This window comes from Pseudomonas sp. PDM28 (genome assembly GCF_019219115.1).
Taxonomy (GTDB): domain Bacteria; phylum Pseudomonadota; class Gammaproteobacteria; order Pseudomonadales; family Pseudomonadaceae; genus Aquipseudomonas; species Aquipseudomonas laurylsulfatiphila.
On sequence record NZ_JAHUWG010000006.1, the window covers coordinates 283176 to 340846 of the forward strand.

Annotated in this window: 31 protein-coding genes (2 of these 31 cut by a window edge); 17 read left to right on the top strand and 14 right to left on the bottom strand. The window is 58.3% G+C overall.

What is annotated here, in order from left to right; translation table 11 throughout:
- The 4 genes from KW841_RS15845 to KW841_RS15860 form a co-directional block, all read left to right on the top strand.
- A protein-coding gene (locus KW841_RS15845; protein WP_007978499.1) for an extracellular solute-binding protein crosses the window boundary here: on the top strand, nt 1-309 show its 3' end. The gene continues 795 nt to the left of window position 1, outside the view; the window shows 309 of its 1104 coding nt (coding positions 796-1104); its start codon lies off the left edge, out of view; the stop codon is at nt 307-309.
- A gap of 192 nt (nt 310-501) precedes the next feature.
- A complete protein-coding gene (locus KW841_RS15850; protein ID WP_007978497.1) occupies nt 502-1410 on the top strand; it encodes an ABC transporter permease in 909 nt (302 codons plus the stop codon).
- A complete protein-coding gene (locus KW841_RS15855; RefSeq protein WP_007978496.1) occupies nt 1407-2255 on the top strand; it encodes an ABC transporter permease in 849 nt (282 codons plus the stop codon). Before KW841_RS15850 ends, KW841_RS15855 begins: the two co-directional genes overlap by 4 nt.
- A gap of 18 nt (nt 2256-2273) precedes the next feature.
- Nucleotides 2274-3329, top strand: a complete 1056-nt coding sequence (locus KW841_RS15860) for an ABC transporter ATP-binding protein (protein ID WP_102675244.1) — start codon at nt 2274-2276, stop codon at nt 3327-3329.
- 130 nt (nt 3330-3459) lie between these two features.
- On the opposite strand, the gene KW841_RS15865 is transcribed toward KW841_RS15860, so the two are convergent.
- Nucleotides 3460-4389 (bottom strand): AraC family transcriptional regulator, encoded by a 930-nt coding sequence (locus tag KW841_RS15865; RefSeq protein ID WP_007978490.1) that lies wholly within the window; start codon nt 4387-4389, stop codon nt 3460-3462.
- Between the two features lie 363 nt (nt 4390-4752).
- On the opposite strand from KW841_RS15865, the gene KW841_RS15870 reads away from it, so the two are divergent.
- Entirely contained in the window at nt 4753-5106 is a 354-nt protein-coding gene (locus KW841_RS15870) for a putative quinol monooxygenase (RefSeq protein WP_218477830.1), read from the top strand.
- A gap of 41 nt (nt 5107-5147) precedes the next feature.
- On the top strand, nt 5148-5378 hold the full coding sequence (locus KW841_RS15875; RefSeq protein WP_218477832.1) for a hypothetical protein: 231 nt from the start codon (nt 5148-5150) through the stop codon (nt 5376-5378).
- Here KW841_RS15875 and KW841_RS15880 read toward each other — a convergent pair whose 3' ends face one another.
- The 7 genes from KW841_RS15880 to KW841_RS15910 form a co-directional block, all read right to left on the bottom strand.
- Entirely contained in the window at nt 5379-6008 is a 630-nt protein-coding gene (locus KW841_RS15880) for a flavin reductase family protein (RefSeq protein WP_218477834.1), read from the bottom strand.
- 208 nt (nt 6009-6216) lie between these two features.
- Nucleotides 6217-7536: an MFS transporter gene (locus KW841_RS15885; protein ID WP_218477836.1), complete on the bottom strand. Its 1320-nt coding sequence runs from the start codon at nt 7534-7536 to the stop codon at nt 6217-6219.
- Between the two features lie 299 nt (nt 7537-7835).
- The gene (locus KW841_RS15890; RefSeq protein ID WP_218477838.1) at nt 7836-9170 is read right to left on the bottom strand and encodes a sigma-54 dependent transcriptional regulator; all 1335 of its coding nucleotides are present in this window, start codon (nt 9168-9170) and stop codon (nt 7836-7838) included.
- Nucleotides 9164-10930: an ATP-binding protein gene (locus KW841_RS15895; RefSeq protein ID WP_218477839.1), complete on the bottom strand. Its 1767-nt coding sequence runs from the start codon at nt 10928-10930 to the stop codon at nt 9164-9166. Before KW841_RS15895 ends, KW841_RS15890 begins: the two co-directional genes overlap by 7 nt.
- 251 nt (nt 10931-11181) lie before the next feature.
- Nucleotides 11182-15861: a SpvB/TcaC N-terminal domain-containing protein gene (locus tag KW841_RS15900; protein WP_218477841.1), complete on the bottom strand. Its 4680-nt coding sequence runs from the start codon at nt 15859-15861 to the stop codon at nt 11182-11184.
- The gene (locus tag KW841_RS15905) at nt 15858-20726 is read right to left on the bottom strand and encodes a neuraminidase-like domain-containing protein (RefSeq protein ID WP_218477843.1); all 4869 of its coding nucleotides are present in this window, start codon (nt 20724-20726) and stop codon (nt 15858-15860) included. Before KW841_RS15905 ends, KW841_RS15900 begins: the two co-directional genes overlap by 4 nt.
- A gap of 9 nt (nt 20727-20735) precedes the next feature.
- Entirely contained in the window at nt 20736-24329 is a 3594-nt protein-coding gene (locus KW841_RS15910) for a Tc toxin subunit A (RefSeq protein WP_218477845.1), read from the bottom strand.
- 350 nt (nt 24330-24679) lie between these two features.
- On the opposite strand from KW841_RS15910, the gene KW841_RS15915 reads away from it, so the two are divergent.
- Entirely contained in the window at nt 24680-30331 is a 5652-nt protein-coding gene (locus tag KW841_RS15915; RefSeq protein ID WP_218477856.1) for a hypothetical protein, read from the top strand.
- A gap of 97 nt (nt 30332-30428) precedes the next feature.
- Here the strand turns inward: KW841_RS15915 and KW841_RS15920 are convergent, their stop codons facing one another.
- The gene (locus KW841_RS15920) at nt 30429-31952 is read right to left on the bottom strand and encodes a fumarate hydratase (protein WP_218477859.1); all 1524 of its coding nucleotides are present in this window, start codon (nt 31950-31952) and stop codon (nt 30429-30431) included.
- Between the two features lie 397 nt (nt 31953-32349).
- Between KW841_RS15920 and KW841_RS15925 the strand changes: the two genes are divergently transcribed.
- From KW841_RS15925 to KW841_RS15935, 3 genes are read left to right on the top strand one after another with little or no spacing between them, the layout of a single operon-like run.
- A complete protein-coding gene (locus tag KW841_RS15925; protein ID WP_218477870.1) occupies nt 32350-33456 on the top strand; it encodes a GGDEF domain-containing protein in 1107 nt (368 codons plus the stop codon).
- Complete coding sequence (locus tag KW841_RS15930; protein WP_218477872.1) at nt 33449-34384, top strand: iron-sulfur-binding ferredoxin reductase; 936 nt, start codon at nt 33449-33451, stop codon at nt 34382-34384. Before KW841_RS15925 ends, KW841_RS15930 begins: the two co-directional genes overlap by 8 nt.
- Nucleotides 34385-34413: 29 nt before the next feature.
- Nucleotides 34414-35160: an enoyl-CoA hydratase-related protein gene (locus KW841_RS15935; protein WP_218477882.1), complete on the top strand. Its 747-nt coding sequence runs from the start codon at nt 34414-34416 to the stop codon at nt 35158-35160.
- 43 nt (nt 35161-35203) lie between these two features.
- Here KW841_RS15935 and KW841_RS15940 read toward each other — a convergent pair whose 3' ends face one another.
- The gene (locus KW841_RS15940; protein ID WP_218477884.1) at nt 35204-36514 is read right to left on the bottom strand and encodes a hypothetical protein; all 1311 of its coding nucleotides are present in this window, start codon (nt 36512-36514) and stop codon (nt 35204-35206) included.
- A gap of 235 nt (nt 36515-36749) precedes the next feature.
- Nucleotides 36750-38201, bottom strand: a complete 1452-nt coding sequence (gene pyk / locus KW841_RS15945) for a pyruvate kinase (RefSeq protein WP_007978464.1) — start codon at nt 38199-38201, stop codon at nt 36750-36752.
- Nucleotides 38202-38371: 170 nt separating this feature from the next.
- On the opposite strand from pyk, the gene KW841_RS15950 reads away from it, so the two are divergent.
- The 6 genes from KW841_RS15950 to KW841_RS15975 all read left to right on the top strand — a co-directional run bounded on the left by KW841_RS15950 (nt 38372) and on the right by KW841_RS15975 (nt 50644).
- Entirely contained in the window at nt 38372-38755 is a 384-nt protein-coding gene (locus KW841_RS15950; protein WP_218477886.1) for a tol-pal system YbgF family protein, read from the top strand.
- 234 nt (nt 38756-38989) lie between these two features.
- The gene (locus KW841_RS15955) at nt 38990-39349 is read left to right on the top strand and encodes a PilZ domain-containing protein (protein WP_007978460.1); all 360 of its coding nucleotides are present in this window, start codon (nt 38990-38992) and stop codon (nt 39347-39349) included.
- Between the two features lie 193 nt (nt 39350-39542).
- Nucleotides 39543-39884 (top strand): hypothetical protein, encoded by a 342-nt coding sequence (locus KW841_RS15960; RefSeq protein ID WP_218477888.1) that lies wholly within the window; start codon nt 39543-39545, stop codon nt 39882-39884.
- A gap of 238 nt (nt 39885-40122) precedes the next feature.
- Entirely contained in the window at nt 40123-45285 is a 5163-nt protein-coding gene (locus KW841_RS15965) for a Tc toxin subunit A (protein ID WP_218477898.1), read from the top strand.
- A 121-nt stretch (nt 45286-45406) separates the two neighbouring features.
- Nucleotides 45407-50002 (top strand): neuraminidase-like domain-containing protein, encoded by a 4596-nt coding sequence (locus KW841_RS15970; protein WP_218477901.1) that lies wholly within the window; start codon nt 45407-45409, stop codon nt 50000-50002.
- Nucleotides 50003-50077: 75 nt separating this feature from the next.
- On the top strand, nt 50078-50644 hold the full coding sequence (locus KW841_RS15975) for a hypothetical protein (RefSeq protein WP_218477912.1): 567 nt from the start codon (nt 50078-50080) through the stop codon (nt 50642-50644).
- A 6-nt stretch (nt 50645-50650) separates the two neighbouring features.
- Here KW841_RS15975 and KW841_RS15980 read toward each other — a convergent pair whose 3' ends face one another.
- The 3 genes from KW841_RS15980 to KW841_RS15990 form a co-directional block, all read right to left on the bottom strand.
- Complete coding sequence (locus KW841_RS15980) at nt 50651-51982, bottom strand: DUF58 domain-containing protein (RefSeq protein WP_218477914.1); 1332 nt, start codon at nt 51980-51982, stop codon at nt 50651-50653.
- The gene (locus KW841_RS15985; RefSeq protein ID WP_218477916.1) at nt 51979-52980 is read right to left on the bottom strand and encodes a MoxR family ATPase; all 1002 of its coding nucleotides are present in this window, start codon (nt 52978-52980) and stop codon (nt 51979-51981) included. Before KW841_RS15985 ends, KW841_RS15980 begins: the two co-directional genes overlap by 4 nt.
- Nucleotides 52981-53248: 268 nt before the next feature.
- Nucleotides 53249-53851 (bottom strand): methyltransferase domain-containing protein, encoded by a 603-nt coding sequence (locus tag KW841_RS15990; RefSeq protein WP_007978448.1) that lies wholly within the window; start codon nt 53849-53851, stop codon nt 53249-53251.
- Nucleotides 53852-54249: 398 nt separating this feature from the next.
- Between KW841_RS15990 and KW841_RS15995 the strand changes: the two genes are divergently transcribed.
- Nucleotides 54250-57671, top strand: partial view of a hypothetical protein gene (locus KW841_RS15995; protein ID WP_218477919.1) — the 5' portion only. Its footprint extends 4000 nt past the window's final position; 3422 of the gene's 7422 nt are visible here — the first part of the coding sequence; the start codon lies at nt 54250-54252; its stop codon lies off the right edge, out of view.

Consider the following 57671-nt stretch of genomic DNA (forward strand, 5'->3'; position numbering starts at 1 on the left):
GGCATGAAGGAAGGTTTCTACACCGACCTGATGCTCTCGGTGATGCCGAAGAACCGTCCGGGCGATACCGACATGGCCTATGCCTTCATCAACCACTCCCTGGACCCATTGGTGCAGGGCAAGATGGCTGAAGACATCTACAACGGCCCGGTCAACGCCAAGGCGATCATCTCCGCCGAAGCGCGCAAGAGCCCGTACATCCTCACGCCGGAGCAGATTGCCGAGAAGGCGATCATGCACGACAACGCCTTCCTGGCGACTGTGCATGACCAATGGATTCGTCGTTACACGGAAATCTTTTCTTCCTGATCGAGTGACGAGCACAAGTCTTTAGAACACTGCAAAACACTGTGGGAGCGGGCTTGCCCGCGATGACGGCCGACCTGTCGACGATGATGTGACTGACAGACCGCCATCGCTGGCAAGCCAGCTCCCACAAGGTGCGGGGTGGTTTTGAGACCTGTGTCTGTCAGCTGCTTTCCATTGACGAGACCCTTTGCTATGGAACACCAACCTCTGACCCATCCGGTGAGTGCCGCCCCCGTGCGCGCCGCTCGGGGTGTTTCGCCAACGACGCGCGCCTGGTTTTTCCTCACGCCGTCGATGCTGTTTCTTGGCGTACTGATTGCCGCGAGCCTGCTGGTACTGCGCATGAGCGTGGGCACCAAAGGCGCGGAATGGTCCGGGTTCAGCCTGGCCAGCTACGCCCAGTTGCTGGAACCCTACTACCTCAAATCCCTGATGCTGACCCTGCGCCTGGCGCTGATCAGCGCGGTGATCGCCGTGATTCTGGCGATCCCGGTGGCCTACACCATGTCGCGCCTGACCTCGCCGTTCGTGCGACGGATTTTCCTGGCGGCGGTGTTGCTGCCGTTGCTGGTCAACCTGCTGCTGCAAAGCTACGGCTGGCTGGTGATCCTCGGCCCAGGCGGCATGCTCAACCAGACCCTGATGGGCCTGGGCCTGATCAAGCGCCCGATCATGCTGTTGTACAACCAGAACGGCGTGTTGATGGGCCTGGTGCAAACCGCCTTCCCGCTGGCCGTGTTGCCGATCGCCAGCGCCATGCGCGGCGTCGCCCGCAGCTACGAAGAAGCCGCGGCCACCCTCGGCGCCAGTCGCTTCCAGGTGTTCCGCCAGGTGGTATTGCCGATGAGTCTGCCGGGGATCATTACCGGTGCGACCCTGGTGTTCGCCTACAACGCCAGCAGTTTCGTGGTGCCCTTGCTGCTTGGTGGCCGGCGCGTGCCGATGCTGGCGGTGATGGTGCATGACCAGATCGCCCCGCTGATGAACTGGCCCGCCGCGTCCGCTGCCGGTGTGGTGCTGATCGTCACCACACTCGCGATCATGACTCTGTCCGAATACATCACTGGCCGTCGTCGGCGCATGCTGGAGGCTTCCCAATGAGTACCCTGACCAAGAAACGTTATGGGCTGTTGCCTGGCGAGACCGGCAAGTTCGCCGGCATCCTCTCGGGCTTCATCCTGCTGTTGGCGGTGCTGCCGATCCTGACCATGATCGTGATGTCGTTCAGCGGCGCGTCGAATCTCGACTTCCCGCCGAGCAGCTACAGCCTGCAATGGTACAAGGCCGCCTGGCACACCTTCGTGTCGCCGGACGCCAGCGATGTGCTGAGCCTCGGCCAGGCCATGAGCACCAGCCTGCTGGTGTCGTGCCTGACCATGATTTTCGCCACGATCATCGCAGTGCCGGCGGCCTACGCGCTGACCCGTTGCGAGTTCCGCGGCAAGGCCGTGGCCCTGCAACTGATGTCGTTGCCGCTGGTGTTCCCGATGGTGGTGTTGGGTCTGGCATTGCTGCTGGTGTTCGACAGCCTGCCGTTCCACATGACGACCTCGCGCCTGGTGATTGCCCACGTGATCCTGGCACTGCCGTTCGTGGTGAAGAACTGCACGGCGGCGATGCTCTCCATCGGCAGCGAAGTCGAGGAGGCCGCGCAGATGCTCGGTGCTTCACCGCTGCGGGCGATTGTCGATGTGGTGGTGCCGTTGATGAAGTCGGGGATCCTGGCGGGCATGCTGCTGGCGTTCATCGTCTCGTTCAACGAATTCACCGTGACTTACTTCCTCTACACCATCGATGTGATGACCGTGCCGATCTGGATGTACAGCCGCACCGTGTCTTCGCTCGATCCAACCGTATTTTCGTTTGCCGTGCTGATCGTGCTGATCGACTTCGTCCTGATCTGGGCGCTGGAGAAGCTGGTTGGTGAAGGTGGCGTTTCGTTCTGATTTCTTGAGGTACTTCAAATGTCTGGTCTGATTCTGGAAAACGTCGAGAAACATTACGGCTCGGCCTGCGCGGTAACCGATGTGAACCTGCATTTGCCCGAGGGCAAACTGGTGTGTTTCCTCGGCCCTTCGGGCTGTGGCAAAACCACGCTGCTGCGCATGATTGCCGGCCTTGAAACCCTGACTGGCGGCGAGATCCGCCTGGACGGTGAAGACATCGGCCACACCCCGGCGCACCTGCGCAACTTCGGCATGGTGTTCCAGTCCCTGGCGCTGTTCCCGCACATGACCGTGGGCGAGAACATCGCCTATCCGCTGAAACTGCGCGGAGTCAGCAAGGCTGACCAGCAGGCGCGGGTGGTGGAGTTGCTGGAACTGATTCAGTTGCAGCAGATGATTGATCGTCCGGTGGCCAAGCTGTCCGGCGGGCAACGCCAGCGCGTGGCGATTGCCCGGGCGATTGCCAACCACCCGAAAATCCTCCTGCTCGACGAACCGTTGTCGGCGCTGGACGCCAAGCTGCGCGAATCGATGCAGGTGGAAATCCGTCAACTGCAACAGCGCCTGAACATCACCACCATCATGGTGACCCACGACCAGCGCGAGGCCATGACCATGGCCGATATCGTGGTCGTGCTGGGTGAACATCGGGTGCAGCAGGTCGGCACGCCGATTGAAATCTACCGGCACCCGGCCAACGAGTTCGTCGCGGACTTCATCGGTTCGGGCAACATCTTCCCGGCCACGGCGCTGGGCAACGGCAAGGTCAGCCTGCCGGGCGGCGATGCGCTGCAAGTGCCGATCTGCACGAGCGTTGCGGCAGGGGAAAAAGTGAAGATGCTGATTCGTCCGGAAGACCTGCAACTGTCGGCGCCGCAGGCGACGGCGGGCAACCGCCTGCTGGGCAAGGTGACCTTCGTGCGCGATATCGGCGCGACCATCGAGACCACGGTTGAGTGTTCCGGGGTTTCGTTTACCGCGCTGAGCACGCCGTGCCAGGGTTTTGGCCTGAGCGTCGGCCATCCGGTGTCGGTGACCTTGCCGGCGGAGGCTTGCCGGGTACTTGGGGCCTGATCCCTGTTTGACGCTGTTTGTACTGGCCTCATCGCGAGCAAGCTCGCTCCCACATTGGACGGTGTACGCTGGACCCTGTGGGAGCGAGCTTGCTCGCGATGAGGCCAGTACTGCTTGCAAAGAAACAAGCTCAAACAGATAGCCGCAACCGCGCCAGATCCCGCAACGGCGGCGCGCCGAACAACCGGCTGTACTCCCGGCTGAACTGCGAAGGGCTTTCATACCCGACGCGATACCCCGCCGCCGAAGCTTCCAGCCCTTCGGCCAGCATCAACCGCCGTGCTTCCTGCAGGCGCAACTGCTTCTGATACTGCAACGGACTCATCGCCGTCATCGCCTTGAAGCGGTGATGCAGGGTCGACACGCTCAGGTTCACTTCCTTCGCCAGATCATCGATGCGCAACGGCTGTTCGAAATTGCCATTGAGCCATTTGATCGCCTGGCTGACGCGATGGCTCTGACTGTTGGCGATGGCGATTTCGTACAGTCGATGCCCTTGCTTGCTGCGCAACAGTCGATAGAGGATCTCCCGGCGAATCAGCGGCGCGAGCATGGCGATGTCTTTCGGCGTGTCCAGTAGCCGTGCCAGGCGCAGCACGGCATCCAGCATGGCGGTGTCGAGCCGCTCGACATACAGCCCGCGCCCGGTCGGCCGGGAGGGCACGCCGAGGGGGCCGGCGTCGGCGATCAGCGCGGTGATTTCCGCCGGATCGATGTCCAGGCGCAGGGCCAGGATCGGTTCTTCGGCCGAGACATCCACCACCCGTCCACTGAGCGGCATCGAGACCGAGACCACCAGGTAGTTCAACGGGTCGTAGTTGAAGTACTCGTTGGCCAACTGAACTTCCTTGCGCCCCTGGGCCATGATGCACAGTGCCGGTTGCGCCAGCACCGGGGCAAACTCGTGGGACTGGCTGTGGCGGGACATGAACAGCGAGCCGATGGCCGTGGCATAACTGCCATCTTCGGCGGTGTTACGGCGGATGATCGCCGCCAGTTCCGCGCGCTGCTTTTCCATGTCGGTGTCCAGCGGGGCTTGAAAGTGATCGAGCGACGTCATGCGCGGCATCCTCGGCAGGCATGGAGGGAATGGAGCAGAGCATAAGTTTGTGCAAGTGGCAGCGGTAGACACATCCTGCCGGATGCTTGCCTGATTCTGCCGGGGGTGACTTCCATGCCAGTGCATCAAAGGCAGTCCCTGCCACCCACCAACCCCTGTAGGAGCTGCCGAAGGCTGCGATCTTTTGATTTTGTTTTCAAGATCAAAAGATCGCAGCCTTCGGCAGCTCCTACAGGAAGTTTCGCAGGATTGTGCAATGCACCGGCAGGAATCGACTAACGAGACAGGCGTCGCGGCACTTAACCTTTGATCCTGTCGCAGCCCGTCCCACGGCTGCCACGCGACTCCCCGGGAGGGTTGAACATGTCTAAGCAGATCCCCGTCAGTCATATGGCCTTCGTTCGGGCGCGCGCCGGGCGCTCGGCGGAACTCGGTGTGCGCCTCAGCGCCCTGATCGAACCGTCCCGCGCAGCACCGGGCTGCCTGAGCTTTAGCCTGCAGCACTCGCAGTGCGATCCGGAACTGTGGCTGGTGTCCGGTTTCTGGAGCGATCAACAGGCCATGACCGCCTACTTCAGCACGCCGGCGATGGAGATTTTTGCCGAGCTGGTGCAGGAACTGGTAGTCAACAGTCTGGATTTCCATACTTTCAAGGAGGTGTCGGCGGCGCAGGCCCTCGGTCAGTCCGGACTGACGGTACACAAACTGGCCGGTTGAGGGTTTAATGACGGCATTCTCAACCAGCCAGGATTCGCGACATGGCACGTAAAGCCTTTGATCACTTCGAAGCTGTTTCCGCTGTAGTACCGGGCGAGGGGGGCTACCACGCCGCTATCGCCGTCAAAGCGCTGGGTGGTGCCGGCGCCCCGCGGTTTCACAAAGTGCTGGAAGGCCAGACCTTCAAGACGGCCCACGAGGCCGATGATGCGGCCGCCAAAGAGCTGACCCGCCTCAAGGACGTCAAGGAAAACACCGACCTGCTCTGGTGATCACTTCACCGCCCCCGGGCGGTACATCTTGAACAACGCCTCAGGCCCCAGCTGGAAATAATCCGCCGGCCCGCCGCCGCGCAGAATCGGTTCTGCCGCGGCGGTGTCGTATACCCCATCCTTCAACAGCCATTTGGCGATATGCACGGCGACGACTTCGCCGAGGATCAGCCAGCTCGGCACCACATTGCCGTCCGCCCGCTGCAACTGAATGATCTGCGTGACCTTGCACTCGAAGGACACCGGGCTTTCGGCCACCCGTGGCACCTGAATGACCTTCGAGGCAACGGTCGTCAGGCCGGCCAGTTCGAACTCGTTGACCTCAGGCCTGACCATGGCGCTGCTCTGGTTCATCTGCTCGGCCAGCGATCGGGTGGCCAGGTTCCAGGCGAACTCACCGGTCTGTTCGATGTTGTTCAGGCTGTCTTTGCGTCCGACGCTGGAAAAACCAATGATCGGCGGGATGTAGTTGAAGGCGTTGAAGAAGCTGTAGGGCGCAAGGTTCAAGCGGCCCTCGGCATTCTGTGAAGAGATCCAGCCGATGGGGCGCGGGCCGACGATGGCGTTGAACGGATCGTGGGGCAGGCCGTGGCCGTTGGCGGGTTCGTAGAAGTGGATGTCGTCGGGCATTGGGTGGAATTTCCAGAGCTGGCGGGGAGACGTGCATGGTGCAAGCACGCGCCGCAGATTTCCAGTCCGACCTTCCCCCTGTAGGAACGAACAAGCTCGCTCCCACATTGGACCGCATTCCTCCAAGGGTACGCGGTCAACCTGTGGGAGCGAGCCTGCTCGCGAAGGGGGCTTGGCAGTCACCCTTGCGGTAACTGCCTGACGTCTGTCAGTCAGTGACAATCCGCGAATGTTTGCGGGTGTCTTTCATGGTGATGTACACCAGCAACGACACGGCAATGCACGCAGTCACGTACCAGTAGTAACCCGTCTCCATGCCGATGCTCTTGAACCACAGCGCGATGTATTCAGCGGTGCCGCCGAAGATCGAAACGGTCAGTGCGTACGGCAGACCCACGCCCAGGGCGCGGATTTCGGTCGGGAACAGTTCGGCTTTCACCACGGCGTTGATCGAGGTGTAGCCACTGACGATGATCAGCGCCGCCATGATCAGGAAGAACGCGCCCCACCAGGTGGTGATGGTGTGCAGGGTGGTGAGGATCGGCACGGTGAACAGGGTGCCCAGGATGCCGAAGGCAATCAGGATCGGCCGGCGACCGATTTTATCCGACAGCCCGCCGACGATCGGTTGCAGGCACATGAACAGGAACAGCGTGGCGGCGGAAATGGTGGTGGAGTCGGAAATGCTCATGCCGACAGTGTTCACCAGGTATTTCTGCATGTAGGTGGTGTAGGTGTAGAACGCCAGGGTACCGCCCATGGTCAGGCCGACCACGGTCATCAGTTCCTTGGGGTGACGCATCAAGGTGCGCATCGCGCTTTCCTTGGCCTTTTCCTTCTTGGTGAAGGACTCGGTTTCTTCCATGCCGCGACGCAGGTACAACGCCACCACGGCACACAGCGCGCCGATGGCGAACGGGATGCGCCAGCCCCAGGCGTACAGCTCTTCGGTGGTCAGCAGTTGTTGCAGCACGATCAACACCGCCAGGGCGATGAGCTGGCCGGAGATCAGGGTCACGTACTGGAAGCTGGAGTAGAAGCCGCGACGTTCCTTGGTCGCCATTTCGCTGAGGTAAGTGGCGGAGGTGCCGTATTCGCCACCCACCGACAGGCCTTGCAGCAAGCGCGCGAACACCAGCAGGATCGGCGCACCGATGCCGATGACTTCATAACTCGGGCTCAGGGCGATCAGCAGCGAACCGAAGCACATCAGGTACACCGAGGCCATCAGGGCCTTTTTGCGCCCGACCTTGTCGGCATACAGCCCCATCAGCCAGCCACCGATCGGACGCATCAGGAAGCCTACGGCGAAGATCGCGGCGGTGTTGAGCAGTTGGGCGGTGGTGTCGCCCTTGGGGAAGAACGTCTTGGCGAAGTACAGGGAGAAGGCGGCGTAGACGTACCAGTCGTACCACTCGACCATGTTGCCGACGGAGCCGCTGAAGATCGATTTGATGCGGCTGGACGTGGTTCTTTCTTTGGCCGGCACGGCAGCTGGCCCAAGCGGCAGGGAGTTGGAGTTATCCATTGAAGGATCCTTCGTTTAATTGTTTTTGTGGAGCGCGTTTAAACGCAGCCTGCAGGGGCTATAGCAGGAGCTGTGCCAAGGGGGAGAGGGCCGGTTTAGAGGGATGGTGGTGTTTTAGTGAGCGGAAATCCGCTTATTTGTGGCGGGTGATGAGCGGAAATTTGCTTACCTGGGAGGGGTATTTGTATTGCCTTTGCCGGCCTCTTCGCGAGCAAGCCCGCTCCCACAATGATCGGCGTACACAGACCCACTGTGGGAGCGAGCTTGCTCGCGATGGGGCCAGGACAGACACTGCAAACTCAGATCTCTTGCAGGAACATCTCCCGGCTCAACCCATGCCGCTGCATCTTTTCATTGAAGGTCCGCCGCGGCAGTTGCAGCTCTTCAAGCACCGCCTTGACGTCACCCTTGTGCCGGGTCAATGCCGCGCGCAGGCACTGTGCTTCAAAGGCCTCCTGCTGCGCCGCCAGCGACTGACCGGGCTCGATCCCTGCCGGTACAGGCTCACCAAGCCCCAACACCTGACGCTCGGCGACGTTCGCCAGTTCGCGCACATTGCCCGGCCAGTCGTGGCTCAGCAGGTGACTCAACTGCGCACCGCTCAACGGTGGGAATTTACGTCCCAGCCGTTCGGCGGCGTTTTGCGCGAAGGATTCGAACAGCAGCGGGATGTCTTCACGGCGTTCGCGCAAGGGCGGCAGGCGTAGTTCAGCGACGTTCAAGCGATAGGCCAGGTCTTCGCGAAAACGTCCGGCCCGCGCTTCGTCGAGCAGGTCCGGTTTGGTCGCGGCAATGATGCGCAAATCCACGCGAATGCTCTGGTTCGAACCCAGTCGCTCGAGCTTTTGCTCTTGCAACACCCGCAGCAATTTCACCTGTTGGGCCAGCGGCATGCTTTCGATTTCATCGAGAAACAGCGTGCCACCGTCGGCGTATTCGAGTTTACCGATGCGCTTGCCGGATGCCCCGGTGAACGCACCGCTCTCGTGACCGAACAGTTCGGCCTCGAACAGCTGCTCGGGGATGGCCGCGCAATTGAGTGCGACAAAGGGCTTGTCGGCTCGCGGCCCAAAGTCATGCAGGCAGCGTGCGACTAGTTCCTTGCCGCTACCGGTTTCCCCGCGAATCAGCACGTTCACTGGCAGGGCTGCCAGGTCCAGCACCTGCCGACGCAGGGTTTGCAGGCCACGGGACACGCCGAGCAGCGTGGCATCGAGTTTGGCGCGGTTGTCCGCCTGCTCGTGCAGTGCGCGGTTTTCCAGCACCAGCCGGCGTTTGTCGAGGGCGCGGCGCAGGCTGCCGAGCAGGGTTTCCGGGCTGAAGGGCTTTTCGAGGAAGTCGTAGGCGCCATCGCGCATGGCCTCGACGGCCATCGGTACGTCGCCGTGGCCGGTCAACAGGATCACCGGCAAATCGGCATCCCGGCGTTGCACCTCGGCCAGCAGTTCCAGGCCGGTCATGCCGGGCATGCGCACATCGCTGAGAATCACCCCGGCAAAGTGCCTGGGCAATTGCGCCAGGCATTCATCGGCGCGGCTGAACAACTGCACCTCGAAACCCGACAGGCTCAACCATTGCTCGACGGCACTGCGGATGCTGCTTTCGTCGTCGACCACCATCACTGAGTTCAGCATGGTTCATGCACCTCCTGGTCGATGGGCAAGGTCAGGGTAAACACGGCACCCTTGTCATGATTGCCGGCACTCAGGCGCCCGCCGGATTCGTGAACGATGGCAAACGATACGGCCAAACCGATGCCCAGGCCATCGCCCACCGGTTTGGTGGTGAAGAACGGATCGAAGACCTTGGGCAGGTTCTCTTCGGCGATACCGCCACCGTTGTCGATCACGCTCAGGCGCCACAATTGTTCGTCGGCTTCGAGGCGGATTTCCAGGCGTTTGCAGGGTTTGTCCTGCATCGCATCGAGGGCGTTGCGCAACAGGTTGATCAGCACCTGTTCCAGGCGAATCGCATCGCCGCGCACCCAGGCCGGGCGGGTCAGGTGCAACACGGTGCTGACCTGTTCGTCGCGCAGCCGGGTGTCGAGCAGTTGCAGCGACTGGTCCACCACCGCCGCCAGGTCCAGGCGTTCGCGCAAACCGCTGGGGCTTTTGCGGGCGAAGGTTTTCAGGTGGCCGGTGAGGGCCGCCATGCGCGTGAGCATTTCATCCACCGGTTTGAGCGCCTTGTAGGCGTCGTCGACCCGGCCGTGGTCGAGCAGCAGGCGCAAGGTCGCCAACTGCATGCGCTGGGCGGTGAGCGGCTGGTTGATCTCATGGGCCAGGGCGGCGGACATCTGCCCCAGCGCCGCGAGTTTGGCCGACTGCACCAGGCCCTCCTGGGCGGTGCGCAGATCGCGGGTACGCTCTTCCACCAATTGTTCGAGTTCTTCTCGGCTGCGCTGGCGCAGCCTGGCCAGGCGCCAGCGCTGATTGAGAAACAGCAGCAGGAACACCAGGGTCAGCCACAACCCGGCAGCAGCGAGGGCGGCATTGCGGCTGTCTTCGAAGGCGACTTGCGGGCGCCGCAGCAGATGCAGGGTCCAGCCCTCGGCACTCAGCGGCAGGGATTCCCACAGGTAATCCGCCTTGCCGTCCGGGCCATCGACCCGAGCCAGGTCACTGTTGTCGTCGAAACGCCGCAACGATTGAAACTCCAGCGGCGTCAGCGGCTGCTTGTCGTACTGGCGGGTGGCCTTGAGTTCGGCGTGATCGCTGTCGCTCAGCGGCTTGAGCAGGCGATAGCGCCAGCCCGGCTGGTTGGCGATGAAGATGATCCCGCGCGCGTCGCTGACCAACAGCGTGTCGCTGCCCTGGCGCCACTCGCGTTCCAGTTCGGGAAATTCCAGTTTCACCACCATGGCGCCGAGGAACTGCCCGTCGTCATCGCTGACCGCGCTGGAGAGGAAGTAGCCGGGAATCCCGCTGGTCACACCTACCGCGTAAAAACGCCCGGTGCCCTGGGTGCGGGTCTGGTTGAAATAGGGGCGGAAACCGTAGTTGTGGCCGACATAACTGCTGGGCAAACGCCAGTTGCTCGCCGCCACGGCGAGGCCGGTGCGATCGAGCAATTCCAGGGTCGAGGATTCGGCGGCGCCGTTGATCTTTTCCAGTTTGCGGTTCAACGCATCCTGCTGCCCGGGACTCACCGCCCCCTTGAGCGCCGAGCGCAACTCCGGGTCCAGCGCCAGCACGGCGGGCAGGGCGCGGTAACGTTCGATCAGGGTATGCAGCGACGTGGCATAGAGCGCCAGTTGCTGATTGGCTCGGGCGGCGTCTTCGACCATTGACTGGCGCACGGCGTGGCGCATGGCCAGGGTCGCGGCGATGGCGGCGCCGGCGATGATCAACAGGATGTACAGCGACAAACGCACGTTACGGGAAATCGGCAGCATGCTGGCACAAACAGGTAGAAAGTCGGGCGGGCACGATAGCATGGTGAACCCGCCTGAAGAGACAAGGCTGCAGAAGATCTACAGGCTTGCGTCGGCTACACAAATGCGGATGTTCTTTGCCTCACGTTTGTTGGGTTTGAAATGGGGCTTTCGACGGAATTGCCGTGGTGCATGTCTACATCCGGAACCGCATCTACAGCCCCGGTTGTCGATAACCGCTAACCGGGGCGTATGCCGATAAATGTTCGGGTTCAATGCAGCGTCCTGTTGACCGGTGGTATTTCCTCTACGGGTTTGGGCGGATCAAACTTATCGTTTTCATCGAACTTGATGGTGTACCAGATGCGATACCGCTGCTCACGGCGCAACGGTTTTTCTTCCGGTGGAGTGCCCTGCAACATCTTTTTCGCCAGCACGGTGTGGGTCGGCCGGCCGGCGGCGTCGTAGAACTGCTGGTCGTGATACCCGGCTTCACGTATCGCCTCGTCATTGATGTAGCGGTACGTGTTGGCGAAGTAAGGCCGATAGATGCGCACCGTTTCGCCCTTGTTGTTGTACTCGACCCGCTCGCTGACCCGCCAGCGCCGGGCGGCCTCGGCTTCCTTGGGCCGGCCGTATTTGTCGAGTGTCAGCTTGTCATTCTCGTCCACCCACCACGCCAGGCCGGGTTCGACCTCTTGCTTGGTTTGCAGGGAACGGCCGAAGCCGTCCCAGCAGGCGATGGCCGCGCGGATTTGCAGCTCTGGGTCGCCGGGATAGCGGTCGGCCTGCAAGGTGAGCACATGCACGGGTTCGCGATGAGCATTGTCGACGTACAGTTGGAGCTGTTGCTCGTCCGCAGTAGGGTTTTGCAAACCCTCGAGATGCACCCGAGCCCGGCTGCAGAGATGGCCGTCGGGCAATATGAAGCCTTCGGTGCGGGCCCATTCCAGCCAGGACGCTACAGCGGCCGGGGGCACTTTGCCCATCCAACTGAAAGGTGCGGAGAATGTGGCGGTGGCGTAATGACCGATCGCCTTGTTCTTGTCGGCTATGGCGCCTGCGGGGCTTCGGTCTTCGGGAGGCAAGTAGTTGCGCAGGGAGTGAAAACCGACCTTCTCGCCCAGTTCGGTGCCGTAGAAGCTGGTCACCAATACTTCGCCGAACGCGTTGTAGTGGGCCTCCTGGGTGTTTTGATTGGGGTCGAGAATGCCGGCTGGCAGGAACGATCGGTAGTCGACACCGAGGATGCGTGTGGTGCAGCCATCCGGCAGAGTGACGGCGGTGCTCAGGCACCAGTGTTCGTCATACTCGACCGAGGTGCTGCCGTGACTCTTGGTCTGCTGGAATTTTTCGACGTTATAGAACCCCGCCAGTTTGTGATACACAGGGAAGTTTTTACGCACTGACCACAGGTAGTTTTTCGCGTCGGTCGGGTCTGCGAGCTCACTGGCAGTAGGCTTCGGCAAGAACAGCTCCATGATGTGGTAACCGACTGATTCGAGTTTCTCCTTGAGGTTGAACGGCATGTTGCCCTTATCGTCCTTGAGCTTGTCGTAGGCGCTCAGGGCGGTGGCATCCAGTTCGGCGGTTTCCTGATAGTGGGGCAGGGCGGTGAAGATCAGTTTGTCCGGGTCCAGCAGTTCGCCTTTCTCCGGATCCAGATACCGCTGCAGCGACAAACCGGTCAACACCGCATCGGCTGCCCAGGCGCCGTCCTCATGGGCTAACTCAAGGAATTTTTCCTGGTAGATGTTGCAGGGCTTGAGTTCGTCCTTTTTCAGCACCAGCGCATTGCTGCGCTGGCGATAAGGAATGCCCAGACGCCAGCCATCAAAGGCTATCAGGTGGCAGTACTCGGCCTTGGTCTCGGTCAGATACCAGCATTGTTGCGCGTCGTCATGGGCGTCCAGCCACCATCTGTTTTCGTAGTCTTCTTCGCTTTCATCGCCAGGCACTTTGACGGCGAAGGGCGGGCTGTCCCTGACGGTTTTGCGCCGGGCGTAGTGCACGACGAAACCGTGGGTGAGACCACCGTACTTGTCCCACTTCAGATTGAGTGTGTGCTGGACCAACGGGTCGTCCGCCACCTGCGGCTCGTATTGATAAGCGATGCTTTCCAGCGCCAGTAACTGCAATACGGCATAGGGCTGATGTTTGCCTTTTGGGCGTAATTGGCGAATGAGGAAGCGGTTCTCCTGCACGCTGTAGGGCACGGCCGTTTCGGGATCATCGTCGGCGGCAAAAACCTCCGTACGCAACACCGAACCGCTGAGGGTTCGGGCCATCTCGCGGGCGAGTTCTTCATCGGGGGCGATCACGCGTCCCGCCGCATCGCTGAGGTGATACTCGTGCAGCAGCGTCGGCTTCAACTGCACTGCATCTGCGTCACCGGCGTAATAACCGTCGTCGCGCATGTCGATGGCGCGGCCGGTGTGAAACCAGGTTTTACTCAGGATCGGCGCGGTGAAACCCGGGCTCGAGCGTTCAGTCGCCGACGCTTCGGTATCGTTTTGCAGCAGCAAACCGAAACCGCGGAACTCTCGCTCGAAACTGTCGTAGAAACCCTGGCGATAGCTGAAGCCCTGGGTCAGTCGGTTGCCGGTGATTTCATCCAGTTGGGTCTGCTGGCTGACCAGGTGCATGGCGAACGGCAGGTGCGAAACCGGCGCTTTGCCGGCGGCGATCAGCTCGGCTTTTTCGTCCAGCCATTCCTGCGCCGAACTGCGGTAACTCACCCCCGTCACGGCGCCCATGTTGTTGTGACTGGCATTGACCAGATAAGGTTTGGCGCTGACGAAATCGTAGCGCCAGTGCTCGGGTTTCATGTGGGGCACGGTGAGGATCAGGCTGGAACAACCCAGTCCGTTGAGGTCGGCGATGCTCACCTGGCAGAAGCGGTCGTAACGCACATCTTTTGGCCATGGCACTTTTACATAATTTTCTTCGAAGCCTTCACCGGCGTGATTCATGTAGACCCGGAAACCGTCGGACTCCAGGTAGATCAGGTCAACCGCGCCCGAACCGTCCAGGTCCGCCAGCCGCACCCGCGACGAATCGAACTCGGCATATGGGAATTTCAGCTCGCAAAGGACGAAGCCCTTGCCGAATTTTCCATGCCCCAGATTCGGCCAGCATTTGACTTCGTTGTGGCGGATGCGGATCAAGTGTTGTGTCGCGCTGCCCAGAGGATCGCTGAAAGCCACCAGTTCGGTCTGGCTACTGCTCAACAGGGGCAGCGAGTCATCGTCTTTGCCGCGAGGGACGTTGGCCCCATGGCTGAACCCGATTTCACGACGGCTTGAATACAGGCGCACGCTGCGTGGACCGATCAACGCCAGGTCCGTCAGACCGTGACCCACCAGGTCAGCCAATTGCGCATCGGAATGAAAAAACTCCGAGGGGAACGCGGTGTAGTCCACGAAGTTCGACCAGCTTCGGTCCGGGTTGAGGGTGAAGAACCCGGACATGCCCGGGCAGGCGATCACCCAGTCGAGCTTGCCGTCGCCGGTCAGGTCGCTCAATGACTGGCGAATCGGTTTGCTGCTATCGGCCACGGGAATGCTGGGCAATAACGCCCAGTCGCCGTAGCTCACGTCATTGCCGCCACTGTCGGCACGCCGCGGTTCGCGGTAGTACCAGGCTTTGTCAATGCGCAGCAGCACACCCGGAATGCCTTCGCCATACAAGTCCACCAGTTGATAACGCTGGCCGTCATTGAGCCCCGGCATCTGGGGGAACTCGCTGTAACCCTGGCGCTGCGGATCGAGTTCAAACGGGTTGTAGAAAAACTCCATGGGCGGGCGACTTTCCATCTGCCCCTGATTGTCATAGGCCTGGATGTGCGCGGCGGTCAGGTGGTTGTAGCCCAGCGCGCTCGTGCGATGTTCGAGCAGCAGACGCTGGACCAGCACCGGATCGTCACCCAGCTCTTCGGTGAACTGATGAAACATCAGGACCTGACGGCACAGGCGCCGGGAACCCAATTCGAAACCGTAGGCGTAATTCCAGAACGGGTCCTTACGCGGTGCCCCCCAATCGCCGCGCTCTATTCCAGGCAGATCGTAAATCGGCACTTGCGTCAGGTCGGCACTGCGTTCGCCGTAATCGAACAGCAGGTGGAAATGCCAGGCCACGTCTTTCCAGCCATCGTCTTTCCATGCGTACAGGTTGGCCTTGGCCTGAGCGTTGCCGTACAGGACCCGACGCAGATAACGCTGGGCGCGGTAGTCACGAAACTGCGGGGCGACCGGTGCTTCGACTTCTGCCTGGTACAGGTACACCACATGTTCACCGCGCAGGTTCAGGCTTTCATCGATCATCCAGACAGCAACGTGGGACTGTTCATCCGGATCGGCCCGGCGTGATGCCTCGGTTTTGCCGTAGCAGTGCAGGCTGCCGTCGGCGCCATGGATCAGCCAGAAGCCGGCGGGGTTGTAATCAGGTTTGCTCGGAGCGTCCTCCTCTTCGTCCGGACCGAAAACTCTGGTCCAGTGCTCAATCAGATCAAACCCGCCTTCCACCCGCGGCCAATATCGCACGACGCGGTGCTCGCCGAGGTCGCCGGAGTCGTTGTACTCTCTCACTACACTGAAAATGATCTGGCCATTGTCACTCCTCTCGGGCATCCACACGTCACCGCCGGGGCCGACCACCTGATCGTTGCCTTCATACTTCGGTACGCCCTTGGTGGTGCGCAGGGTGATGGCGTTGGTGGTCAGGCGCCAGCCGATGCCGAACGGGCTGTTGCCGACATCGCTGCTGTAACCCAGGCCCAGGGCCGGGACCAGGTCGCGGTTGGGGGCCTTGCTGATCGGCAGGGGTATCTCCAGTGATGCAGCACCGGTGGTGCCCACACCGCCCCAGCCTTTGCCGATGCTCTGGATGGCACCGCCGCCTTTGGGCAAGGTGGGCGCATTGATTTCCAGGGGGAGTTGCGTCTGTTCGTTCATTGCAAGCCTCCGGTGGCTCTGGCGGTGTAAGAGACAGAAATGATGATGTCGGTCAGTGAGTCGAGCATTGCCTTCTGCAAATCCCGATTGGGGAATGTCAGGGTCCAGCGTGAAACCGCCCCGGTGTATTCGAAGGGCAGGTAGCGTTCGTCCTGGAAGTTGAGCTGGAACAGACCGTTGTCATCGACGCCATGGGAGAGGGCAATCTGCTGGCTGGCTCTCAGGTTCTCTTTCGCGGTGCCGACAGCGGGGAGCATTTCAACCTTGCTGTAGCTCTGGCTCAGGACTGCGCGGATGTCTTCATAGGGCCCGACGGTGACCGGCAGGGATACGCTGATGGTTTTGATGCGCCGCAGGTAGTGATTCTGTCCGGCGTAATCGTCGTCGAACATTTTCTGTGTCAATTCGAATTCGCAGGTACCACTCTCCGTCAGAGCATCCTGAATCCCCTTCCAGGTCTTGTTGATCGGCGATGCGGGGTCTTTGGCCTTGAGGCCTGCCAACGAAATGGTTTTACGGATCTCCAGGTCGCGCTTGTTGTTTTGCACGTATTCACGGTACATCTGCTGCAGGCCCATTTTCAGCTCTTCCCCGGCACCCAGGCCGCGGTAACTGCTGTTCCAGGCTCCGGCGCGGATAAAGGTCTGGCTGAAGTTACCCATTTCGTACTGCCAGCAGGCCTCGGCAGCCTGGCACAAGGACTGCGCGGTGTTGAAGGCGGTGTAGTAGAAACTGGCGAACTTGCTGTTGAGCCAGTCGTAGGTCTGGGACTTGCTGAAGCGGTTGTTGCTCAGCAGGAAGTCGTGAGTGACCTTGGCCTGGTTCAGTGCGGTTTGCGCTTGGCGCAGTTGCAATTGAGTGGCTTTGTGTTGCGCCTCATAGACCTCAAGTTGGGTCTTGATTTGCTCTGCTTCGAGTTTTGCCTGGTCTCGCGCTTGAGTCCATTCCTGGGCACGGCGGTGGTATTGACCTGTCCGAGCAAAAGTTTCGGCGATACCAGAGCGATTTTTACTGTCAATGTAAGCAATGCTGGCTGCTGCGTTAGGTATACCTTCAAAGCGCGCACCACCACTAGCAGCCCCATATATATTCGGTATTAATTTTGCGAGTTCACCTAGAGTGGAACAAACGCCTGCCGCGGTTTCCGCGATGCGTGCTTTCAGCAAGTTTTCGCCCATACTCACTTCTTCGCCAGTCAACCCATCTGCTAACAACTTTTCGTAATAGGCGAGCCGTCCGGTAGCTATTGCCTGACTCGCCAGCAGCGCTTCCTTGTTTTTTTCATCGATCTTTCCGGCCTGGACCTGAATGTCGACAGCCACCTTCGCCAGGTTCCAGGCTTGTTGCTGTTGCAGTTCCAGGTATTGCGCCTGCTCTTTACGCTCGATCAACGACAACAAGGTCGAGCCGAATTGCATCACGCTGTCCACCGCATTCTGCGCAAGGGCAAACATGAAGCTGAAGCGATAGTGCGGAATTTGCGGGCTCAGCAGACGGTTCAGCGCCGTGCCGGACAACCCTTGACCCCAGGCAGCCAGCAGTGCCCGTGGGTCCAGTGGTGGCGCAAACAGCGGCAGGTTCAAGGCATTGCCGGCCATGTCCAGATTGTGCCGCAGGTTGTACAGACGGCTCTCGGCCCGTTCCCAGCGCTGGATCAGCTCAGGGTTGAAGGGCCGGCGCAGGTACGGATTGTCGACCCCGGGCACCGAGGGATCTGCCGAGTAGGGCCGCAGGCACAGCAGCGGAGCAACCTCTGAGGTCGGGGCTTTGCCAACCCGCAGCGGCGGGTGATCCGCAAGCTGCTGTTGAAGGTCGATCAGCTGTTGCTCGAACTCACGCAGCTCCGGGTTTTGCGCAGTGCTCAATGTCGTAAGGTCAACGGGCTCCCAGTCGTCGACTTGCCGTACGTCCGGACGCGAGCCCAGCAAATCCAGGATGTGCACATAACGCAGCTTGGCTTCTGCCAGCCCGTCCGGGGTCAGTTCCCGGTAGGCTGCGTCTGCCTGGTTGCTCTCGATATCGATATAGAGGCCGTATAGCGCCTTGCGAAAATGCACCGGGAAACTGAGCGCGATCTGGTGCGGATCGTCCGGGTATAGAACGGCCTGGCTGGGGTCCGCCGGACCCGGCCATACAGGCTCTTCAAGTGGCACCGAGTGCCAGTAGCCCGAATGTCCCGAATGACCGCTCTGGCGCGAGGGATCGAACACAAACGCCAGCCAGCGCTTGGCTTCTTCGTACTGTTGTTCTTCATTGAGCCGGTAAGCCACCAGCCAGGGCAGATACAGGAACAGTTCGAGGAAGTACAGGTAGTAAGCACCGGAGAAGTCCATCGGTTCCGCGCCGAGTTTATTGGGAATGGGCGGCTCTTTCAGGTGTTGGGTATTCCAGCTCAGCAGGGACTCCATGCCCTCTTCGGCACGCTCGATCAGATGCCTGGCAAAGGTGGTGTTCATGCGAATGGGCGCCCGTGCTACCGAGCTGGAGCCGTCAGTGTATTGGATGCTTGATCCGGTGAAGTCGATGAACTGCGCCTGGCCCAGAGAGGAGGTGTCCCCCACTGACAAGTCTGTCAGGCTGTTGATGCTCGGGGTTACCAAGGCAGCTGATTCGAGTTGCTCACCCCAACCGACTTTTAATGCTTTAAGTGCGCCGCCCTTCAGTGTAACGAGAGGCAAGAATGGATTGTCTTTCTCATAGACCAGTACGCCGTAAATCAGCGGAATCTTTAGGTCCTCAGCCTTTTCGGGCCACTCCACTGGCCAACCCTCGGGCTGGTGAGAGTTCTGGTTGATCGAGAATCGATATTTCAGCGTGGCATCCTTGGCCAGGCTGCTGAAGATCGCGGACGTGTGCAGCGTACGCATATCTTTGAAATCTTTTGGGGATGTGGTGGATTTGACATCCAAAGGGTGTGCGACGAATAGCTGATAAAAGTACGGGCCAAAGGTTTCGTGCTTCACCTCCTTATGCAGGTACAACTTTTCGGTCTTGTTGGTATAGCGTCGGCACTCTGTCAGGAAGTTTTTTGGCGAGCTGAAAATATCTTCCAGCATATGTTTGTACAGGCGTTTTCCATCGAGTCGAGCAGGGTCACCTTTTTTTGTGGCGGGCAATGAGAATTTATCGCCGCCGCCACCGCTTTCTATGATGAGGTTTTCCCATCCCTTATTGGTCGTGAAAGAGTACTGAGCATTTGCCTGGTCCAGCCAATCCGTACCGGTAGGCGTGATCGTTGAGCCTGGATTCAGCGTATATCGTTCTTTGTGGAAACTGGATTCATTGAATACCAACTTCAACTTGAACAATTCGAGTGTGGGAGTTCCTCTGTCGTAGATGGACACTGTGATGGTTTTTTCGTCACTGAAACCCTCATCCAGTCTTACTGTCAGTTCGATATCGGACTGGTCACGGTTGTAAACAAGATCAACGTCTTTTTCGCTGGGCCTGATTCGTTTCTGCCAGTCTCTGAAGTCCCAGGTGTTTTTGTTTTCCGTGGGGACTTCAGGCGATACGTCGCCGAAAACCAGGGTGCTGGATGGAAGCCAGTATTGGAAACGCTGCGCGTTCCTGTTGGCATTGGCGAAAATGTAGCCGATCAGCAGTACATGAGCCTTGGTTTTTTCGTCGTCCTGCGGCACGGAAGTGGCCGTCTCCTGCGGGATATTGGGTACGACGCCATACGACGGAAACAGCGAGCTCACATTGAAGTTTTTGTCGATACGGGCCGTTCTTAAAAAGTCGTACTTGTCGCCACCACCCGTAGTGTCTGTCGGGTGCGGCTGATAGTGGGAATACAGCGCGATAAACATCGACTCAGGCGAGGTCGAGTGGTCATACACCGCGATAGTCTGGGTTTCCCTTTCAATTTCCTCTGGCGTCTTGGCGATCAGGGCAGGGGTCAGGCAATAGTTTTCGATGTAGATCCGAGGCGTACTCCAGCTGTCATCGTACTTTTTGTAGCTCCCGTACAAACGGAACAATGGATGAGCCTTGACACTGTTTTCCGCTTTTCCCCCAAAAGAGTCCGGTGAAAGGGCATTGGGATCCTGATACTCCACTTCCGCCCAGACCACGAACAGCCGATTGTTGAACCAGCAGGGGCGGATCGTGTGTTCCAGGGCTTTTTCCGAAATCGGAACATTGGCTCTGCTCCAGTCCGTCCAGGCACTGGGCAGGGGTTTGTCGTACTTGTGCGCGCTACCGTCAAGTTCACTCTCGGGTGTTTTCTTTGGCCGTTGCCGCATATCCAGTGCACGCCAGTAGTAGGCGTTTTCGGCAGGTGACTTGGCGATGAAGTAATAGGTGCTGTTGGCGAAGTCTGTTCTTTCGATGTAACCATTGCAGATTTTCAGGTTGGCCACTTCCTCGAAGCGTGCCAGGTAAGCCAGCACGGCGGCCTGCACGGTATCCGGCTGGATCTGCGCCTGATTGATGTCGTTTTCCAGTTGCTCGAAGCTGTCGGTCTTGGTCAGACGCAGGGTCGGGTCAAGGTAGATATCGGGGAAGTGGTGCAACTGCTGAATGGCCGCCCAGATCGGGTAGCGATTCAACCCGTTGCGCCAGGTGTCCAACTGTTCAGGGCTCAGGCTGTCGTCGCCGTAACCGGGCTCCATGTTCAGCATCATGCTGTTGATCAGCTGTTGCAGGCTGGCAATGGCACAGGCCACCGGGCTGGTGGGCACGTTCTGGCTGACCAGTACATCCAGCAGCCAATACTCATAGAGGTCGTTGGGAGTCTTGATGAGGTCCACAAGGCCTTGATCTTTCAGGTACTCATCGTTGGCCACACCTTCGTGCAGATACATCGCGAGCATTGCGTCACGCACGGATTCGTTGAGTTGCGCGTCGATTTCAGTCGTCATGATTGTTCCTTAAACACTCGCAAGTGATGAGTGAGCGGTGATGTTGTGGGCGGCCATGACGGCGTCACCGACGGACTTCCACGCATCCAGGGTGCTCTGGTCATTGAGTTCGGTGGCTTGCAGCAGCGCCTTGGCGGACAGTCCGCTGGCTTGGCAAGTTGCCTGGCAGCGACGTACCCAGTCGATCTGTGCCATTGACTTGGCACGTTTGTCGGGCAGGGTGGCGGTGAGCACTTCAATTTCTTTTGCAGGCCATTCCAGCAGCCGGGCCAATGCACTATTGGCCGTTTCGGTAGCAACCTGGCGCAGCGCTTTGTTCTTCAGTTTTGCCGCGGTCGGGTTGGCGAGGCTGAAGTAGCTCAGCAAGGCGTCTTCGGGTTCACGCTGGGCATGCAGCCAATGGCTGAAGCGTTCGAACAGGTAGAGGTCCGAAAGGGAGGGTTCGCTGTTGCTTCCTGGATACTGATCACCACCTAGCCATTGGGGATTGATGACAAACAGACGAATCGCGCTGTTGCTCAGGCGCAGTTGCAGCGCTATTTCGGCGTGTCGTGATACGCGCTGGAAATGCTCGACCAACCCCTGGTCTGCGTCCGGCTTCAACGCATCCACAAGGATGCTGTAGACCGAAGAATGGGCCCAGTGAATGACGGCGGTACTGCGGTCCGGTGGCAGTTTTGCGGTTTCCTGGAACAGCGCTTCCAGTAGTTGTGTTTGCCTGTCATGGGCATCAAGCAGTAGCCCTAGCAGTTTTTGCGCGCAGATATCTTTGACGGCGGGGGTCAAATTCAGTGGGTTGACCAGTTTGTCGATCTCGGCCTTGAGCCTGGTGTGTGGCTCGTCGACCACCGCGAGCGGCCGGTCGAGCACTCGCAACAGGCCAGTGGCAGCGAGCAACGACTGTTTGAGCAGCGTGAACCAGTTGATGGGAGCCGGTGTAGCCGCGTCATTGTGGGTGGGCAGCCCAAGGGATGTGACTTCTTGTTCGGTCACAACGCTGCGTACCGTGTCCTCATGCAAGGTATTCAAACGCTTGAGTTGGTCATCGGACAGCGGTTGTTCCTCAGCCAGGGTATCGACCCTTTGTTCCTCGCCCTCGCTGTTTTCGGATAATGCCACCGGGATATTCGGCCCTAGTCGCTGTTGCAGTTGGGCCACGGTCTGCTGACTGTCCTTGAGCCAATCGACTGCCCAGTCCAATTGCATCAGCACATCGAGGATATCTGTGGTTTCTGGCTTGCTTGGGAGCTTGAGGCGGCCGCTGGCCAATGCCGTTTTGTAAGGCCCGCCACCCAGCAGGTTCGCCAGTGTCAGCAGGTCGGCCACCGGCAAACCAAACAACTGGGCGATCCGGGCCTGACGGAAAAGTGACGAGACCGTTGGCAAGTCGCGCTTGAGGCTTCCCAGTTTTTGGGTCTCTTTGGCGATCAACAACAGCGAATCTTCGGTCGGTTGCAAACCTAAACCGGCACACAGTTGCAGCAGTGTCTTCTGGTTGGCCGGCGTTGTGCTATTCAGGTCCAGTGCCGTTTGATCGAGAATCAGCGGCGTGTCGAATAGTTGCACGCGGTTGAATACCTGATCGAACAAAGGCAACTCATTCTTGCCGCTGGCATAGGGCGTGAGGTCGTGCATCAGCGCGGCGAATTCTTGGGGATCGATGCCATGGCGCTGGTTGAGGTGGCGAAAGACGCCGAGTGCGCGCAGGGTGTTCTCGTTGAGTTCCATCCCCAGGTTGGCTTCGCCCTCGGCGCGGATTGCACTGATGATCAGGGTGTCCAGCTTCGCGAAGGGAATGCCGGTCCAGCGCTGCAGGCGAATCATCCGTTGCAGGCGATCAAAGCGATTGAGCGAAGTCTTGGTCAGGCGCCAGGTTTTCGTATCGCCGGTTTCGACTTGCACGAGGTCCATGGCGTTGTGGAATTGGTCGCGCATGCTCGATATGGGCGTAGGCGGGGTCTCACTATCGTACAAACCGGAGCCGGTGCCGTTGACGTAGCAGGCACCGTAGTGATTGGCGTGGGGGAATGGAAAATCCTTGAGGGGCGGATTCGATCCACCATCGTGTTGCAGGTTTGTGCTTGGACAGTTGGGGGATAAACGTACCGCATACGCACGTTGTGCCAAGAGCATTTCGACCTGTTCGGCGTGCAGGCCGGTGCGCTGCATGAAGTTGTTAAGGTCCGCCAGGAAAGCAGGTTCGGAGTCTGTGATGGCAACGCCATAGGCCTTTGTGAAGTGGTTTGATTCCGCTTCGGTGGGGTGGTAATGCTCGTCTAATGTGAGGGTGAATCGTTGTCTGGCGAGTACTGCCGGAGTGGAAACAGTGCCGGTAGCAGTGAGCAGGTCGAACGTTGCGACATAACCTTCTTCTGTGGGTTCTGGAAGTGCTGCATTCACTTTGAGAAATGATGTGTGGGTCTGCGCCGATGCTGAATGCAAAAGATTAAGCATCCACAGGTCTTGTTGGCCGGGTGCGCTGGAGTTCAGATCCAGTGTCACTGTATGGGATACGGATTGACCTGTTTTCTTAAAAGTAAGCGGGGCTTTGTTAGTTCCCGTTGCTGTGCCGGTTGGTTCATCCGCCTTAGGGGTAACGACGCCTACATCCGGTTGGCCCAATGGCACTAAAAAGCAGGTTCCCAATGGTTTGTGGGGGCCGAGGTAAGTGCTGCCGTGGCTCTTCCAACCGTTGCTCAAATCGCTACGCGTTAGATAGAAATTGCTGAACGGCGAGGCTTCGGTCAGCAAACTTTGTCGCTGCGGACTCAACCCGGACAACAGCCGCTGCGCCTGCAGCACCGGCTGTTGCACCTTGCCGTAATCGTTGATGGCATTCTGGGCAATGGGCAGAAGCCGACTGATCCGGTAATTGAACTCGCCCAGTTTGGGCTTGTTATCCTCCAGGCCGATTGCACATTGTTGGTGATAAAAGTTGTACGGCAATGTAAATGGGTAGTGACGCTCACTCAAGACCTGATAAATGGGCTTGTTTTTATCGGCGTCCACCTTACTCAGATAATTCTCCAAATTACGGGTGAGTACATCGTTGACGATTTCCAGCATGGGGCGTGGGGTGAAGGTGCTCTCCCGGGTAATCAGCAGGTCTTTCAAATCCGGGCGGCGATCGTCAAGCAAAATGCGTTTAGGATCCTCGCTGGTTTCTTCCAGTTGCTGGACAAATCCACGCAACTCGCTGAGGTAGGCCACCGGCGAATCGACGGCGGCAATGGCCCCGACTTTGCAAAACTCGTCCCAGTTCTCCTTGAACAGATTGGGGAACGTTGGCCCGGGCATCGTCAGTGAGTGCACACCACTGCGTTGGGCCAAGTGCTGGAACTTGCCCGAAGAGGTTCTGTATTCGCGATACAGGCGGGCAATCAGGGCCGCGTAACCCATGGCATTGTCATAGGCCAGTTCGGCGTTGGCATCGCTGAAAACGGCGAGCTGGCGGGCGAACCCGGATCGGGACAAGCGAACAATGTCGAAGACCGACGTGAACCCCATCTTCTGCAGGGCCGTCGCGAAATCGCTCCGACCTTTTTTCGGCGAGCCTTCCGCTGCGACGAGCGCATTCATCAGGGCCTGGTTTACGACGGTCATTTCAATGGCTCTCCTGCCAGAAAGTAATGGGCACTCGTGAAGTGCCCGGCAGGATCAAACTAGTGATAAATATGAGATGTGTAACCTGTCAAAACTGACAGGTCGCTGGTTTTTTTAGATTGAAAGAGTTCTAGTAATTTATTTTTTATTGCGAAATTTCGAGTGCTATCGGCTTAAGGTCAACTAAGGTTGGCGATTTTTAAGTTATCCAACTGAATCGGTTTGCTGTGAAAGAAAGTCTACGGTTTGTCAGCGCTGTCATATATGACGGGTAGATAAGGTCGGGCGAGTCGGCTGATAGTAGCGCAATAACAATGGCTGAAAATACCATACACAGGTGCGCTGAACTAATGACAAACCAATCAGACAAGTCACTACAACCATTATCCTTGGCTCCCGACATCACTACACCAAACAATAGCAGCACTGTCAGTCGCGGCTTTTGGATTAAAGCCTGGGCCGGTGCCCCGGCCGTCATTGATAAGTGGAATGTCTTTATCTATATCGGCGGCAGAGAACATCGTTTCGAGCCGAAGGCTTTTAACCCGGGCTTTGTTTCGTATATGGAATTTCGGGTGCCGACTGATCTTATCCCTCCCGGACCGTTCTGGTTCAAGATCGAGTACAGATACAGGCCTGCATTGATTCCTGTCTATAGCCCCTGGGCGTATTCCGGCGATATGACAATGGCCGACCCTCGCCCGCCAAAGCCAGTGATTACCAACCCCGGAACCGTGTGGGTGCCAAGGCCGGAAATACAAGGAAGAGGCGGTGTACAAGGTGCGACGGTCGAGCTTTATGAGGAAGGTGTCGGTACCGTTCGGTTCGGAACGGCGTCGGTACAGTCGAATGGCTCCTGGAAGGCCGTGCTAACGCAACCATTGTGGATGGCCGATCCATTCAAACTGACTGCCATGCAGAAATTGAACGATAGGGAGTCTGCATGGGCGACCCCGGTCTTATTTGCTGTCCTGTTCAGGCCTGTGATTAGGGATGTAACTGTTTCTGCTGATGGAAAACCTACTATCAAAGGGAACGGCGGACTCAAAGACGCCACGCTTCAAATCTATAAGAAGGGCGACGAGGGGAGCGTTTTATTATCCACGACGGTTCAGTCTGACGGGAGTTGGTCAGTTTCTGCCCCGACAGCTTGGTTGGCAGGAAGTTACAGCATTACCGCCAAGCAAATCGGGAAGGTTACAAAGCAAACATCTGATTGGGCGGTAGTCACAGAATTCACGGTCAACCCGCCAGTACCGGGGATTTCGTCACCCCAGGGGGGAAGTTCGCATCCAGCGGGCTCACTGACGGTGAGCGGCAGCTGTCTCGCGGGCGCGACGGTCGAGATACTGAACGATGACAACAGCAGGTTGGCCGATGCGGCTGTTAACGGCACTGCCTGGTCTTACACTCGCAGCTGGGACACGGGTCGCAAAGTCGTCAAGGCCAGGCAAAAAGTGCGCGGTGCCACTTCCGTACCCAGCGCTGAGCGAGAGTTTTTCATCCTGTCGGGCGTACCGGGGATTTCTTTACCCGAGCCGGGGAGTTCTCACCCACCGGGCTCACTGACGGTGAGCGGTAGCTGTCTCGCCGGCGCGAAGGTGGAGATACTGAACGAAGACGACAGTAGGTTGGCCGATGCGACCGTAAACGGCACTGCCTGGTCTTACATTCGCAGCTGGGACACCGGCCGCAAGGTCGTCAAGGCCAGGCAAACCGTAAACGGTGTACCTTCCTTACCCAGCGGCGCGCGAGAGTTTTTCATCAATTCGGGTAAACCGGGGATTTCTTTGCCCTTGCAGGGGAGCTTGCACCCCGAGGGCCGACTGACGGTGAGCGGTAGCTGTCTCGCGAGCGCGAAGGTGGAGGTACTGAACGAAGACAACAGCAAGTTGGCCGATGCGATCGTCGCCGGCACTGACTGGTCTTACACTCGCAGCTGGGACGTCGGCCGCAAGGTCGTCAAGGCCAGGCAAACCGTAAACGGTTTGACTTCTGACCCCAGCGATACGCGTGAATTTTTCATCAAGCCATCCAAGCCGGCGATCACTCAACCCACTCAGCCGGTTGCACTGAGGCAGGAGTTGACCATTACCGGTGTTTATCCCAACGATGCCACCCTGGAAATGTTCCGTGATGTGGGCACCAAAATTAATGGCACCTTCAGCACCACCGGAGGAACCCGCACGTTTATACCTGCTCAGGACTGGGTGCTGGGGACTAATACGGTCAAGGTGGTGCAAACCGTGAAGGAGGTAGTATCGGATCCCAGCGATATGCGTACCTTTACCTTGAAGCCCCCCAAACCGTCGATCACTCAACCGCCACACCCGGCGGCGCCGAGGCAGGTTTTGACGATTACCGCGATTCACTCCGGTTCTGTGACGTTGAAGATGCTCGATGGCGAAAACCGGCCAGTCACGGGTACTTTCAGACCCTCCGGAACAACCGGTACGTTCACACCCGCTCAGGACTGGGCGCCGGGGGCTAACAGGGTCAAGGCGGTGCAAATCGTGGGCGGTGTGGAGTCCGATGCCAGTGAGTTGTGTATCTTCAGTACGCAGCCGCTCAAGCTGACGATTTTGCCTCCCCCCGAAATCGGTGCGCCGAGGCAATCGCTGACGATGGTCGGCATTCATGGCAACGCTACAGGGTTCAAGATGCTTGATCAGGCGAGCAGCGAGATACCCGGTCATTTCACTCGCAGTGGCGATACTTGCACTTTTACGCCAGACCGGAACTGGACACCTGGGAATAACACCGTCAAAGCGGTTCAAATCGTCAATGATGTGGAATCTGATCCAAGTGATCCGTGCACTTTCAAGGCCCGGCCAAACGTCCCTGCGATCAATCCTCCCGCCGGTCCGGCCGACCCAATGCAGGAGCTGTCCATTAGCGAGGTGCATGCTGATGCAGCGCTGATGATGTTCGAACATCCATCGACCCCGGTGCATGGCAGTTACGCCGGCACTGGCGCGACCCGTGTGTTTACACCGCGAGATCCCTGGGCAGCGGGGGATCACTTGGTCATGGTTGAGCAAACCGTTAACGGCACGGCCTCCGAGTTGAGTGAGGGGTGTGCATTTACCGTATCTAAATTGACTGCGCCGGTAGTTACTTTTCCGGAGCAGGATCAGTTTGTCGATCACCACTTTTCATTCACTGGAACCAACGGTTATGCGGGGCCAGGATCAATAGTGGCGGTGTACGGGGCAAATGATGATAAGGAATTGGTTGAATATGCGATCCCGAATGTGGATGGAACCTGGGTAACAGGGCCCGTACCTATTGCTCCCATGACATTCGAACTCCGTGTGCGTGCCGAGGCGGGTGGCGTGCACTCTGACTTTGTGTACAGAAAATTCACCATCAGGCCGACCAAGCCAGAAGTACTTCCCCCCATCCCACCTGTCGGGCCTAAACAGTCGTTAGAGATTGTTCAAGTTTTCCCGCGTTCCACACTGCGGATGTTTGACGGTGAAGGTATCGAGATCCCTGGGCGCTTCTCGATTCAGGCGAACACTCAAAGGATGATGTTTACGCCTGATCGGGAATGGAGTCTGGGCGTAAATACAGTGAGCGCGACGGCAACCTATAACGGTGTAGATTCATCGCCCGGCGATCCATGCACCTTTATGGTGGAAGCAGTAAATCCCCCGCCCCCCATTATCACCTTCCCGCAACTTGATCAGATCATTGACTTGAATTCGTCATTTACCGGGACCGACGGATACCCGGCACCCGATGCGGTGGTGTCGATATGCGAGCCTGAAACGGGTCATGAGTGGGCCAGGGCGTTACCAGACATTGATGGCACCTGGACCACGTCGGCACTGCCTCAAGGGCCGGGTTTCCATGAGATTCACGGGTTTGTTTCATCAGGCGAGCTGAGCTCGGATCCCGTACCTCTCTCATTCAAAATCAGGCCCCCTAAACCTGCGATCACACCACTGCTTTCGCCGGTGGAACGGCATCAGCCTCTGACCATTACTGGCGTTTATTCAGCATCGGCGACTTTGGTGCTTATCGATGGCTCGGGCAATCCGGTTCCCGGCATTTTTGACGGCAGTGGTGCAGAGCGGGTCTTCACTCCAGATCAGGCGTGGCCGGTCGGCGAGAACAAGGTCACGGTGACGCAAACCGAAGAGGAGGTCATCTCGGCTCCCAGCGATGAATGCGTTTTTATTGTTGTGGAGCAGGAAAAGCCCAACGCGCCACAATTCGAGCTGCCGCCGGAAGGTACGAGAACACCGACGCGTCCGGTGATTCAGGTCCGTGGGTTGCCTGACGCACTGATCACAGTGCGCCTGAAGAATGGCGAGGTGCTGCGCTCGGCGTCGGCCGATGCTGAGGGTGTACTGGCTTTCACGACCGACAAACCTCTGCATCCCGGCACCATTGAACTTGAAGTAAAACAGCAAGGGAGTGGCCAGGAGTCGCCATGGAGTGAACCGCACTCGTTTATCGTCAAGACCGCGCCGCAAAAACCCGGGATCGACGCACCAACCGAAGACAGTCGTAACTCTCGTAAATTCGTCATCCGCGGCAAGGGTGAAACGCGAGGGAAGATCCATATTCATCATGCCAACGATCTCGAAAATCCGATTGTCCGTATCGATGGGCTGGCCAGTTGGAGATGGCAGGTCACCTCACCCTGGGACGTGGGCAGCTATCATATTCGAGTGCGCCAAGTGGACGAAACCGACAGCTCTGATTGGTCTGATCCAAGGGCTTTCGAGGTGGTCGACGCCAGGCTCCTGATCGCTGGAGCCGGTCCGGTGCTCGCACAACCGGTGGTGGGCAATAACGAGAGCGTGTTGTTGAGGGTTCAAGTGGTCACTTCGCAAACCTGGGAGGGGGCAGAGGGGATTGCGGTTGAGTGGAGCGACCAGGAGGATGCGGGCGTTCGGGCGACCACGCTTACCGACTCCGAAGGCTGGGCCCACTATCGTTATACGCCCGACACACCCGGTGAACACCGAGTCCAGGCGGATGTAACCGGCGAAAACGAAGGGGTGATGACCCTTCAGCTGTTCGAAGTGACAGCATTGGAGGAGAACAGCTGGGAGCGGCCGTTTGGACTTTATCTGAATGGCAAGAAGATTGATCCGGCCCGTGACCAACTCGTTTTGGTGCATGGCACGTCCTACGAGTTGAAGCTTGGTGTCAACGACGCTAGCCAGATGGGTTCCATCGTCACGTTGGAAGACCTGACGGACGCTGTGCAGCAGGGCATGGAATTTGATCCTCCCTTGGGGACGCCACAAACGATAACGGCCGGAATAGCACGGTGGTCCATTGTTTGCGGTTCGGGTGGAAACGGCTTGTTTGGCTTGAAATTAACGAGTTCGAGGCTGCCGGACTGGCATTTGCCAGGGCGGCTGCTTGCCAATGATCTGGCCGAAGATGTGTATATGAGTTTCGATACCTACCGGACAATATTCGGTAGGGCTGCTTATCCATGCCATGGAATGAAGCATCTGTTGGCAATGCGTGCCCTGCCTGGCAGCCATTTGATTGGCAAGGAGGTGACGCTGCAGTGGGTGGGCGACACCGCTGCCGATCTAGGAATAATCGTGACCCCGGATCCCGCTATTCCTCAACTTATCGATGAAACCAATTTCGTGCGCTGGGAGTTTGATTGCGTCAACAGTATCAAGGACGGGAGTTTTGCCGTGCAGTTGAACGTGGATGAATTGAACTTCAAGTCAATGCCATTGATGATGAGCCTGGCTCATAACGCTATCAAGGTATCTGAAACCTTCGGGCCGCAGGAGGTGGGAGGCTATTACAGATACGGTGTGCGAGCCGTGTCCATATTCACGGGGCATCCAGCAGGTAAAAGTCCAGTACTGGTCACGGTTACGGGGCAGGAGCCTACAGTGAAGTTCACAGAGGAAAATGGCTGGATCCATATCGATTATGATGAGGGCGAATCTGCGACCCTTACCCTTATCAGCCCGTTTTTAGATATGGGTCAACAACCTTGGCCGGGTCCTTGAATGGTTTACCCCAGCCACGTTGAATGCAGGGGTTGAAGGTAAAAAAAACCGCGCTGTCATACAAACAGCGCGGTTTTTTTAATCAGCGGTCAAGTGCTTACTGCACTTCCACCGCCAGGCTGTCACTGATCTTTTTCTGCCAGATGGCAGGACCTGTGATGTGTACGGACTCGCCCTTGCTGTCGACCGCTACGGTCACCGGCATGTCCTTGACCTCGAACTCGTAGATCGCTTCCATGCCCAGTTCGGCAAACGCCAGTACCTTGGACTTCTTGATCGCCTGGGCGACCAGGTAAGCGGCGCCGCCGACGGCCATCAGGTACACGGCCTTGCTGTCCTTGATCGCGTCGATCGCGGTCGGGCCGCGCTCGGACTTGCCGATCATGCCCAGCAAACCGGTCTGCTCAAGGATCTGACGGGTGAACTTGTCCATCCGCGTGGCGGTGGTAGGACCTGCCGGGCCAACCACTTCGTCACCGACCGGATCGACCGGGCCGACGTAGTAGATAAAGCGACCCTTGAGGTCCACCGGCAGGGTTTCGCCCTTGTTCAGCATCTCGACCATGCGCTTGTGCGCGGCGTCGCGACCGGTGAGCATCTTGCCGTTGAGCAGGACGGTTTCGCCCGGCTTCCAGCTCTGCACGTCTTCCGGGGTCAGGGTGTCGAGGTTGACGCGACGGGCCGACGGGCCGGCTTCCCAGACGATTTCCGGGTAGGCGTCCAGCGGTGGCGCTTCCAGCGAGGCCGGGCCGGATCCGTCGAGCACGAAGTGCGCGTGACGGGTGGCGGCGCAGTTCGGGATCATGCACACCGGCAGCGAAGCGGCGTGGGTCGGGTAGTCCATGATCTTCACGTCGAGCACGGTGGTCAGGCCACCGAGGCCCTGGGCACCGATGCCCAACTGGTTGACCTTCTCGAACAGCTCCAGGCGCATTTCTTCGATGCGGTTCTGTGGGCCACGAGCTTTCAGCTCGTGAATGTCGATGGATTCCATCAACACTTCCTTGGCCATGACGGCGGCTTTCTCGGCGGTGCCGCCGATGCCGATGCCGAGCATGCCCGGTGGGCACCAGCCGGCGCCCATTTCCGGGACGGTTTTCAGCACCCAGTCGACGATCGAGTCGGACGGGTTGAGCATGGCCATCTTCGACTTGTTCTCGGAACCGCCGCCCTTGGCTGCCACGTCCACTTCCACGGTGTTACCCGGAACGATGGAGTAGTGGATGACTGCCGGGGTGTTGTCCTTGGTGTTCTTGCGAGCACCCGCCGGGTCGGCGAGGATCGAAGCACGCAGGACGTTTTCCGGCAGGTTGTAGGCGCGACGCACGCCTTCGTTGATCATGTCGTCCAGGCCCATGGTGGCGCCATCCCAGCGCACGTCCATGCCGACACGGACAAACACGGTGACGATGCCGGTGTCCTGGCAGATCGGGCGGTGGCCGGTGGCGCACATGCGCGAGTTGATCAGGATCTGCGCCATGGAGTCACGGGCCGCTGGCGATTCTTCGCGCAGGTAGGCCTCGTGCATCGCCTGGATGAAATCCACGGGGTGGTAGTAGGAAATGAATTGCAGGGCGTCGGCAACGCTCTGAATCAGGTCGTCTTGCTTGATCACGGTCATGAGTCGCGCTCCTCTAAAAGACGGGAACATTCAATAAGGTGCTTGCAGCTTGGGTGCATCGGTCGGTTGCAAGCACCTTTCAAGGCACGCCGGGCATGCTGGCGCGACGCTAAAAAGGCGCGGCAGTATACCGCGCCTCGTTGAGCGGCACACGCGCCAGTGGTCAAACCTTGGTCTGATTGTCGTACCCGGTCCCTGTAGGAGCTGCCGAAGGCTGCGATCTTTTGATCTTGTTTTTAAGGTCAAGATCAAAAGATCGCAGCCTTCGGCAGCTCCTACAGGGGAATCGGGTCATCCCGAAAATTGAATGGTCATTTATCGGCCACGCCACTAAAGTGACATACGGTCTGTAGAGTAGGACGCTCTGTCAGCCTCCTTTCATTTGGTGAGTCAACGATTGACCCATAACGCCATCCAGCGCCTGTTGCTCAAACGTTTTGCCCTCGCGGCCGGCACCTATGCCCTGGCATTGCTGTTGCTGTGGCTGGCGTTTTTTACCGGTCACTACGAAGCGCCGCTGGCCAGTGTCGCCATCGGCAGCGCACTGGTCGTGACCAGCCAGGCCATCCTGTTCGCGGTGTTCTACAGCGGCTGCAACCTGCGTTTCGCCGACCCCAGCCTGACCGAGGCGCAAGTGTTGCTGGGGCTGGGCTGGCAAACCTGGCTGATCGCCCATCTGGACGAAGCCCGGGGTGCGTTCCTGGTGTTTTACGTCCTTATCCTGCTGTTCGGCCTGTTCCATCTGTCACGTCGGTCCTTTGTGCGATGCGCATTGCTGGTGTTCTTCAGCTTTAGTGCGATTACCCTGTGGGAGGGCTACCACTTCCAGTTGCCCGACCCGGCCATGGCGGTGTTGCAGGTCTGCGTGCTGTTCATCGTGCTGGTGTGGCTGGTGTTGTATGCCCGCTACGTCCAGGCTTCACGACAACGCATGCGTCAGCGGCGTTTCGCCTTGCAGGCGCACCAGGACACCTTGCGCGGGATGATGCGCCAGCTCGAAGACCTGGTGGCCACCGACGAACTCACAGGCCTGTTCAATCGCCGGCATTTCCTGCGCCTGGCTTCCCGCGAGTTGAACGCCATGGAAGCCGGTGTCGTGCATGGCCTGGCGCTGATCGACCTCGACCATTTCAAACGCATCAACGATCTGCACGGGCATGCCGCTGGCGATCAGGTGCTGCAAGCCTTTGCCGGCGTTGCCACCGCGTGCCTGCGTGACAGCGATGTACTGGCTCGCTACGGCGGCGAAGAGTTCGTGGTGCTGCTGCCCGATTGCGATGCCGACAGTCTGACTTCGTGCTGCGAACGGCTGCGCATCGCCTTCACCGATGTCGAGTTGATCGGTCTGAATGTGCGCAACCTCAGCCTGTCCGCCGGCATGACCCTGTTGGAGTTGGGCGACGACCTCGATGACGCGCTGCAACGGGCCGATCAGGCGCTCTATCGGGCCAAGCGTGACGGCCGTAACCGATGCGCGGCGGCGTGGGAGAACGTCGATGCCTGAGTTGCGGGTTGGCGAGCGCCACTGGTCGGTAGCGGCGGGCAGCAATCTGCTCGACGCACTGAATCAGAACGGCGTACCGGTGCCTTACAGTTGCCGCGCCGGCAGTTGCCATGCGTGCCTGGTGCAGTGTGTGCGGGGCCTGCCGAGCGACAGCCGGCCGGATGCCCTGAGTGCGCAGCAGCGAGAACAGGGTTGGCGCCTGGCGTGCCAGTGCCAGGTGGTCGAGGATTTGCAGGTGCATGCTTTCGACCCGCAGGTCGATGGCCAACCGTCCGAGGTCGCCGCCGTGGATTGGCTGAGTACCACTGTGCTGCGCTTGCGGGTGATCGCGCAGCGACCGTTGCGCTACAGCGCCGGCCAGCACCTGGTGTTGTGGGCGGGCAACGTGGCGCGGCCGTATTCCCTCGCCAGCCTGCCGCAGGAAGACCGTTTTCTCGAGTTTCATCTCGATTGCCGCAAGCCCGGGGAATTCAGCGATGCTGCCCGGCAATTGCGCATCGGCGATCCGATTCGCCTCGGTGAATTGCGCGGTGGTGCCTTGCATTACGACCCGGACTGGCACACCCGGCCATTGTGGTTGATGGCGGCCGGCACCGGGTTGGGGCCATTGTTTGGTGTGCTGCGCGAAGCGCTGCGCCAGGATCACCAGGGTGCCATTCGCGTCATTCACCTGGCCCATGATGCCGATGAACACTATCTGGCCAAACCTCTGCAGGCCATGGTCGCCAGCCGTCCGAACCTGAGTGTCGAGCTGTGGACCCCGGCCGAGTTGCCAGCGGCTTTGGCGCAACTGCGGCTTGTTTCCCGGCAAACCCTGGCCTTACTCTGCGGAGCCCCCGACAGTGTCGATGCCTTTGCCCGGCGCCTGTACCTGGCGGGATTGCCGCGCAATCAACTGCTGGCCGATATGTTCCTGCCCCGTGGTTGAGCGCTGACCTTTCAGACGCGAGACCTGCCATGACCGAAGCCATCCAAGTTGAACGCGAACGCGGCCTGTTGACCCTGCGCCTGAATCGCCCGGACAAGAAAAACGCCCTGACCCGCGCCATGTACAGCCAACTGGCCGAGGCGTTGAAACAGGCCGACAGCGACCCCGAGATCAATGCCGTACTGATCAGCGGTTCTGCCGAATGCTTCACCGCCGGCAACGACATCGCCGATTTCATCCAGCAACCGCCAACCAGCCTCGACAGCCCGGTGTTCCAGTTCATGCTCAACCTGCTCGAGTGCCGCAAACCAGTGGTCGCCGCCGTGGCCGGGGCGGCGGTGGGCATTGGCACGACGATGCTGCTGCATTGCGATCTGGTCTACGTCAGTCGCGATGCGCGCCTGCGCATGCCGTTCGTCAATCTTGGGTTATGCCCTGAGTTTGGTTCCAGCCTGATCCTGCCGCGCTTGCTCGGGCAGGCTAAAGCGGCGGAGTTGTTGCTGCTGGGCGAAGGTTTCAATGGTGAACAAGCGGCGGCGTGGGGGATTGCGTCCGAGGCCTTGGGCAGTGGCGAAGAGGCGTTGGCCAAGGCGAAGGAGATGGCGATGCGCTTTGAATCGCTGCCAAAAGAGGCAGTGCGCATCAGCAAACAATTGATGAAAGCGCCGGACCGGGAATTGTTGCGCAAGGTGATAGAAGAAGAGGGCGTGTTGTTCACCCAGCGTCTACGTTCGCCGGAAGCGATGGCGGCGTTGGCGGGGTTTCTCAGTAGGTAAATTAAAGGCAACTGCTCGGGTTGCCTTATGAAAAGACGTAATTTCAGGCCCCGTTCAGCAGCCGATTGACGATGACAGTTCTGCTATAAACACCGTCATAATCATTACCGATTACCAGTATTTTTCCGTCCGATTGTAAACTCATCCCATGAGCGAGAGCTTGAGGCAAATCCGACTCGTGAATAACCCAGCCCTCATCCCCAAATGTCGTATCACGACGGCCATTACCGAGGTATCGCGCGGTAACAAGGTGCGGGGTCTGATCAATGATGTATCTTCCTGACACAATGATCTTTTTGTCTTGAGAACCCACCCCAAAAAACATGACGTTATCGAACTTATCAAAGTCTTCGTAAATGGGCGCGCCCTGGTGAAAGCTCCGGTCAATCAGACCGCTGGCCGTATAAACGGCTACTAAACCTTTACGTGGAGTGAAACCAAAACCTGTGGCGATGGTTCGTTCATCAGCTAGCACTGCAAGGGAAGTAAATTGAAAACTTTCTCCGTCCAACAGCTTGTAGCCGACTTCCGCAAAAGTTTTGTCAAAACTACCATCGATATTGAGTCGGGCCAGTACCGCGCTATTGCCAGCCCAGCCACATACGGTGATTTTTCCATTATGCACTACGATGTCGTTGAACGAGCTACGGACACGGAGTACTTCGGAAAGCGATGCGTAACCGGAGTTGTTAAATGAATGGTCAGGAACTCCGTCGTAGTCGAAACACATCACGACACCTACAAATCCAAAGTCCGGATCACTGCCTGTGGAAATAATGTAAATCTTGCCGTCCGTTGCATGCACTGCACGACTGGAAGCAGAGCCGCCGACCTGCAGTATGTCCGATGCTGAGTGCTGATAAGCCTCGGGTTTGAAAGGACGGGGGATCAGCCAGATTCCATCGGTGCCGAAGTTCTTGTCCAACTCTCCCTTGTCGTTCAATCGGATCAACGCCTCCGCCATTGTGGGCGCATTTACTCCCATGGTGTACCTCCCTACGGAGATGAGGAGTTTGTCCTCTCCTTCATGGGTTATGTAGAACAGTTGAATAGGTGTCGTCCCCAAGTATTCGATACCAGGAACTTTGAGTTTTATGTGAACAGTACCGGCAATACCGAACTCGGAATCGAGTGTGCCGTCGCTTAAAACTCGCGTCAGACTGAAATGTTCGGGTAAAGGGCTTTCACGCGCCCAACTCGCTCCTCCGATATAGATCTTCCCATTGGGGGCTTGCGAAACCAATCGGCCGGTCGTTGTCACGTAATCGCTATAATTCAGAAATAGCTCGCCATCGTGATTTGGTCCAAAAGTTGGGTCGAACGCACCGGGTTTGAGTGACGAACTTGTATTCATTTCTTCTATTCCTTTAGTTAAAAGCTGTTGAGTGTCAGCAAGTTGATTAAATGTCTGCAGGTTGCAGACTGGTCATCATCTTGTTTTACTAAATTTCAACTGTATTAAGTAAGGATTAAAAAAAGCTGTCTACTGTCAAATCTGACAGGTTTTTATATTTTTTTGCTCTATATCTCAGGTATGAAAAAGCCCCGCCATTTACATGGCGGGGCTTTTGTTTTCAGCGGTTAGTCACTCAGACCATCGGATCGCCAACGTGCAGGATCTTCATGCCGTTGGTGCCGCCGGTGGTGTGGTAGCTGTCGCCCTTGGTCAGGATGACCCAATCGCCTTTCTGTACTACGCCGCGCTTGACCAGCTCGTCGATCGCCTTCTGGCTGACTTCGTTCGGCGCCAGCGAAGCCGGGTCGAACGGGATGGTGTACACGCCACGGAACATCGCCGCGCGAGCCTGGGCTTCGCGGTGCGGGGTGAACGCGTAGATCGGCACCGAGGAACGGATACGCGACATGATCAGCGGGGTGTAGCCACTTTCGGTCAGGGCGATGATCGCCTTCACGCCCGGGAAGTGGTTGGCGGTGTACATGGTCGCCAGCGCAATGCTCTCGTCGCAGCGCTGGAACTCCTTGCCGATGCGGTGGCTGGAGGTCTTGCTGGTCGGGTGCTTTTCGGCACCGACACAGATACGCGCCATGGCCTGAACGGCTTCCAGCGGGTACAGGCCAGCGGCGCTTTCGGCCGAGAGCATCACGGCGTCGGTGTAGTCGAGCACGGCGTTGGCCACGTCGGACACTTCGGCGCGGGTCGGCATCGGGTTCTGGATCATCGACTCCATCATCTGGGTCGCGACGATCACTGCCTTGTTGTGGCGGCGTGCGTGCAGAATGATCTTCTTCTGGATGCCCACCAGCTCGGCGTCGCCGATTTCCACACCCAGGTCACCACGGGCAACCATCACCGCGTCGGAGGCCTTGATCAGGCCGTCGAGGGTTTCGTCGTCGGCCACGGCTTCGGCGCGTTCGATCTTCGCCACCAGCCAGGCAGTGCCGCCGGCTTCGTCGCGCAGTTGACGGGCGTATTCCATGTCGGCGGCGTCACGCGGGAAGGACACCGCGAGGTAGTCGACTTCCATTTCCGCAGCGAGCTTGATGTCGGCCTTGTCTTTTTCAGTCAGGGCCGGAGCGGTCAGGCCGCCACCGCGACGGTTGATGCCTTTGTGGTCGGACAACGGGCCGCCGATGGTCACGGTGCAGTTCAGTTCGGTGGCGGTGGCGGTATCGACGCGCATCACTACGCGACCGTCGTCGAGCAGCAGCTCGTCGCCCACGCCGCAGTCCTTGACCAGGTCCGGGTAGTCGATGCCGACCACTTGCTGGTTGCCTTCGGTCAGGGGATGGCTGGTGGAGAAGGTGAATTGATCACCGATCTTCAGCTCGATCTTCTTGTTGGCGAATTTGGCGATACGGATTTTCGGGCCTTGCAGGTCACCCAGCAGGGCGACGAAGCGGCCGTGCTTGGCAGCGAGGTCACGCACCAGCTTCGCGCGAGCCTTGTGCTCGTCGGGGGTGCCGTGGGAGAAGTTCAGGCGGGCGACGTCCAGGCCAGCCAGAATCAGCTGTTCGAGAACTTCCGGCGAGTTACTGGCCGGGCCAAGGGTGGCGACGATTTTGGTACGACGGACGGACATGCAAAGACTCCTGAGTTCAAGCGCTGAGTGAGGCTACTATGCTCCGAAGGTGTAGTCATTGTTCGTATGCACTACTTTTTTCTTTCTTTATTGAACCTGACAACTTTGCGCCAGGCAGCCTGAAGATTTCCGCCCACGGGTCGATACAGCGTTCAAGACAGGAGATCCCCATGCGATTCGTACTCATTGCTGCCCTTGCCGTCGGCGTCCTCAGTGCCACGGGCTGCACCCGTTGGGCAATGAACCATCACTTGAACAATGCCTACAGCGCCTATGACCGGGGCAATTGCGAGCAGGTGATGCTTGAGCTGTCCAAAGTCGAACGCGACAGCCGTGCGCGGCCTTACGTGTGGCCGGAAGTGTCAATGATGCGCGGCCAGTGCCTGGAGCGGCAGAAGATGTTTATCGACGCGGCCCAGACCTACCAGTTCATTATTGCCGCCTATCCGCAAAGCGAATACGCCTACCGCGCCCGCGCCCGCCTGGAAACCTTGCAGAGCCTGGGCCACTACCCGCTACGCAGTGCCGCGGCGGTAAAACCGACGCAGTTCTGATGGCCGGCGAGCAGTCCATCGCTGGCTCCCCGGCGGCGGTGAGCTATAGTCCAATGAACCGGTTTTAGAGCCTTGCCTCTGAACCGGGGTAACACCTGTGACCGGCATTAGCGGGACTCAGCGCCGTAAGGACTGGCGCACCGGGAACGGGGAGAGCGGGCCACTATTCAATGCGCACCCGTTCCGAAGCAGTAGTGCGGCTCTGCTTAAGAGCCTTGCATAGCGAAAACGCACATGTTCACCGACCGCCGAATCGAGCGGCATCAACTGCCGTATTTCCTCAAAGTGTTCAACGGCATCACCGGCAAACCCATCGGCTACCTGGGCAATGTCTCCGAAGACGGGCTGATGTTGATCAGCCAGTTGCCGATGATGATCGGCGCGGACTTCAACCTGCGCCTGAAAATTCCAGCCACCGAAGGCGGCCAGCGGATCATCGACCTGCAGGCCTGTTGCCTGTGGTGCCACGAAGACGCGACCCCCCAACATTACGACGCCGGTTTCAGCCTGCAACGGGCACCGCCGGAGTATGGGCAATTGGTGAAGGCGTTGAAGCAGTACTTCAGTTTTCAGTCGTTGCCTGCGTCTGCCTGAATAATCTGCGGCGTCAGATCAAACAACACCTTTTGAACGGACGAGCCATGCCGCGCTGATCGCGACTTCCTTCTCCAGAGGCGCCTTACCGTTTGTCTGGACTGTCAGATATTACAGGTAGCTGTATCGCACAGAGCCCAGTACAAAAAGACCTCTACATGCGTTTTGTCAGCATGATCAAGGAGAGAGAAGCATGAGTAACAGAGATCCTTCAACGCTCGGTGAACCTTCGATACCCGATCAACCAAGTGCATTCAGGGTTTATAGCGCTGACGTGCCTTTTTCGGGTAATACTCACTTCCCAACCGAAGGTGATAGAAAACGCTCGTATGCCCGATGCGATTTGTATCCGGGCGGCAACCAGTTTGAAAGGCTAAATGCTAACTATCAGACAGCGTTTTCTTACTCGATACCGCAGCCGATACCGGGGCCAGGTTACGCTAAAGTACTTTTCCGTCTCGAAATCAATGATAGTGACTTCCCTTCCGAGTGGTATACGACAGGCTGGTTTTATGTGCTGACACCTCCCGAGTAACGCTTACGCAGTGCACTCCCTTTCCAATCCAGGTCAATGCAGCCGCCGTGGAGATATCGGCGTGCTTTCATGCATTACATTCATAAACAGGATCACCGTCATCACCGTTCGTCGGTACTGTAACTTCTGACAGATGGTCTTCCTTGCTCCAACCGGCGTACAAATCCCTACAGCACAAATAGACACGGGCAGGCCTTCCCTGTGTCGCTTGGGGAAATTTCACGGTCAGGAGAAAACGATGAGCAAGGATATTTCCAACCCCGGTCTTGAGCAGCTTTTCAAATTGATTCCGGGTACTGCGGATCAATCGACAATGACTCGCTGCCAGGACTTTATCCAACAAGGCGGATCGGTTTTCGACCTGCTGGACATGGGGGTACGGGGTGTCGTGGAAACGCTCGATCTGCATTATTCAGATGCGAGGGCACTGCTGGAAAAAGCCACCAGCCTGGCGGTTTTCGTCGCCCGTGAATACCGTGAGCGACAATTGGTGATGCAAAGCCCGCCCAATCCATTGCACCGCACCGGGATCAGGGCGTGGGGCAATACACCGACATTCGATCAGTTGTTCGACGCTGACTGGGAAAATTGCACGCCCTCGCAAAGCCCGGATGCCAATAACGGCCCGAACGCCTATCTGGTGAGGTTGTGCAAGCTGGCTCGTGATTTGGAAGGCCGTACGAACGGCAAGTCTATCAAGGTTAGAGAGCGTCGCCCGGACATTGAAAAGTTGCTCCTCGACCCGGTCAGTCTTTACCAGATCAAGCCAACGGTCGCTTTGGTTAACGAAGTGCTGGAAGAGATCATCACAACAGCTGCCACCCTTCAAATTGACCATGTGGTGGACGATTTGATGCTGGAGACACGTTTTCCGTTCCGAAGCATGCCCTTCGAGTGGTATCACCAGCAATGGAGCCAGGTGCTCAAGCAAAACAGGATTTTATTAGGTGCAGTAGTGCGTGCGATCGATCCTACCGCCCCCTACTTCAAGCAAACGGGCGCGCATGGTTCTTTTTCCGACGTCGCATTGCGGCAGTCCTGCCGATTAGGGCCGTTGGCACAATCGCTACTGACTGAAGACTTTCTTTATGCAACGTCTTCTTCTGAACATAACCGAGGATTGGCCGAGGCTCATGCTCAACAGCAGGGCGTTCAGGCCCAAACTCCGGAGCAGTTCATACAAGACAATTTCGGTACAACCGCCGATAGACTAATGGACTCGGTGCATTTTTGTGCTCAAACATCTATTGATGCACAGGCTCTGACTCTGTTGCTTTCAATCGAAGATCACGCGATTACGGTTTCAAAAAATCAGACAGTCGTGACGGGGGCTGTCGGTCCGGAGCAATTCGGCTCAGTGTTCATCAACGATGGCCAATTCCCCGCGCTGGGTCTGACTGCTGCGAAACAGGGTTCTACGCGTCAATTGACCGAAACCAGCACTAACAGATTTGAACGAATCAATCGCATGTTACGGCTGGCCCGCTGGTTGGACCTGCCCCACGATCAGTGTGATCGTTTGGTGGTTGCCGCCAACAGGGCCGAGCAACGTTTGGAGTCGCATGACACCCCGGATCTGGTCAACATAGACTTGCACATCACTAACAATACGCTGCGAGCAATAGGGCTGTTTCAGGAGTTCCGGGAACTATTTGGTTGTTCAGCCGAAGACTTTGCAGCCTTGATTGATGAGATTTCTATCTACGGTCAAGGCGAGCGCAGTTCCCAGTTTGACCGGATTTTCAATGACAAAGCCATGTTCGATACACCGCTTAAACTCGACGAAGGCAGCTTTTCAATCGATGCCCAGACCCGCGCCGACCGACGTACGCTTGATCAGATCTGCAGTGCTCTGGGGCTTAATCAGGAAGCCTGGCGTTACCTGTCGCGTTTTGTCGCCAAGAGCCACAACCTGACCACCGAATTGCAACGTAGCCTGCCTGTCCTGTCGTCGTTCTATCGCTTTGTGAAACTGTCTTCGTTGCTTCAGATCACTCCAATCGAGTTAGGCGCGTTGCTGGAAACCATCAGTACGCGTGGGGTGGGTGGAATACTGCAAAAAATCACGGGGGAATCGCGTATTTCGGTCAGCGGGGCCATCGGCGAAGGTGACGTGTTGAGCGTGATGCAGGCCGTCGCGGACTGTGTTTTGTGGTGTCGGGAAAATGATCTGAGTGTGCTCTGGCTGGTGCAACATGTAGCGCCAGTGATCGAACCGCCATTGGCCACCGCAGCCGATATAAATTTACTGGAAACACTGCATAAACGATTACAGCCTGTCTTGTTCACCGAAGCCAAACTAATGGAGGCGGGTGTCCCGCCAAGCCGAAACGTCGACTATGAGGGCTGGTTGCATCTGCTTGAGGAAGTGGTCGACCGCGATGGCCTTGTGTTGGCGTTGGTCGATAATGACGACGAGGCTTACGCACGGCTCGCCCGCGCAGAAATCGAAGCTGCGGTCGGGGAGGAAAATCTGGCGCCCAATGAATCCGAACGTGTGGTGTCGGTCATTCTGGCGTTGTTGTTGCAAGTCAAGGCATCCCAAAGCGCCGTGGTGCAGGAAAGTCTTTCAGTCTATCTGGACCTGTCTCAGGACTTGACGCTGCCATTGCTCAAATGGGTGAACCAGGGCGGTGTTTCTCTGCTGCTCACGGAAACCTCGCGGGCCTTGAATGCGGTGACTTCGGGTAGCGATAGGGTAAGGGTTGGCGACGAAGTGCTGATTTTACTTGCGCACCTGGCACGACGTGCGGCAGTCGTGCAAAAACTGGGGCTCAGTTCCGCCATGCTGGTGACGCTGACGAAGGGGCGGAACTGGCAATGGTTTGGCCTGCGACAAGCCGAAGACCTGACGTTGCATACGATGTACAACCTGACGTTGTATCAGCGGGCCGTCATGCATACCGGGCAACCGGCAGAAAAACTGCTTGATTATTTGCAATTGGTCAACAGTTTGCCCGCTTACCTGACGCCCGAGGATACGCGTCTGATTCGCGACTCCGCGGCAACCCAACTGGCGCAAGTGGTGAAATGGGGCGTAAGGGAGGTACTGGAATGCATTCTGTACATTAATCCTGTGCAACCCGTTGTCCGGGACTTGACCACGCTGGATACGTTGCTGCGTATCCGGGGGCTGGCGTTACGCAGTGGGCTGGATGCAAAGGCAATCATCGAACTGGGCAAACTCACGCCGGACAGTGATAAGCACGCTTGCCGCAGTGCCGCCGAGCACTTGCTGGAATCCTTGTCCGAATCGTCCGTACAGGGCGACAACCGGTCGTTTGGCGAGCTGGGGCAGAGCAGTACCGCCGAAATCAACTGTATTGGCACACCGCTGATTGCCAATTTGCCTAATCAAATCGCAATGATCGAGCTGAAAGTGCGCGACCTCACCGATAAGCCTTACGTCAACATCACGGTGAATTGGAGTTGTGATCGCCCAGGGCTGCTCGATGAGGTTTCCTACACGGATCAGGATGGGCGTGCCGTTGCGCGCTTCAAGGCGGGCGGCTGGATGGGCACAGCTCATGTCAAAGCGGTTTATGGCTTGCAACAGGTGGCTGTGGCTGAAGTCGCGATCGATTGCGATGAGGACACACTTGGGTGGGCAGCCACTCTGCGGGTTCTGGATCGCGAATATTTGGCCGGTGGTATTGATTTCATACCTGTCGAAGTACAACTAGTGGATCAGAGTACGCCACCTAACCCTGGTGTCGGTCGCACTGTGGAATTCGCCGGTCGCGGTATAAGCGCCGAAAACCTGTTGGCGGTGACTGATGAGCGAGGGTTTGCCAGAACGAACCTCAGAAGTATGGAGCCGGTCGAGAGTGCGAGCTTGCTGGTGCGCTACAGCACCATAGATCCGATGGTGATAGGCGGCATCAATTTTGTCGATCAGCCATACATCCGGTTGATGGAGCCCGCCAGCATGGCTGTTGCGGGTGAATCTTTGCAACTTCGCTGCCATGTTATCCGTCTGGACAAACAACCTGCTTCAAACGTAGAAGTTACGTTAAAGCACGGTGACCTTGTCTTGGGTCCGGTTCTTACCGACGAAGACGGTGTTGCGCTGTTTACCCTGGAAAGTGTTGAACCTGGCTTGCAAACATTTACGGGCGCAGTCGCCGGCAGAGAGCAATCACTGACACTGTACGTGGCCAGCGGCGCGGTGATACATGGCCAGGCTTCGGACTATCTGTACCCGGTAGCCGGCTCTGGTTCACCTACGTTGTTGTGGGTGGAAGTCAGGGAGGAGGCCAATAACCAGGCCCGCCCGGTTCCCAACTGTTCGATTACGTGGATTGTCACCCCCCCCGTTGACGCTATGTTTGGGACTGATCGCATAATCCTGACAGATGAACAGGGGCGTTCCACTTTTCCATTTGAGGCAAACACTGCTGGTAAGTACATGATCACCGCGCATCGTACGGAAAATCCGGACGAAAAAGTCGACTTCTCACTGGAGGTGGTGCCAGCCAGGGAGTGGAGTTTTGCGTGGTTCGAACTTGTGGAAGGCGAAGAGCCCATCAAAAAAGAGGGGCCGCTGCGGTTTATCCGGGGGCATGAGTACCGACTTGATATCGATGTGCCAAAAGACGTCGACCTCGCAGACGCCCGTGGAATGCTGAGCTGGACCGGCGATTTCTCTGCGAAGGGGCTGGGTATGAACTTCAGCCCGCTGACGGGTGCTTATGTGTTGATTAAACCCGGCGACGAAAAACTCAGTTGGAAGATCAAGTGCAACGATGTTCGAAATGGCAGTTTCGACTTGACGTTCTTCTGCAATCGCCTCGACCAGCGACTGGTATTGCCAGGACGCCTGGATGCTCCGCCCCCTGTGATGAGTTACCCAGAGGACAACGATGACGTTGAAGTGCAGCCCTTGCTGCACGGTATCGGCAGTGCTCTGGCAGAAATTTATGTGTTTGAAGGTCAGGATTCCGTCGAGCCGCTGGCTCGAACCAGTGTGAATGCGCAAGGTAGGTGGTCGATAAGGTTGCCGGCACCGTTGGCGTCGGGCCCTCATGTGCTGTCGGTGAAGCAGCGCCATTTCGATACGACAGAGGCCTGGGCGTCTGACGCCAGAATAGTGGTGACGGATTTTATCGCCAGGGCACAAATCACCAGTCCGTTGATGAGCGCGAAGGTCGGCCCATCGTCCTGGGTTGAGGGCTTGGGCTTGCCGGGGGCGGATATACGAGTGGTTGATTGCGCTTCTGCTGATAAAGAGGTGCTTGCCCGCGGGGTCGTCGCAAAAGACGGTACTTTCAGAGTTCAGTTTTCCCCACCGCTTGTTACAGGCAGCACATTGAAGTTTGACGCGGCTTTTTATGTGGGGGATCTACCGAAGTCCGAATGGTTGGCGACACCGCACACGGTAGTAGTGGTTGATCGAGGTTGATTCACTGTTCTGCAATCACAGTCAGTTTAAACGAACAGTATTCATCTAATAGCATTCTCGGGAATGCTTCGGCCGAATCTTCGCCTGACCTGTAAACGGTTGTGCGGAATGGGAGCGTAAAATGGAAAAGTCCGTTGCAGGAGTTCTAGACGAGTGCCGTTGCGCGGCCCTGTCCGATTATTTTCTGGGTGTGGTTGCGCCTGCAAAAGATGACGGTGCAGAAGACAGTGAGAAGTTGAATCTGGTCTCGCTGAACGACTTGTATCACTACTTGTTGATGGATACACAGGTCAGCTCATTGGTCGAATCTACAAGTGTTGCCGAAAAAATTGCTGCAATGCAGGCGCTGATAGGGGCTATTTACAGTGGTCTGGAGCCAGGCTATGACACGGATTTCTCCAAATTGGAGTTGGAGGCATGGCATAAACGCTATTGCAATATCAGCGACTGGGCAGGATATGTAGCGTTGGAGTATTACCCGGAAAATTATATAAGTCCGCCATTGCGTCTTAATAAATCCGAGTCGTTTAAAGAGCTGGAAAGCAACCTTGCTCAAGCCAGCCTGGGCGATGCGGCCGTTCAAGCGGCACTTTATGAACACCTCAGAAAATTCGAAGAAATTTGCGATCTCGACCTGATTTCTGGCTACATCGATGCGACTGAAGACGACAGTAAGCAGTTTAAAGAAGCGGATTATTATTTTGTTGGCCGGCAACGGGTTCAGCCCTTTGGCTTTTTCTGGCGTAAGGCCACTGTTGAGTTGGTACAGGACAGTCCGTTTCTAAACCCGGCCTCCTGGAGCGAGTGGAAATCCATTGATATACCGGCAGGCTCATCCGTACTGGCCATCCGGCCGGTATTTTTTGCCGGTCGTTTAATGGTGGTGCTGGTCGAAGGTTTTCAGGACCCTGAATTGCGTTACGAAAATGGCACGGTCGCCCCGGGCCTGTGGCACCTGGAAATGAAACTTGCCCAACTGGCCGTCAATGGTCGCTGGTCATTGCCAATCAGCTTGGGGAAAAAGGATTTTTCAGAAGTGCCGAAGGATTCTCCACGATTGTTGGCGGTGACCTACGGCGGGACTCGCGAGCATGTAGATGACTTGTTGGCAGTTTGCTTCACGACGACTGATGTTGCGCCTGATACATTAATCGAAGGGGCTGCCCTGGATGGAGAGCAAGGCTGGATGTTTGCCTCTCTCAATCCGTTGTTTGAGCCGCAAGAACCGAACAGAGCGACCCTCAAGGTGTTGATCAATGGGCGTTTTGCCGACCCGATGGGGTTGCAGCATAAATTGCTGCTGAGCGAGCGTGCCGTCGTTGACCAGACCCTTGTACCCGCATCGAATACCTTGATCGTTGACTCAACGAGAGAGGGCTTATTAAGTAAATATCTGTCAACGAATATCAACTTCAGCAGCCGGACAACTACCATCAACGGAGTGTCGGCAACATCCAATATCATGCAGGTTCAAGGTGTATGCGATGTCGAACGCCCTGAGTATGATCTGGAAGCACTGGTGTTTTTTACTCAAACATATATCTCGTCGCGACAGACATATTTTGAATTATCAAAAGTCGGAGCCAAAGGCATAAAGTTGAGTTGTCATCATCAGGGGGAGGCAGGTTTTGATTTTTCCTTGCGCCTGGAAAATGAAGATGTTGGCGAGCCAGATATATTGGCGTCTATCTCCACTGCCGATTTCACATCGTCGGATTTTGGTGTGAAGGTTGTAAAAAATATCACGCTGACTCATAGGCAGTTGGAAAAGTTGTGGTCACTTTCGCCCAATAGTGCACGGGGAGGGGCTGGGTTCTATGTGGCTCACGGATCAGCCAGTGACCGTGAAGAGTATTTCAGTAACTCTATAAACAGGTTGTCCGTGCACAAGAAACCGGAAAAAGTGCAGCTGGAGCTAAAAATTATTGATGAGGCCACCGGAGAGCCAGTCGTCTGGACGGGGACCAAAGACCTGACCGGATGGGTCCAGACACCTTGGATCGAGTACCGCTGGACAGACAATACTGTCGGCAAGAAGCTGAAAATCGTATGGGGGGAGAGTGCCGCTGGAGAATACGGTCGTAATCTATATGCCGTTACGATCAAGCAACTCGCTAATGTCAGCGATGCTCCGTTAATCAGCAAACAGGCGAGCGGTGCGCAGTTTCTCGATCTGCGACCATTGAATCTCTCGACGTTGTGCTGGGTGCGGCTCAATTCTATTTTTGGTCCGGAACTGGTCGCGAAAGCGGCTATTTCCATAGACGCAGTGCTTTCCAGGGAGACCCAGTTCACCCATGAGCCGCAGCCATGGAAAGCACCGAATACGAAGCCGGATCCAGAGACCTTACCCATCGATTTCAACAGTGCTCATGGCATGTTCTACTGGGAGCTGTTCTTTCACCTGCCCTTTATGATGGCCCATCGTTTGTGCGAAGAGCGCAGGTATCTGGAGTCGCAGAACTGGTATCACTACATCTTCAATCCACAGCTTCGGGAAAATCGTGCTGGCGCGCTGGCAGAGTCTGATCGTTATTGGCTCTGTCGTCCGCTACTGGAGCCAGGAGATATCGGTTTTGTGGCCAAAGACCTGGTGGATCCGGATGCCATCGCATTCGCCAACCGAATTCACTATCGTAAAACCATTTTCATCGCCTATGTGCGCTGCATCATTGCCCATGCCGATTCACTCTACCGGCGTTTGACCCGCGACAGTCTGGTTGCCGCCAAGCTGCAATATGTACGTGCGTTGTCTCTGATGGGAAATGCCCCCAGCGCAAAAGCCATGAGCCATTGGGTGCCCAAGTCGGTGGCAAGCATACTCAGCCATAAAACTGGCGGTTCATTGGCAAGCTTCTCCAGGACTCTGGATCTTCACGTGGCGAGCCTGCCGGCCAGGGTCAACGGGGAGCCAGACTTTACGATGATAAAGCTCGACGTTTTCCGGCCCGTTGCGAATGACCATGTGCTGGATATCTGGAAGTACATCGACAACTGCCTCGACAACATGCGCAACAACTTGTCCATTGATGGCAAACCAATGTCGCTGCCTCTTTATGCGCCGCCGACCAACCCGGTGGACCTCCTGCGGGCGCAGGCGGGAGGGTCGTCCGGTGCGTCACGCAGTGCCGGTGGTTGGCTGAACATTCCGCATTATCGGTTTCGTGTCATGTTGTCGGCCGCTCAAAGCGCGGTGCAGACACTGATCGCGTTTGGGCGGGAGGTTCGGCAGTGCATGGAGCAGCGGGACCGAGGTACGCTGGAAGAACTGCAGCAAAAGCATCTGATTGAGCTGGGAAGTTACTCCAAGGCTGTCCAGCAGGAGGCACTGCTTCAGCAGGAGGTTTCGTTGAAGGCGCTGCAGGAAAGCAAGAAGGTGGTTGATGGGCGTATCGACCACTTCGTCAAGTTGCTCGATCAGGATATTGCGCCGTGGGAGTCTGCAGCACTTGAGGGCCATACGAATGCCAGAATAGGCATGGCCGCAGCGAATCCAGCTTTTGCGAGCGGAGCGGCTGCCAATACTGTGCCGAATATGGTTATCGGAGGCACGGCAAACGGAGTGGGCGGTATTAATTTTGGCTCACCGCTCCAAGCTGTGGGGACCACTATTCAGGGCATCTCGGAAGGGGACCTGATCCTGTCCGATAAGTTATCGACCAGCTCACATTACCGCCGCAGATCCGAAGAGTGGCGATTGGCGCTCAACCAGGCTGAAGCCGAGATGCAGGTTCTGGATGAACAGGAGAAGGCTCAGCGACATGCGTTGAATGCTGCTCGATCCAGCCTGGAACAAGCCGAAAAGGCCAATGCCCACGCCCAGGAAATTTTTTCGTTCTATAAAACCCGCTCCACCAATGTCGAACTCTACCGGTGGTTGTTGAGCCAGATGTCCGTGTTGTACTTCCAGGCGTATGACGCTGTCGCGGGCTTATGCCTGAGCGCCGAAACCAGTTGGCAGTATGAGATGGGTCAATTCGATACGCGCATCATTCGCCCCAACGTGTGGATGGATAACTTTCATGGTTTGAGCGCTGGTGAGTCGATGTCGTTTGACTTGATGAACCTAGAGAAAGAATTCCTCAACCGTAACGAGCGGCGACTGGAATTGACCAAAACGATATCTCTGCGACAGCTGTTCGAGGCAGGGACGTTTGTTAGCAAAGCGAGCTGGGAAGATGTGCTGGATGAGCTCAATGACACAGGAAAACTGGACTTTGAGTTTTCCCAGCAATTGTATGACCATGACTACCCGGGGCATTACTGCCGTCAGATCGTCAGTGTCGGGGTGTCTTTGCCAGCGGTACTCGGCCCTTATCAGGATGTCTGCGCGACGCTCACGCAAACGGCCAGTACTACGGCGCTCGATCCCAACGTTGACTCACTCGATTATCTTTACGGTGATAAAAAGGAAGTACCGCCACCTCACATTCTGTTGAACCTGCGCAGTCATCAGCAAGTGGGTGTCAGCAATGGTATGGATGACGCTGGTTTGCACCAGTTGATGTTTGGGGATGAGCGTTATCTTCCCTTTGAAGGCACCGGCGCACTTTCCCGCTGGCAATTGCACTTTCCATTGCATGAGTCGCCGCGACAACATTCGCTGATCAAAAGCCTGACGGACATCATTATCCATGTTCGGTATCTGGCGAAGGCAGGTGGAGCGGCTTACACCGACGCTGTTCTGGATCGGCTGTCACCTGAGTCGGCTATATGAAGGCAACGGACATCAGGTCCAGCCTCAGGTGTGAGGCAATATCCGAAACAGCATACCCACGGTAAGGAGATCGTCATGAGTGAAGGTAAAATTCGTGGTCGTAACCTGGTCAAAAGTGGCAGATTTCCAGATGTTTGGGAGAAGGACTGGAATCGTCGAGGCAGTCAAGGCGGGAGGTTATGGCAGACAGATCCGAAGTATGGCCATTATTTGTTGTTGAATGGGCAAGCTGTTTACGTGCAGTCAATTGCAATACCTTCCTTTAGCACACTTCAATTCGATAAAGTGGAATATCGGGTGGGTTTTCAGTATGAAAACTGGGGAGACGGGGAGTTGGCCAAGGTCGTTTTGACGCCCAGTAATGGCCAGGAAGACGAGATTCCCTTGAGTGTAGGGGAAAATGCCGGAACATTGGCAGAGTGGCGCCCTTATCTGGAACACACAACCCAAGTGCTCCAAACCGATACGGTTATAGACCTTGAGATTCACGGCTCTGATAAAACGGGCTCAAGCGGTTTACGAACTACTGATTTTGATATCCAGATCCACTTGCCTCCTTTAGAGCCGGGAAGCCTGAAGCTGGATGAAAGGGACTATTCCACCGCCCGATCAAAAGCCGACGTTAACGCGGTTTTGAGTTGAGTCCCGCTATGGCACACCGCCGCGCTTCCAGGCCATGTAGCTCGTAATCAAGTCGGAACCCAATTGACCTGGGCGCGCCTCTACCATCGGCACTCCATGAGCATTCAGCCGCTCATGGAGTTCGGTCCGTGCATTCAAGTAGTCCACCGCCCCGCAATAAGTCAGTGCTTCAGAGAAGGTCTGCACCGGTTCTTGACGCAGGTGATCGAGCACGTCTTCACGCAGACTCGCTACGAGCACCCGATGGTGCCTCTTCAGCCGACTCACGGCCGTCAGCAGTTCTTCATCGTCGTCATCGCGCAGGTTGGTCACCAGCACCACCAGCGCCCGGCGTTTTTGTCGTGCCAGCAGTTGGGTAGCAGCGGCTTGGTAGTCGGCGCTGCGTTGACTGCTGTTCAAGTCATAGACGCTATTGAGCAGTGTGTTCAGGTGGCTGGTACCTTTTACCGGCGCAAGGTAGCGCGGCTGCTCGCTGGCAAAGGTACTCAGGCCCACCGCGTCGCCCTGGCGTAGCGCGACATAGCTGAGTAGCAAGCAGGCATTGAGTGCATGGTCGAAGTGCGACAGCTCGCCGTCCTGGCTGCGCATGTGCCGGCCGCAGTCGAGCATGAAGATGATCTGCTGGTCGCGCTCGTCCTGATACTCCCGGGCAATCGGTGTGCGCTGTCGGGCGGTGGCTTTCCAGTCGATCTGGCGCAGGCTGTCGCCTTCGCGAAATTCCCGTAGCTGATGAAACTCCAGACCCAGGCCACGACGCTGGCGTTGACGTACGCCGAGCTGGCTGAGCCAGTTATCCACAGCCAGTAGCTGACCGCCATAGAGGCGGGCGAAGTCGGGATAGACGCGGGTGTGGTCCGCGACATCGAGAATGCGTTTGTCGGACCACAAACCCAATGGGCTCGGCAGATTGATGTCGCAGTGCTCAAAACTGAAGTACCCGCGTTTGAGCGGACGTAGCCGGTAGTCGATTCGGCTGTGCTGGCCCGGTTGCAATTCGACAATCAGCGGCAGGTGTTCGAAGTCCAGGCCCGAGGGGACATGGTCGAAGATCTGTACGCTCAGCGGTTGTGAAAAGTCGTGCTCAAGGATCAGTTGCACATCGCTCCAGCGACCGAGGGCCAGACTGCCGGGTATCTCACGGCTCAGCCGGGGCGAGGGTAGTCGCTTCAGCCGAAAGGCATCGAGCAGGGCCAGGACCAGCAATGCCAGCAGCAGCCCCCAATTGATCTGCATGACGCTCGCCGGCATCGCCAGCTCCAGTGCCTGCAGACTGCCGAGCACGATGCCGATGGCCAGTAGCGAGGTTAACCAGATCAATAGCAGGCGCGAGGGTTTCACTGCCGCGGCGCCGGTACTTGGTCGAGCATCTGCCGGAGCACCTGATCGACATCCAGCCCTTCGATGTCCAGCTCCGGCGCGATGCGCACACGATGACGCAGCACGGCCAGGGCGCAACCCTTGATGTCGTCCGGAATCACGTACTCGCCGCCGCGCAGCAGCGCGCGGGCACGGGCACACCGCACCAGCGCGATGGACGCGCGCGGGCCGGCGCCGAGGGTCAGGCCGGGCCAGCTACGGGTGGAGCGGGCCAGGCGCACGGCGTAATCGAGCACCTGATCGTCCAGCGCCAGGTCGCTGGCGATGCGTTGCAGGGCCAGCACATCCCTGGCCTGCAAAAGGGTGCGCATGGGTTGGACATCGAGCATGTCGGCCCGGGTCGAGCGGCTGACCTGGCGGACCATGTTCAGCTCTTGCTCGGCGTCCGGGTAATCCATGCGCACCTTGAGCATGAAGCGATCCAGTTCGGCTTCCGGCAGCGGGTAAGTCCCTTCCTGTTCGATCGGGTTTTGCGTGGCGAGCACCATGAAGGGTTGCGCGATCGGCAATGGCTGGCCTTCGAGGGTGACTTGCCGTTCCTGCATGGCTTCGAGCAGCGCCGCCTGGGTCTTCGCCGGGGCGCGGTTGATCTCGTCGGCCAGTAGCAGGTTGGTGAAAAGCGGCCCCTTGCGCAGCTTGAATTGCTCGGTCTGCAAGTCATACACCGCGTGCCCGGTGACGTCGCTGGGCATCAGGTCCGGAGTGAACTGGATGCGCGCGAACTCACCGCCGAAGCAGCGGGCGAGGGCGCGTACCAACAGGGTCTTGCCCAGCCCCGGCACGCCTTCGAGCAATACGTGGCCACCAGCGATCAGCGCGGTCAGCACGTCGTCGATTACGCTGTCCTGGCCAATCACGGCTTTTTGCAATTCTTTGCGTACGGCCTGGGCCAGATGGCCGGCACGCTGGCGTTGTTGAGCGACATGCCTTGCTGCGTCGGGCTCGATCGGTTCACTCATTTTTTCCGGAACCCTGTTAACAGTTACATGCGGTTTCTTTTTTGGGGGGATGCCACCAAGGGCGATGTTTATCCGCTTGTGATTGTAGATACAGATCCATCACGCGGCTCGGGAATGAAGTCGAATACGTACAACCCTGGGGGGCAGGCAGCAACACCTGATTGCCGCCAAAGTCAGCATGGCCGCTGATGGGGGGGGGAGGGGCGCAGGCTGCCGGAGCTCTGAGACGAGGCGGGCCCGGCATGCCAGGCCCGTGGTTCAGCAGGGGTCAGGCAGGGAAATGCTGGTTGGCGATCGCCACTACTTCTTGCTCGGAGATCGGCGCAAGTGCCGCCACCGCCCACAGATCATAGGCCGGATGTGCACGCTGGATCGGCAGGACCATGTCGAAGCCGGCCGCTTGCAGGGAGCCGGTCAGGACCTTCTTGGTGAAACCGCAACGGTGCGCCATGAACACGTTGCCGTTGGCCATGGCCGGGCGATGGCCGTAGAGGATGTCGATGGGCGCGATCGGGCCCGCCGGCGAAAGGTAGGCCTCATCGGTCAGTTTGTCTTCGGCCACCAGGGCGCACACCGATTGCAGGTCCGGGCAGGTGATGATCACGAAGCCGCCAGGCTTGAGGACGCGCTTGAACTCCGCCAGGGCTACCGGCACTTCATGGGGATAGAGATGCTCGATGTTGTGGCTGGAGAACAGCGCATCCACCGACGCGTCCTTGACCTGGGACATGTCGGTCATGGTGCCGACGATGTCCGGGTTGACACTCTCATCGATATCGAAGCGCAGCTCCTGCCACTGCTCTGAGGCGAAGCCCTTGGTCGTGCTGTTCTTGCTCTTTGGACCGCAACCTACATGGAGGAAGGTTTTCACAATCAGTTACTCGATCAAGGCCCTTGCCGGATGGCAAAAGGGGAAATGGGGGCATGTTCCGCTGACCAATGCCTGCCAACGGACGCCCGCGCACACTAGGGGAAGTGTTGGGCAAGGGTCAAGGTCATGGCAGCACAAGGGCGTGCCCTTTGGTCGCTCGCAAGAAGTGGCACAATCCACGAATGGTGGCTATATGATATCGAGGCTTTACTATCTGAGCCTATAAAACAGAGTTTTTTTATAACTGAAAATTTATAAAAGGCAAAAAGCCATCAAAAAACAGTCTTAATGTTTTTACCGAATGTGTCGCTAATGACACGAGGGCTACCAAATTTTCGCCCAAGGCTACGGCGACAACGCTGGCAGCGCCGTAAATGACCCCTACACAGGATGCGTCCATGAGCTTCATTTCTTCGTTGACCCCAGCGCAAGTCGCTGCCTTGAGTACAACCACTATTGCCGGGCTTGCGACCCAGGACATTGTTGCCTTGAGCACCGCTCAGATCGCCCAGATGACCGTTGCGCAGATCGCGGTCATCACCGCGCCGAACATTGCCGCGTTTACGACCGTGCAGGTACCGGCACTGACGACCGCGCAGGTGGTAGCCCTGACCACCGCTCAGGTCACCGCACTGAAAACCACGCAGATCGCTGCGCTGACAACAACGCAAGTCGCTGCCTTCGAAACAGCGGATATTGCTGTGCTGCCTGTCGCCTCGCTGGTCAGCCTGACCACGGCCCAGACCGCCGCACTGACCACCGCACAGGTCGTGGCCTTGACCTCCGCTCAGATGGCCGGGCTGAAAACCACGCAAGTCGCCGCGCTGACCACCACACAAGTGGCGGCCATCGAAACCGCTGACATCACCGCGTTGAGCACCGCCAGCGTCGCGGCCCTGACCACCGCCCAGGTCGCTGCACTGACCACGGCGCAGGTCGCTGCACTGAAGTCGACCCAGGTCGCGGCCCTGGAAACCGCTGACGTGGCCGCCTTGACCACGGCTCAAGTGGTGGCCCTGAGCACTGCCCAGGTGGCTGCGCTGACCACCGCGCAAGTGGCGGCATTGACCACCACTCAAGTGGCGGCCATCGAAACCGCTGACATCGCCGCCTTGCCAGCGACCAGCATCGCAGCCCTGACCACCGCGCAGACCGCTGCCCTGACCACCGCCCAAGTGGTGGCATTGACCACTGCCCAGGTGGCCGCGCTGAAACCGGCGCAAGTGGCTGCCCTGACCACCACGCAAGTGGCGGCCATGCAGGCCGCGGATGTCGCCGCACTGACCACCGCCGGCGTCGTGGCCCTGACCACTGCCCAGGTGGCTGCGCTGACCACGGCCCAAGTCGCCGCGCTGACCCCGGCCCAGGTCGCGGCCATGGAAACCGCTGACGTGGCGGCACTCACTACCGCCCAGGTAGTGGCACTGACCACGGCACAAGTCGCTGCGCTGACGACCGCCCAGGTGGCTGCGCTGACCACCACGCAAGTGGCGGCCATGGAAACCGCTGATATCGCCGCATTGACCACCGCCAGCGTCGTGGCCTTGACCACCGCCCAGGTGGCGGCGCTGACCACGGCCCAGGTGGCAGCCTTGAAGGCGCCCCAGATCAGCGCTCTGCAGACTGTCGATGTTGCCGCGCTGACCACCGCCCAGGTGGTGGCCTTGACCACGGCACAAGTCGCCGCCCTGACCACCGCGCAAGTGGCGGCATTGACCACCACGCAAGTGGCGGCCATCGAAACCGCTGATATCGCCGCATTGACCACCGCCAGCATCGCGGCCCTGACTACCGCGCAGGCCGCTGCCCTGACCACCGCTCAGGTAGTGGCCCTGACCACGGCCCAGGTGGCCGCGCTGAAGCCGGCCCAAGTGGCTGCGCTGACCACCACGCAAGTGGCGGCCATGGAAACCGCGGATGTCGCCGCGCTGACCACCGCCAGCGTCGTGGCCCTGACCACCGCCCAGGTGGCGGCGTTGACCACGGCGCAGGTGGCGGCCCTGAAGGCGACCCAGATCAGCGCCCTGGAAACCGCTGACGTGGCGGCCCTGACCACCGCCCAAGTGGTGGCACTGACCACGGCACAAGTCGCTGCGCTGACCACGACGCAAGTGGCGGCATTGACCACCACGCAGGTGGCGGCCATCGAAACCGCTGACATCGCCGCCTTGCCAGCGACCAGCGTCGCGGCCCTGACCACCGCGCAGACCGCTGCCCTGACCACGGCTCAGGTGGTGGCGTTGACCACCGCCCAAGTGGCCGCGCTGAAACCGGCGCAAGTTGCTGCGCTGACCACCACGCAAGTGGCGGCCATGCAAGCCGCCGATGTCGCCGCGCTGACCACCGCCAGCATCGTGGCCCTGACCACCGCCCAGGTGGCTGCGCTGACCACGGTACAAGTCGCCGCGCTGACCCCGGCCCAGGTCGCGGCCATGGAAACCGCTGACGTGGCGGCGCTCACTACCGCTCAGGTAGTGGCACTGACCACGGCACAAGTCGCCGCGCTGACCACCGCCCAGGTGGCGGCCCTGACTACCACGCAAGTGGCGGCCATTGAAACCGCTGACATCGCGGCGCTGACCACCGCCAGCGTCGTGGCCCTGACCACCGCCCAGGTCGCTGCACTGACCACGGCGCAGGTCGCGGCACTCAAGTCGACCCAGGTCGCGGCCCTGGAAACCGCCGACGTGGCCGCCTTGACCACGGTTCAAGTGGTGGCCCTGAGCACCGCCCAAGTGGCTGCGCTGACCACCGTGCAAGTGGCGGCATTGACCACCACACAAGTGGCGGCCATCGAAACCGCTGACATTGCTGCCTTGCCAGCGGCCAGCGTCGCGGCCCTGACCACCGCGCAGACCGCTGCGCTGACCACCGCCCAGGTAGTGGCCCTGACCACTGCCCAGGTGGCCGCGCTGAAACCGGCGCAAGTGGCTGCCCTGACCACCACGCAAGTGGCGGCCATGCAGACCGCGGATGTCGCCGCGCTGACCACCGCCGGCGTCGTGGCCCTGACCACCGCTCAGGTGGCTGCGCTGACCACGGCCCAAGTCGCCGCACTGACCACGGCTCAGATCGCGGCCATGGAAACCGCTGATGTGGCGGCACTCACCACCGCCCAGGTGGTGGCATTGACCACGGCCCAGGTCGCCGCGCTGAAACCGGCCCAAGTGGCAGCATTGACCACCACGCAAGTGGCGGCCATCGAAACTGCCGATATCGGTGCGCTGACTACCGCCAGCGTCGTGGCCCTGACCACCGCCCAGGTGGCGGCGTTGACCACGGCCCAAGTGGCGGCCCTGAAGGCGACCCAGATCAGCGCCCTGGAAACAGCTGACGTGGCGGCCCTCACCACCGCCCAGGTGGTGGCGTTGACCACGGCACAAGTCGCTGCGCTGACCACCGCCCAAGTAGCTGCATTGACCACCACGCAAGTGGCGGCCATCGAAACCGCTGACATCGCCGCATTGACCACCGCCGGCGTCGCGGCCCTGACCACCGCCCAGGCCGCTGCGCTGACCACCGCCCAGGTAGTGGCCTTGACCACCGCCCAGGTGGCCGCGCTGAAACCGGCGCAAGTGGCTGCCCTGACCACCACGCAAGTGGCGGCCATGGACACCGCTGATGTCGCCGCACTGACCACCGCCAGCGTCGTGGCCCTGACCACCGCCCAGGTGGCGGCGTTGACCACGGCCCAAGTCGCCGCGCTGACCACGGCCCAGATCGCGGCCATGGAAACCGCTGACGTGGCGGCCCTCACTACCGCTCAGGTAGTGGCACTGACCACGGCCCAAGTCGCCGCGCTGAAGCCGGCCCAAGTGGC

Coding starts and splice junctions, on each gene's coding strand:
- KW841_RS15950 (WP_218477886.1), top strand. CDS start 38,372: ATGCGATTCGTACTCATTGCTGCCCTTGCCGTCGGCGTCCTCAGTGCC.
- KW841_RS15900 (WP_218477841.1), bottom strand. CDS start 15,861: ATGAACGAACAGACGCAACTCCCCCTGGAAATCAATGCGCCCACCTTG.
- KW841_RS15850 (WP_007978497.1), top strand. CDS start 502: ATGGAACACCAACCTCTGACCCATCCGGTGAGTGCCGCCCCCGTGCGC.
- KW841_RS15875 (WP_218477832.1), top strand. CDS start 5,148: ATGGCACGTAAAGCCTTTGATCACTTCGAAGCTGTTTCCGCTGTAGTA.
- pyk (WP_007978464.1), bottom strand. CDS start 38,201: ATGTCCGTCCGTCGTACCAAAATCGTCGCCACCCTTGGCCCGGCCAGT.
- KW841_RS15910 (WP_218477845.1), bottom strand. CDS start 24,329: ATGACCGTCGTAAACCAGGCCCTGATGAATGCGCTCGTCGCAGCGGAA.
- KW841_RS15855 (WP_007978496.1), top strand. CDS start 1,407: ATGAGTACCCTGACCAAGAAACGTTATGGGCTGTTGCCTGGCGAGACC.
- KW841_RS15860 (WP_102675244.1), top strand. CDS start 2,274: ATGTCTGGTCTGATTCTGGAAAACGTCGAGAAACATTACGGCTCGGCC.
- KW841_RS15865 (WP_007978490.1), bottom strand. CDS start 4,389: ATGACGTCGCTCGATCACTTTCAAGCCCCGCTGGACACCGACATGGAA.
- KW841_RS15905 (WP_218477843.1), bottom strand. CDS start 20,726: ATGACGACTGAAATCGACGCGCAACTCAACGAATCCGTGCGTGACGCA.
- KW841_RS15915 (WP_218477856.1), top strand. CDS start 24,680: ATGACAAACCAATCAGACAAGTCACTACAACCATTATCCTTGGCTCCC.
- KW841_RS15965 (WP_218477898.1), top strand. CDS start 40,123: ATGAGCAAGGATATTTCCAACCCCGGTCTTGAGCAGCTTTTCAAATTG.
- KW841_RS15890 (WP_218477838.1), bottom strand. CDS start 9,170: ATGCTGAACTCAGTGATGGTGGTCGACGACGAAAGCAGCATCCGCAGT.
- KW841_RS15870 (WP_218477830.1), top strand. CDS start 4,753: ATGTCTAAGCAGATCCCCGTCAGTCATATGGCCTTCGTTCGGGCGCGC.
- KW841_RS15970 (WP_218477901.1), top strand. CDS start 45,407: ATGGAAAAGTCCGTTGCAGGAGTTCTAGACGAGTGCCGTTGCGCGGCC.
- KW841_RS15895 (WP_218477839.1), bottom strand. CDS start 10,930: ATGCTGCCGATTTCCCGTAACGTGCGTTTGTCGCTGTACATCCTGTTG.
- KW841_RS15885 (WP_218477836.1), bottom strand. CDS start 7,536: ATGGATAACTCCAACTCCCTGCCGCTTGGGCCAGCTGCCGTGCCGGCC.
- KW841_RS15985 (WP_218477916.1), bottom strand. CDS start 52,980: ATGAGTGAACCGATCGAGCCCGACGCAGCAAGGCATGTCGCTCAACAA.
- KW841_RS15975 (WP_218477912.1), top strand. CDS start 50,078: ATGAGTGAAGGTAAAATTCGTGGTCGTAACCTGGTCAAAAGTGGCAGA.
- KW841_RS15935 (WP_218477882.1), top strand. CDS start 34,414: ATGACCGAAGCCATCCAAGTTGAACGCGAACGCGGCCTGTTGACCCTG.
- KW841_RS15940 (WP_218477884.1), bottom strand. CDS start 36,514: ATGAATACAAGTTCGTCACTCAAACCCGGTGCGTTCGACCCAACTTTT.
- KW841_RS15920 (WP_218477859.1), bottom strand. CDS start 31,952: ATGACCGTGATCAAGCAAGACGACCTGATTCAGAGCGTTGCCGACGCC.
- KW841_RS15960 (WP_218477888.1), top strand. CDS start 39,543: ATGAGTAACAGAGATCCTTCAACGCTCGGTGAACCTTCGATACCCGAT.
- KW841_RS15955 (WP_007978460.1), top strand. CDS start 38,990: ATGTTCACCGACCGCCGAATCGAGCGGCATCAACTGCCGTATTTCCTC.
- KW841_RS15930 (WP_218477872.1), top strand. CDS start 33,449: ATGCCTGAGTTGCGGGTTGGCGAGCGCCACTGGTCGGTAGCGGCGGGC.
- KW841_RS15880 (WP_218477834.1), bottom strand. CDS start 6,008: ATGCCCGACGACATCCACTTCTACGAACCCGCCAACGGCCACGGCCTG.